The sequence below is a fragment of the Sphingomonas sp. Leaf34 genome (assembly GCF_001421805.1).
In the GTDB taxonomy this organism is placed as follows: domain Bacteria; phylum Pseudomonadota; class Alphaproteobacteria; order Sphingomonadales; family Sphingomonadaceae; genus Sphingomonas.
The window spans coordinates 285969-342538 of record NZ_LMLC01000002.1; the positions used below are offsets into that span (position 1 = coordinate 285969).

52 protein-coding genes, 1 riboswitch and 1 other annotated feature (2 of these 54 cut by a window edge) are annotated in these 56570 nt (G+C 66.9%); of the genes, 20 read left to right on the forward strand and 32 right to left on the reverse strand.

Annotated elements, in window-relative coordinates; genetic code table 11:
• From cysN to ASF00_RS06675, 4 genes are all read right to left on the reverse strand, one after another.
• A protein-coding gene (gene cysN, locus ASF00_RS06660) for a sulfate adenylyltransferase subunit CysN (RefSeq protein ID WP_055876075.1) crosses the window boundary here: on the reverse strand, positions 1-1004 show its 5' portion. Its footprint begins 910 nt before the window's first position; only the first 1004 of its 1914 coding nucleotides appear in the window; the start codon lies at positions 1002-1004; its stop codon lies beyond the left edge, outside the window.
• Positions 1004-1930: a sulfate adenylyltransferase subunit CysD gene (cysD, locus tag ASF00_RS06665; RefSeq protein WP_055876079.1), complete on the reverse strand. Its 927-nt coding sequence runs from the start codon at positions 1928-1930 to the stop codon at positions 1004-1006. The genes cysN and cysD overlap by 1 nt, the downstream gene beginning before the upstream one ends.
• A 70-nt stretch (positions 1931-2000) precedes the next feature.
• Positions 2001-3479 (reverse strand): SulP family inorganic anion transporter, encoded by a 1479-nt coding sequence (locus ASF00_RS06670; RefSeq protein WP_055876082.1) that lies wholly within the window; start codon positions 3477-3479, stop codon positions 2001-2003.
• 69 nt (positions 3480-3548) lie between these two features.
• Positions 3549-3604, reverse strand: a sequence feature (sul1 is cis-regulatory element that is thought to sense ions involved in sulfur or methionine metabolism; They are found in Alphaproteobacteria).
• Positions 3605-3955: 351 nt separating this feature from the next.
• Positions 3956-4387, reverse strand: a complete 432-nt coding sequence (locus ASF00_RS06675) for a DUF488 domain-containing protein (protein WP_055876085.1) — start codon at positions 4385-4387, stop codon at positions 3956-3958.
• 88 nt (positions 4388-4475) lie between these two features.
• On the opposite strand from ASF00_RS06675, the gene trmFO reads away from it, so the two are divergent.
• Positions 4476-5843: a methylenetetrahydrofolate--tRNA-(uracil(54)-C(5))-methyltransferase (FADH(2)-oxidizing) TrmFO gene (gene trmFO, locus ASF00_RS06680; protein WP_055876086.1), complete on the forward strand. Its 1368-nt coding sequence runs from the start codon at positions 4476-4478 to the stop codon at positions 5841-5843.
• Here trmFO and ASF00_RS06685 read toward each other — a convergent pair.
• Both ASF00_RS06685 and ASF00_RS06690 read right to left on the reverse strand, forming a co-directional pair.
• A complete protein-coding gene (locus ASF00_RS06685) occupies positions 5779-6249 on the reverse strand; it encodes an EF-hand domain-containing protein (RefSeq protein WP_055877120.1) in 471 nt (156 codons plus the stop codon). The two genes, trmFO and ASF00_RS06685, sit on opposite strands and share 65 nt — an antisense overlap.
• A 66-nt stretch (positions 6250-6315) precedes the next feature.
• The gene (locus tag ASF00_RS06690) at positions 6316-6987 is read right to left on the reverse strand and encodes a squalene/phytoene synthase family protein (RefSeq protein ID WP_055876089.1); all 672 of its coding nucleotides are present in this window, start codon (positions 6985-6987) and stop codon (positions 6316-6318) included.
• A 65-nt stretch (positions 6988-7052) separates the two neighbouring features.
• Between ASF00_RS06690 and ASF00_RS06695 the strand changes: the two genes are divergently transcribed.
• The 3 genes from ASF00_RS06695 (at position 7053) to ASF00_RS06705 (ending at position 10416) form a co-directional block, all read left to right on the forward strand.
• Positions 7053-9128, forward strand: a complete 2076-nt coding sequence (locus ASF00_RS06695; RefSeq protein WP_156348209.1) for a TadE/TadG family type IV pilus assembly protein — start codon at positions 7053-7055, stop codon at positions 9126-9128.
• A complete protein-coding gene (locus tag ASF00_RS06700; protein WP_235525654.1) occupies positions 9125-9739 on the forward strand; it encodes a TadE/TadG family type IV pilus assembly protein in 615 nt (204 codons plus the stop codon). Before ASF00_RS06695 ends, ASF00_RS06700 begins: the two co-directional genes overlap by 4 nt.
• A 62-nt stretch (positions 9740-9801) precedes the next feature.
• Positions 9802-10416 carry a hypothetical protein gene (locus tag ASF00_RS06705; protein WP_055876096.1) on the forward strand — a complete coding sequence of 205 codons (615 nt, stop codon included), beginning with the start codon at positions 9802-9804 and terminating at the stop codon, positions 10414-10416.
• On the opposite strand, the gene ASF00_RS06710 is transcribed toward ASF00_RS06705, so the two are convergent.
• A complete protein-coding gene (locus ASF00_RS06710) occupies positions 10413-11840 on the reverse strand; it encodes a pyruvate dehydrogenase complex E1 component subunit beta (protein ID WP_055876099.1) in 1428 nt (475 codons plus the stop codon). The two genes, ASF00_RS06705 and ASF00_RS06710, sit on opposite strands and share 4 nt — an antisense overlap.
• On the reverse strand, positions 11840-12892 hold the full coding sequence (gene pdhA / locus ASF00_RS06715) for a pyruvate dehydrogenase (acetyl-transferring) E1 component subunit alpha (protein ID WP_055876102.1): 1053 nt from the start codon (positions 12890-12892) through the stop codon (positions 11840-11842). Before pdhA ends, ASF00_RS06710 begins: the two co-directional genes overlap by 1 nt.
• Before the next feature lie 422 nt (positions 12893-13314).
• On the opposite strand from pdhA, the gene ASF00_RS06720 reads away from it, so the two are divergent.
• The 3 genes from ASF00_RS06720 to ASF00_RS06730 are packed head-to-tail and all read left to right on the forward strand — an operon-like array spanning position 13315 to position 16897.
• On the forward strand, positions 13315-14667 hold the full coding sequence (locus tag ASF00_RS06720) for an MFS transporter (protein ID WP_055876105.1): 1353 nt from the start codon (positions 13315-13317) through the stop codon (positions 14665-14667).
• A complete protein-coding gene (gene cysK / locus ASF00_RS06725; protein ID WP_055876107.1) occupies positions 14664-15584 on the forward strand; it encodes a cysteine synthase A in 921 nt (306 codons plus the stop codon). Before ASF00_RS06720 ends, cysK begins: the two co-directional genes overlap by 4 nt.
• Positions 15581-16897, forward strand: coding sequence for a cell wall hydrolase (locus ASF00_RS06730; RefSeq protein WP_055876110.1), 1317 nt, complete (start codon positions 15581-15583; stop codon positions 16895-16897). The genes cysK and ASF00_RS06730 overlap by 4 nt, the downstream gene beginning before the upstream one ends.
• Before the next feature lie 76 nt (positions 16898-16973).
• Here the strand turns inward: ASF00_RS06730 and ASF00_RS06735 are convergent, their stop codons facing one another.
• Genes ASF00_RS06735 through hisI form a run of 4 tightly spaced genes read right to left on the reverse strand, consistent with a single transcriptional unit; the run spans position 16974 to position 20109 of the window.
• Positions 16974-18776 carry an acyl-CoA dehydrogenase C-terminal domain-containing protein gene (locus ASF00_RS06735; RefSeq protein ID WP_055876113.1) on the reverse strand — a complete coding sequence of 601 codons (1803 nt, stop codon included), beginning with the start codon at positions 18774-18776 and terminating at the stop codon, positions 16974-16976.
• A 3-nt stretch (positions 18777-18779) separates the two neighbouring features.
• A complete protein-coding gene (locus ASF00_RS06740) occupies positions 18780-19232 on the reverse strand; it encodes a MerR family transcriptional regulator (protein ID WP_055876115.1) in 453 nt (150 codons plus the stop codon).
• A 32-nt stretch (positions 19233-19264) separates the two neighbouring features.
• Complete coding sequence (locus tag ASF00_RS06745; protein ID WP_235525655.1) at positions 19265-19750, reverse strand: hypothetical protein; 486 nt, start codon at positions 19748-19750, stop codon at positions 19265-19267.
• Positions 19747-20109, reverse strand: a complete 363-nt coding sequence (gene hisI, locus ASF00_RS06750; RefSeq protein ID WP_055876117.1) for a phosphoribosyl-AMP cyclohydrolase — start codon at positions 20107-20109, stop codon at positions 19747-19749. The genes ASF00_RS06745 and hisI overlap by 4 nt, the downstream gene beginning before the upstream one ends.
• A 133-nt stretch (positions 20110-20242) precedes the next feature.
• Here hisI and purF point away from each other — a divergent pair, with 133 nt between their 5' ends.
• Together purF and ASF00_RS06760 are read left to right on the forward strand one after the other, a co-directional pair.
• A complete protein-coding gene (gene purF, locus ASF00_RS06755; protein WP_055876120.1) occupies positions 20243-21700 on the forward strand; it encodes an amidophosphoribosyltransferase in 1458 nt (485 codons plus the stop codon).
• A 16-nt stretch (positions 21701-21716) separates the two neighbouring features.
• Complete coding sequence (locus ASF00_RS06760; protein ID WP_055876123.1) at positions 21717-22427, forward strand: SDR family NAD(P)-dependent oxidoreductase; 711 nt, start codon at positions 21717-21719, stop codon at positions 22425-22427.
• A 124-nt stretch (positions 22428-22551) separates the two neighbouring features.
• Here the strand turns inward: ASF00_RS06760 and ASF00_RS06765 are convergent, their stop codons facing one another.
• From ASF00_RS06765 to ASF00_RS06775, 3 genes are all read right to left on the reverse strand, one after another.
• Positions 22552-23796, reverse strand: a complete 1245-nt coding sequence (locus tag ASF00_RS06765; protein WP_055877132.1) for an SAM-dependent methyltransferase — start codon at positions 23794-23796, stop codon at positions 22552-22554.
• Between the two features lie 204 nt (positions 23797-24000).
• The gene (locus tag ASF00_RS06770) at positions 24001-25362 is read right to left on the reverse strand and encodes a cryptochrome/photolyase family protein (RefSeq protein WP_055876126.1); all 1362 of its coding nucleotides are present in this window, start codon (positions 25360-25362) and stop codon (positions 24001-24003) included.
• A gap of 20 nt (positions 25363-25382) precedes the next feature.
• The gene (locus ASF00_RS06775; RefSeq protein WP_055876129.1) at positions 25383-26300 is read right to left on the reverse strand and encodes a histone deacetylase family protein; all 918 of its coding nucleotides are present in this window, start codon (positions 26298-26300) and stop codon (positions 25383-25385) included.
• Between the two features lie 74 nt (positions 26301-26374).
• Here ASF00_RS06775 and ASF00_RS06780 point away from each other — a divergent pair, with 74 nt between their 5' ends.
• The 6 genes from ASF00_RS06780 to ASF00_RS06805 all read left to right on the forward strand — a co-directional run bounded on the left by ASF00_RS06780 (position 26375) and on the right by ASF00_RS06805 (position 31604).
• Positions 26375-26869 carry an RNA pyrophosphohydrolase gene (locus tag ASF00_RS06780; RefSeq protein WP_055876131.1) on the forward strand — a complete coding sequence of 165 codons (495 nt, stop codon included), beginning with the start codon at positions 26375-26377 and terminating at the stop codon, positions 26867-26869.
• 39 nt (positions 26870-26908) lie between these two features.
• Positions 26909-27811 (forward strand): DUF481 domain-containing protein, encoded by a 903-nt coding sequence (locus ASF00_RS06785; RefSeq protein ID WP_055876132.1) that lies wholly within the window; start codon positions 26909-26911, stop codon positions 27809-27811.
• Between the two features lie 40 nt (positions 27812-27851).
• A complete protein-coding gene (locus ASF00_RS06790) occupies positions 27852-29057 on the forward strand; it encodes a hydrolase (protein ID WP_055876134.1) in 1206 nt (401 codons plus the stop codon).
• Positions 29054-30070 (forward strand): arginine N-succinyltransferase, encoded by a 1017-nt coding sequence (locus tag ASF00_RS06795; RefSeq protein WP_055876135.1) that lies wholly within the window; start codon positions 29054-29056, stop codon positions 30068-30070. Before ASF00_RS06790 ends, ASF00_RS06795 begins: the two co-directional genes overlap by 4 nt.
• A complete protein-coding gene (locus tag ASF00_RS06800; RefSeq protein ID WP_055876138.1) occupies positions 30067-31320 on the forward strand; it encodes an N-succinylarginine dihydrolase in 1254 nt (417 codons plus the stop codon). The genes ASF00_RS06795 and ASF00_RS06800 overlap by 4 nt, the downstream gene beginning before the upstream one ends.
• A gap of 65 nt (positions 31321-31385) precedes the next feature.
• Positions 31386-31604: a hypothetical protein gene (locus ASF00_RS06805; RefSeq protein ID WP_055876141.1), complete on the forward strand. Its 219-nt coding sequence runs from the start codon at positions 31386-31388 to the stop codon at positions 31602-31604.
• Positions 31605-31608: 4 nt separating this feature from the next.
• Here the strand turns inward: ASF00_RS06805 and ASF00_RS06810 are convergent, their stop codons facing one another.
• The 3 genes from ASF00_RS06810 to cobU form a co-directional block, all read right to left on the reverse strand.
• Positions 31609-32370, reverse strand: a complete 762-nt coding sequence (locus tag ASF00_RS06810) for a Crp/Fnr family transcriptional regulator (protein WP_235525656.1) — start codon at positions 32368-32370, stop codon at positions 31609-31611.
• Between the two features lie 398 nt (positions 32371-32768).
• Positions 32769-32906: a hypothetical protein gene (locus ASF00_RS18320; protein ID WP_156348210.1), complete on the reverse strand. Its 138-nt coding sequence runs from the start codon at positions 32904-32906 to the stop codon at positions 32769-32771.
• A gap of 99 nt (positions 32907-33005) precedes the next feature.
• A complete protein-coding gene (cobU, locus tag ASF00_RS06815; RefSeq protein WP_055877136.1) occupies positions 33006-33566 on the reverse strand; it encodes a bifunctional adenosylcobinamide kinase/adenosylcobinamide-phosphate guanylyltransferase in 561 nt (186 codons plus the stop codon).
• A gap of 72 nt (positions 33567-33638) precedes the next feature.
• On the opposite strand from cobU, the gene ASF00_RS06820 reads away from it, so the two are divergent.
• From ASF00_RS06820 to ASF00_RS06830, 3 genes are read left to right on the forward strand one after another with little or no spacing between them, the layout of a single operon-like run.
• Positions 33639-34613 carry an aminotransferase class I/II-fold pyridoxal phosphate-dependent enzyme gene (locus ASF00_RS06820; RefSeq protein WP_055876146.1) on the forward strand — a complete coding sequence of 325 codons (975 nt, stop codon included), beginning with the start codon at positions 33639-33641 and terminating at the stop codon, positions 34611-34613.
• Positions 34567-35544 carry an adenosylcobinamide-phosphate synthase CbiB gene (gene cbiB, locus ASF00_RS06825; RefSeq protein WP_055876149.1) on the forward strand — a complete coding sequence of 326 codons (978 nt, stop codon included), beginning with the start codon at positions 34567-34569 and terminating at the stop codon, positions 35542-35544. Before ASF00_RS06820 ends, cbiB begins: the two co-directional genes overlap by 47 nt.
• Positions 35532-37001: a cobyric acid synthase gene (locus ASF00_RS06830; protein WP_055876152.1), complete on the forward strand. Its 1470-nt coding sequence runs from the start codon at positions 35532-35534 to the stop codon at positions 36999-37001. Before cbiB ends, ASF00_RS06830 begins: the two co-directional genes overlap by 13 nt.
• Here the strand turns inward: ASF00_RS06830 and cobS are convergent.
• From cobS to cobO, 5 genes are all read right to left on the reverse strand, one after another.
• On the reverse strand, positions 36966-37685 hold the full coding sequence (cobS, locus tag ASF00_RS06835) for an adenosylcobinamide-GDP ribazoletransferase (RefSeq protein WP_055876153.1): 720 nt from the start codon (positions 37683-37685) through the stop codon (positions 36966-36968). The two genes, ASF00_RS06830 and cobS, sit on opposite strands and share 36 nt — an antisense overlap.
• Positions 37682-38251, reverse strand: coding sequence for a histidine phosphatase family protein (locus tag ASF00_RS06840; RefSeq protein WP_055876156.1), 570 nt, complete (start codon positions 38249-38251; stop codon positions 37682-37684). Before ASF00_RS06840 ends, cobS begins: the two co-directional genes overlap by 4 nt.
• Complete coding sequence (gene cobT, locus ASF00_RS06845) at positions 38248-39261, reverse strand: nicotinate-nucleotide--dimethylbenzimidazole phosphoribosyltransferase (RefSeq protein WP_055876159.1); 1014 nt, start codon at positions 39259-39261, stop codon at positions 38248-38250. Before cobT ends, ASF00_RS06840 begins: the two co-directional genes overlap by 4 nt.
• Positions 39258-39665 carry a DUF1636 domain-containing protein gene (locus tag ASF00_RS06850; protein ID WP_055876162.1) on the reverse strand — a complete coding sequence of 136 codons (408 nt, stop codon included), beginning with the start codon at positions 39663-39665 and terminating at the stop codon, positions 39258-39260. The genes cobT and ASF00_RS06850 overlap by 4 nt, the downstream gene beginning before the upstream one ends.
• Positions 39666-39842: 177 nt before the next feature.
• Positions 39843-40036, reverse strand: a riboswitch (cobalamin riboswitch).
• A 95-nt stretch (positions 40037-40131) separates the two neighbouring features.
• Complete coding sequence (gene cobO, locus ASF00_RS06855) at positions 40132-40731, reverse strand: cob(I)yrinic acid a,c-diamide adenosyltransferase (RefSeq protein ID WP_055876165.1); 600 nt, start codon at positions 40729-40731, stop codon at positions 40132-40134.
• A gap of 60 nt (positions 40732-40791) precedes the next feature.
• Here cobO and ASF00_RS06860 point away from each other — a divergent pair, with 60 nt between their 5' ends.
• On the forward strand, positions 40792-42408 hold the full coding sequence (locus ASF00_RS06860; RefSeq protein ID WP_055876166.1) for an NAD(P)/FAD-dependent oxidoreductase: 1617 nt from the start codon (positions 40792-40794) through the stop codon (positions 42406-42408).
• Positions 42409-42432: 24 nt separating this feature from the next.
• Here the strand turns inward: ASF00_RS06860 and ASF00_RS06865 are convergent, their stop codons facing one another.
• From ASF00_RS06865 to ASF00_RS06905, 9 genes are all read right to left on the reverse strand, one after another.
• Positions 42433-43104 carry a peptidylprolyl isomerase gene (locus ASF00_RS06865; RefSeq protein ID WP_055876167.1) on the reverse strand — a complete coding sequence of 224 codons (672 nt, stop codon included), beginning with the start codon at positions 43102-43104 and terminating at the stop codon, positions 42433-42435.
• A 212-nt stretch (positions 43105-43316) separates the two neighbouring features.
• A complete protein-coding gene (locus ASF00_RS06870; RefSeq protein ID WP_055876171.1) occupies positions 43317-44978 on the reverse strand; it encodes an FAD-dependent oxidoreductase in 1662 nt (553 codons plus the stop codon).
• Positions 44975-46354 (reverse strand): FAD-containing oxidoreductase, encoded by a 1380-nt coding sequence (locus ASF00_RS06875; protein WP_055876173.1) that lies wholly within the window; start codon positions 46352-46354, stop codon positions 44975-44977. The genes ASF00_RS06870 and ASF00_RS06875 overlap by 4 nt, the downstream gene beginning before the upstream one ends.
• Positions 46354-46809 carry a hypothetical protein gene (locus ASF00_RS06880; RefSeq protein ID WP_055877140.1) on the reverse strand — a complete coding sequence of 152 codons (456 nt, stop codon included), beginning with the start codon at positions 46807-46809 and terminating at the stop codon, positions 46354-46356. Before ASF00_RS06880 ends, ASF00_RS06875 begins: the two co-directional genes overlap by 1 nt.
• A gap of 316 nt (positions 46810-47125) precedes the next feature.
• On the reverse strand, positions 47126-48109 hold the full coding sequence (locus tag ASF00_RS06885) for a DUF2891 domain-containing protein (RefSeq protein WP_055876174.1): 984 nt from the start codon (positions 48107-48109) through the stop codon (positions 47126-47128).
• Positions 48106-51648 (reverse strand): hydantoinase B/oxoprolinase family protein, encoded by a 3543-nt coding sequence (locus tag ASF00_RS06890; protein ID WP_055876176.1) that lies wholly within the window; start codon positions 51646-51648, stop codon positions 48106-48108. The genes ASF00_RS06885 and ASF00_RS06890 overlap by 4 nt, the downstream gene beginning before the upstream one ends.
• A gap of 7 nt (positions 51649-51655) precedes the next feature.
• Complete coding sequence (locus tag ASF00_RS06895; RefSeq protein ID WP_200910489.1) at positions 51656-52717, reverse strand: PLP-dependent cysteine synthase family protein; 1062 nt, start codon at positions 52715-52717, stop codon at positions 51656-51658.
• On the reverse strand, positions 52717-54750 hold the full coding sequence (locus ASF00_RS06900) for a M3 family metallopeptidase (RefSeq protein WP_055876179.1): 2034 nt from the start codon (positions 54748-54750) through the stop codon (positions 52717-52719). Before ASF00_RS06900 ends, ASF00_RS06895 begins: the two co-directional genes overlap by 1 nt.
• Before the next feature lie 10 nt (positions 54751-54760).
• The gene (locus tag ASF00_RS06905) at positions 54761-56167 is read right to left on the reverse strand and encodes an L-serine ammonia-lyase (RefSeq protein WP_055876186.1); all 1407 of its coding nucleotides are present in this window, start codon (positions 56165-56167) and stop codon (positions 54761-54763) included.
• Positions 56168-56411: 244 nt separating this feature from the next.
• Between ASF00_RS06905 and purC the strand changes: the two genes are divergently transcribed.
• On the forward strand, positions 56412-56570 hold the beginning of the coding sequence (gene purC / locus ASF00_RS06910; protein ID WP_055876188.1) for a phosphoribosylaminoimidazolesuccinocarboxamide synthase. 621 nt of this gene lie beyond the right edge of the window; 159 of the gene's 780 nt are visible here — the first part of the coding sequence; its start codon is at positions 56412-56414; the stop codon falls past the right edge of the window.

Genomic DNA, 56570 nt, shown 5'->3' on the forward strand with positions numbered 1-56570 from the left:
GGCGACTCCGCGGCGACGATCACGTCGCCGCGTGAACAGTCGATCTCGTCCGCCAGCGTCACCGTCACCGATTGCCCTGCCACCGCGCGCGGCAGGTCGCCACCGAACGCGACGACGCGCGCGATCGTCGACGTCCGGCCGCCGGGCAGGATGCGCACCGCATCGCCGGGCGCGATGGACCCGCTCGCGACGAGCCCCGAGAATCCGCGGAAGTCGAGATTGGGGCGGTTCACCCACTGGACGGGCATTCGGAACGCGCCCGCCTGATCCTCGCTGACGTCGAGCGTCACCGTGTCGAGATGGTCGATCAACGTCGGCCCGTCATACCAGGGCGTCTGCGCGCTCGACGCCGTGATGTTGTCGCCCTTGAACCCCGAGATCGGCATCGGCGTGAACGCCGCGATCCCGATCGACTCCGCAAACGCCGCATAGTCCGCGACGATCCGGTCGTAGGTCGCCTGGTCGTAGCCGACGAGGTCCATCTTGTTCACCGCGAGCACTAGGTGTCGGATGCCGATCAGGTGCGCGAGATAGCTGTGCCGCTTGGTCTGCGTCAGGATGCCCTTGCGCGCATCGACCAGGATCACCGCGAGATCCGCGGTCGACGCGCCGGTGATCATGTTGCGCGTATACTGCTCATGCCCGGGCGTATCGGCGACGATGAACTTGCGCTTCTCGGTCGAGAAATAGCGGTACGCGACGTCGATCGTGATGCCCTGTTCGCGCTCGGCGGCAAGCCCGTCGACCAGCAGCGCGAAGTCGATCTCGCCGCCTTGCGTGCCGAGCTTCTTCGAATCGCTCTCCAGCGCGGCGAGCTGATCCTCGAAGATCATCTTAGAATCGTAAAGCAACCGCCCGATAAGCGTCGACTTTCCGTCGTCCACCGATCCACAGGTGATGAACCGCAACAGGCTCTTGTGTTGATGCTGGAGCAGATAGCCGTCGATGTCCTCGGCGATGATGTCCTGCACCTGATAGGCGGACTCGTGCGCGCGCGTTGCCATCAGAAATAGCCCTCCTGCTTCTTCTTCTCCATGCTGGCCGAGCCCGCGTCGCGGTCGATCGCGCGGCCCTGGCGTTCGCTGGTGGTGGTCAGCAGCATCTCCTGAATCACCGACGACAGGCTCGCCGCCTCGCTCTCGACCGCGCCCGTCAGCGGGTAGCAGCCGAGCGTGCGGAAGCGGATTGAGCGTTCGACTGGCACCTCGCCCGGCTCAAGTCGGAAGCGATCGTCGTCGACCATCAGCAGCATCCCGTCGCGCTCGACGGTCGGGCGCGGCGCCGCGAAATAGAGCGGGACGATCGGAATGTCCTCGAGCTGGATATATTGCCAGACGTCGAGTTCGGTCCAGTTCGAGATCGGGAAGACGCGGATGCTCTCGCCCTTCGCCTTGCGCGCGTTGTAGAGGTTCCAGAGTTCGGGACGCTGCTGCTTCGGGTCCCAGCGGTGATGTGCCGCGCGGAACGAGAAGACGCGCTCCTTCGCACGGCTCTTCTCCTCGTCGCGTCGCGCGCCGCCGAACGCCGCATCGAACCCGTGCAGATCGAGCGCCTGCTTCAGCCCCTCGGTCTTCCACATATCGGTGTGCAGCGCGCCATGGTCGAACGGGTTGATCCCGCGCGCCTCGGCCTCGGGGTTCTTGTAGACGAGCAGTTCCATGCCGCTCTCCGCCGCCATCCGGTCACGCAGGTCGTACATCGCCTTGAACTTCCACGTCGTGTCGACGTGGAGCAGCGGGAATGGCGGGGGCGACGGGTAGAAGGCCTTCCGCGCGAGATGCAGCATCACCGCGGAATCCTTGCCGACGCTGTACAGCATCACCGGGCGCTCGCACTCGGCGACCACCTCGCGCAGGATATGAATGCTCTCCGCCTCGAGCCGCTGGAGGTGCGTGAGCGACACGGGCGGGGCTTGTTCGGAGTTCGTCATCCCGTCGAAGGTAGGGGGTCGGGGCGGCGCGTACAGCATCGTATTTCTCGCCCGCCCCCAAGATCGGGCATCACCCCCCTGCCGGATCCATCATCAGCGGGGCGTGTCGATCGACCAGCGTCGTGCTGGCGGCATTGAGGCCGATCACCTCGACCTCGCGGCCGTGGCGGCGCAGCTTGGCGACCACGTCCTGCAACGCCGCCACTGCAGTGACGTCCCAGAGATGCGCGGCGGTCAGGTCGATCCGGACGGCGCGCGCCGTTTCGCGCAGGTCGAACCGGTCGGCGAAGATATCGGCGCTGGCGAAGAAGATCTGGCCGCTTACCCGGTAGATACGCGTGTCGCTTGCCACGTCGTGATCGATGTCGACGTCCATCAGCCGCGTGACCTTCCATGCGAAGAACACGCCGCTGAGCAGGACGCCGACGCCGACGCCGAGCGACAGGTCGTGCGTCGCGACGGTGACGACGACGGTGGCGACCATTACCACGCTCGACATCTTCGGGTGCCGCGCGAGATCGCGCAGCGAGCCCCAGGAGAAGGTGCTGATCGACACCATGATCATGATCGCGACGAGCGCCGCGACGGGCACCTGCGCGACCCACGGCCGCAGCGGCACCATGACGACGAGCAGGAACATGCCCGCGACCATCGTCGAGATCCGCCCGGTGCCGCCATAGCGGACGTTGCCGACCGTCTGGCCGATCATCCCGCACCCGGCGATGCCGCCGAACGCGCCCGCCGCGATGTTGGCAAGGCCGAGCCCGGTGCACTCGCGCGCCTTCGAGCTGGTCGTCTCGGTCAGTTCGTCGACCACGCTCGCGGTCATCATCGATTCGAGCAGCCCGACCGGTGCCATTGCGAACGCATAGGGCGCGACGATCCGCAGCGTGTCCCACGACAGCGGGACGTCCGGCAGGCCGAACGACGGTAGCGAATCCGGCAAGCGGCCGAGATCGCCGACGGTCTTGAGCGGCATCGGGAACCACATCGCGATCGCGGTCAGCACGACGATGCAGATCAGCGGCGACGGTATCGCGCTGGAGATGCGCGGCACGAGGTAGATGATCGCGAGGCCCCCGGCGATCATCGCATAGGCCTGCCAGCTGACGCCGACCATCTGCGGCACCTGCGCCGAGAAGATCAGGATCGCGAGCGCGTTGACGAAGCCGGCATGGACCGACTTCGAGACGAACCGCATCAGCACGTCGAGCTTGGCGAGCCCGAACGCGATCTGGAGCGCGCCCGCGAGCATCGTCGCGACGAGCAGATATTGCAGCCCGTGCGCGTGGACGAGCGCGGCGGCGACGAGCGCGACGGAGCCTGCCGCGCCGGAGATCATGGCGGGGCGTCCGCCGGCAAAGGCGATGACGATGCCGATCACGAACGAGGCGAACAGGCCGACCTCGGGATCGATTCCGGCGACGAAGGAGAAGGCGATGACTTCGGGGATCAGCGCAAACGTGCCCACCATGCCGGCGAGAACGTCACGGCGCGCAGCCGTCGGGCCGCTGAACCATTCGGCCCGGTAACGAGAAAGTGATGTCATATGTGTATCCGCAAAGGACGCAAGAACCGCGGCGAGTGCGCGGGCGGTTCTGTAACAAAGGCGTCGGTGCGTTGTCCGGCGGATCGGCGGCCGGAATAGCCACCCGGAATTGCACCGGGTCCAAGCGAGTGCGTGCCGATTAGCTTCATTGGTGCTGCATTGCAACATCACCAGCTGCTTATTCCTGTCGGCCGTCATCCTGACGACAGTCAGGACCCAGGGTTACAGGACGCGCCACTCTTGGCTCTGGGTCCTGACGTTCGTCAGGATGACGGGAGGGAAGCGCGGCCTGTTGGACCGATCCACGACCTCGGCGCCTTCATCGTTGCCTGCATCAGCGACGTCTCATAATCGACGGGAAAGCCTCCTCCTACGCCTCCGTCATCCTGATGAAAGTCAGGATCCAGAGTTACAGGACGCGTCGCTCCCGGCTCTGGGTCCTGACGTTCGTCAGGATGACGGGAGGTGAGTACGGCTCAAGTGAACAAATCCACGACCTCGGCCCCCTCGCCTACCGCCTGCAACAGCAATGTCCGGTGGCAATGACAGGGATCGCGTTCGTAGCAGAGCAACGCGCTCGGCTTCTCCGCCGCGAGCCCCAGCATGATCGCCGCCTGCGCCTGTGCCTCGGGGAGTTCGAGTTGCTCGTCGTACACCGCGGTCAGCGTCGCGACGTCGCCCTTCTTCGCCGCATCGCGCCCGCGCTTCGGCGTGCCCAACGCCTTCAGATGCGTGTAATCGATCCCCGCCTCACGCAGCGACGCCGCGAGCGAGGTCTTCGAGAACCCCGGCCGGCGCGACAGGGGGAGCGCGCGGACGTCGATCACGCGCTCCACCCCGGCCCGCGTCAGCGCCGAGAGAAAGTCCGTCATCGTGGTGGCTTCATAGCCGATCGTGAAGATCTTCATCGGGACGAAGTGGGATTGCCCCGCCGACGCGACAACCGCCAACACGACAGGCACTGACACGACAGGCGTCCCGCGCTATCTGACCGGAATGACCCACGATATCCATGTTATCGGCGGCGGCCTCGCCGGTTCCGAAGCCGCCTGGCAGCTCGCCGAGGCCGGCCTCAAGGTGCGCCTCTCCGAAATGCGCGGCAGCGGCGAAGCCACGCCCGCGCACCAGACTGACGGCCTCGCCGAACTCGTCTGCTCGAACAGCTTCCGCTCGGACGATGCCGAGAGCAACGCGGTCGGCCTGCTCCACCAGGAACTGCGCACGCTCGGCTCGCTGATCATGCGCCAGGCGGACATCCACCGCGTCCCCGCGGGCTCCGCGCTCGCGGTCGACCGCGACAATTTCTCGAACAGCGTCACCGAGGCGATCGACCAGCACCCGAACATTACGCTCGTCCGCGAGCGCATCGACGCGCTGCCCGACGGCCCGACGATCATCGCCACCGGCCCGCTCACCGGCGCATCGCTCGCCGCCGGGATCGGCGCGGAAACCGGGCGCGAGGCGCTCGCCTTCTTCGACGCGCTCGCGCCGATCGTCCACCGCGATTCGATCGACATGGACACCGCGTGGTTCGCGTCGCGCTGGGACAAGGGTGAGGGCAAGGATTACATCAACTGCCCGATGGACAAGGACCAGTATCTCGCCTTCCACCAGGGTCTGGTCGATGGCGAGAAGACGCCGTTCAAGGACTGGGAGAAGGACACACCCTATTTCGACGGCTGCATGCCGATCGAGGTCATGGCCGAACGCGGCGTCGACACGCTGCGCTATGGTCCGATGAAGCCCGTGGGCCTCGACAACCCCAAGACCGGGCGCTGGCCGCATGCCGTCGTCCAGCTGAGGCAGGACAATGCGCAAGGGACTCTTTGGAACATCGTCGGCTTCCAGACCAAGCTAAAGCATGCCGATCAGGTGCGGCTGTTCCGTACCATCCCCGGCCTCGAGAATGCCGAGTTCGCACGGCTGGGCGGGCTGCACCGCAACACGTTCATCCGCTCGCCCGAACTCCTCGACGAGACGCTGCGGCTGAAATCGCGCCCGAACATCCGCTTCGCCGGGCAGATCACCGGCTGCGAGGGCTATATCGAGAGCTGCGGGATCGGCATGCTGGCCGGGTTGTTCGCCGCGGCCGAACTGACCGGCAAGACGCTGACCCCGCCACCCTATGCGACCGCGCTCGGCGCGTTGCTGGGGCACATCACCGGCGGTGCGGAGGCCGAGACCTATCAGCCGATGAACGTCAATTTCGGCCTGTTCCCGCCGATCCCCGGCCGGACCAAGAAGACCGACCGCAAGAAGATGTACACCGATCGCGGTCGCGCAGCGCTCGCACAGTGGCTCAACTCTCCTCCGCAACAGCCTGAGCCGGCGGACATTTCGCCCGAATGGGCCCCTTCCGCTTGACCGCGGTCGTGGCGAATTCCGGGGCTGTCATCGCCCCGGATCTGTCGCGGTCCGCCTCGGCGAACTTGGTGGTCGCCTTTACCGCCCATTCGTCGAACGACAGCGTCCCGTCATTATTGACGTCGAGGCGGGCATAGGCCTTGCGCCGCTGGACGAGATATTCGTCGCGCGTGATCTTGGCATCGCGATCCTTGTCGTAGCGATCGAAACGCTTCTGCTCGCGCGTCTTCTCGGTCGCTTCGGGTGCTGCATCGGGCAGTGGGTCCCTGGCGACCGCTGCCTCGCCGACCTGCGAAACCGGCTGTGCGGGCAGCAGCGTTCCCGGCCGCGCGGTCCCGCTGAACATCATGAACCCCGCGACGATCACCGCGATCACCGCGATCCCGCCCGCCAGATATCGCCACATCATTGCCGCCCCCGCCTGCCAAGCGCATACGCTAAGCCTGCGACGCGACGATCCCCATCCGATTGGTCAGTATCCGGTCAATCTATGCCAGGCGAGGCGTCCGACCCGCTTGGGGCTGCCCGGTGGCGGCGATGACGTCGAGACATCGAACCGCGCGGTCAGTGCCATCGCCCCGAGCACCCGTGCCTGTTTCGGCCAGCGTCCCCCCGACATACGGTCGAACAGTCTGGCGGCTGCATCGCGCGCTACTGTGCGAGCGATCGGATCACTAAGGCGCGACGACAGATCCGCGAGTGCCCATATTCGTCCTGCCGCTTCTATTCGTGGATCGTCCACCGACAATAATCGGCCGGCTGCGACGAAAAGCCGCCCCCCCCTAGCAACCGCGAACCGATCGATCGCGGCTTCGTCGAGCACGTGTTCGAGCAATATCTCCCAACCGTCGGTCATCGCCGCGAGATCGGCACCCGAAACACCGGCCGAGATGACATCGGCATAGAGCGCCCGCAAGATCGGTTCCGGCGGCGGCGGTGCCTCGTCAAGTTTGCGGAGTGCCTCATACCACCAGGTCAACCGCATCTGCCCGACGATCGGCTCACGCGTCGATCGCACGATCGCGCCAAGCGTATCGTCGAGCGCGAACAGCGCCGTGAGCGCTGGCCTCTGCGTCGCCGCGGCGTAGGTGAGAGCCAAAGCCCATTCGGGATTGGCGGGTGAAGGAGACGGGATTTTAATCATGTGGGTCCAATCGGATTTATCGCGTCGTGCCGCAGAAGGCCACGGGATTGAACAGGATCGATTTCATGCGGGTGACAGCAGTGATCGGACGAGGCGCGCGGTCGGTGATCGGTCGGCTTGCACGCGACGAACGCGGCAACGTGCTGATCATTTCCGCCGTCGCGATCATCCCGATGCTTGCCATGATCGGCGGCGCGATCGATGCCAGCCGGCTGTACATGGCCCGCACCCGGCTCCAGCAGGCCTGCGATGCAGGCGCGCTGGCGGGCCGCAAGGCGATGGCGGACCAGAACGTGTTGACGACCGCGGAGAAGAACGTTGCCAAGAGTTTCTTCCGGTTCAACTTCCCGACATCGACCTATGGCGCGAGCGACATCGTCTCGAATTTCGTGCGCGGGCCGAGTATAGGAACGGTTGCCGGCACGGCTTCGATCGTCATGCCGACCACGATAATGCAATTCTTTGGTTACGGCACGGTCCCGATGGCCGTGACATGCGAATCCACGCTGTCGATCCCCAATACCGACGTGATGTTCGTCCTCGACGTGACCGGTTCGATGCTCGACATCCCCACTGGCGATACGCAGAGCAAGATCGACGGACTGAAACAGGCCGTGAAGGATTTCTACGCTGCCTTGGGGCCGGGTACCAGCGACGGGGCCGGCCGCGTTCGCTACGGCTTCATGCCGTATTCCAGCAACGTCAATGTCGGCAAGATCGTCTACGCGCTGAACCCCGCCTATATCGCTGGCGGAACGGGCGTCGAAAATGTCGAATATCGGACGCGCAAGGCCAATACCGTCGACATTCACATCCCCACCTACGGAACGGAATCGGGGCCGACAGGCGTGTCGCCAACGTCGAACACGTCGCCGTGGAGCTATTGGGCCGACACCGGCGGCACCGTCGCGGGAACAAGCCAGACGAACTGCGATACCAAGCCGTTGCCAAGCGGTGGCAGCGTCGCGAGCCCGACGGTCACGACACCGGGAGCGCGGGGGACCGCCAGCTATCCAAACACGTCTGTCTCCACGCCATACTCGTCCCAGCAGCAGACCGTGCAGACCCAATATCGATATGATTACCGCGAGACGGGCATCCTGTGGAACCGGAACCGGTTCTGCCAGCTGCAGTCGCAAACGCGGACGACGACCACGACGTCGACCTGGACCACCAATACGCCCGTCACCTGGAGGACGGAGAAGCAGTTCGCCTCCTGGAACTACGGCCAATGGCCGATCGACGTCTCAACGGTCGTACAGAAAGGCGCGGCAACCAATCCCACCTATTGGACGGGATTGGTCGGCAGCACCGCGCCGAACTTCAACGACCCGGGTTCCGTACCGACACCGCTGACGATCACTTGGGACGGATGCATCGAAGAGGCGAATACGCTCAACACGATCACGGCGACCGCGTCGCTGACCGCGCCCTCGGGCGCCTATGACCTCGATCCCGACCTTATACCCGACAGCGCCGAAAAACGCTGGAAGCCGTTCCTGCCCGCAATCCAGTTCCGGTCCGATAACCGCGACTGGCTGGGTCGGCAGTCGGGCTGGATCTCGAATGGCTTCGCCGTGTGCCCGCGCGAGGCCAGTGCGCTCGACAGATATGCGTCCGATTATATTGCGCTGACCAAAAGCTCGGTCCGATTCAATGCCTATGTCGATTCGCTGAGTGCGGTTGGCGGCACCTATCATGACATTGGCATGATCTGGGGTGCGCGCTTCCTGTCTCCCGACGGTATCTTCCGCGCGACGAACAGCGACGCCGTGGCGCCAGGCGGCTTCCAGGTGTCCAGGCATATCGTCTTCATGACCGACGGCACGCTCGATATCCGGCCGTACGCCAACGATCCGTGGGGCATCAACGACCTTCAGGCCAAGATCGCGCCGGTGAGCACGAACGAAACGGACCTGGAGGCGATCCACCGGCGAAGGACGAGCATCATCTGCAATGCCATGAAGGGGAAGGGCTTTACCATCTGGGTGGTCGGGTTCGGGTTATCGACGATGCCGACCGAACTGCAGGACTGCGCGACCGATAGCGCCCATTGGGCGCTGGCAAGCGACTCCGCGACGCTGCGGACCGAGTTTCAGAAGATCGCGCAGACGATCGGCGGGCTGCGGCTCTCGCAGTGATAGGCGTCGCCCCTCCCCGCCCGATCCGCACGCTCCTCCGCGCCCGCGAAGGCGCGACGGTCGTCGAATTCGCGCTGATCCTTCTCCCGGTCATGACGCTGATCATGGGGTCGCTCGATCTGGGCTATCAGGTATATCTGCGCGCCTTGACCACCGGGGCGGTAGAACGCGCTGCCAGGCGGGCCACCGTGGGCGGCCTGACCAGTGCGCAGATCACGGATGCCATTACGGAGGAAGTGCGTACGATCCTGCCGTCACCGGAACGAACCGACCCCGACGCCGTCAAGGTGTTCAAGACGAACTATTATAATTTTTCCAGCGTCGGCGGCGGCGAACGGATCACGGGCGATACCGCTCCGGTCGGGACCTATAACTCGACCGACTGTTACGAGGATCGAAACAACAACGGGCGTTACGATGCGACCGCTGGCGGCGCGGACGGATTGGGGGCGGCGGACGATATCGTCTATTATAACGTAACCGTAACGATCACCCGGCTGTTTCCGGTCGTCGCGCTGTTCGGCGCGTCTCCGACGATGACGATCGGGACCAAGACCCTGATCCGCAACCAGCCTTATGGGCAACAAACGGTACTAATCCGATGCTCCTGACGTCGCGCCCGGGCCGTAAGGTAGCAGATAGGCTCAAACGTTTCCGTCGAGACCGTTCGGGCGTGGCGCTGATCGAGTTCTGCCTGGCATTGCCCGTCCTGCTGACGCTCACGCTGACGGGAATCGAGACGGCTAATCTTGCGATCGCCGTGCTCCGGGTCAATCAATTGGCGATGATGGCATCTGACAATGCCGGCCGCGTGCGCAGCTCGATCGACGAGCAGGACGTCAACGAAATCATGGCCGGTATCCGGTTTGCCGGCAGTGGGATCGGGTTCGGCGCGAATGGGCGGGTGATCATCTCGAGCCTGGAAGGCAACGGCCAGCCGTCACCCAGAACCGGTAACAAGATCACATGGCAGCGTTGCTTCGGCGCCAAGAACGTCACGTCGAGCTACGGTGTGCAAGGTGCCGGGACCAATGATGCGTCGCTGGCTGCGGGCATGGGACCGGCCGCGCAAAAAATAGTCCCCGTGCCGAACAGTGCCCTGATCTTCGCAGAGATCAGGTACACCTATCGTCCCGTGGTCGTGTCGGCCTTCATGGCCAATCAGGAATTATCGGCCATCCAGGCCTTTACCGTCCGCGACCGCGCGCAACAGACGCTGACGAACACCACAAGCCTTCCGGCCAGTGCCCAGCGCCTGTGCGACACGGCTCATCTTTCGGCGACCTAGCGGTAGGTCACCTTCTTCACCCCGGCGATCACCTTGTCGACATTCACCAGCATCAGCTTTTCGAGGTTCGCGGCGTACGGCATTGGCACGTCTTCGTTGGCGACGCGCAGCACCGGTGCGTCGAGGTCGTCGAAGCCGTGTTCCATCACCACCGACACGATCTCCGACGCGATCGAGCAGGTCGCCCAATTCTCTTCGACGATGATCATGCGGTTGGTCTTGGCGAGGCTCTTCAGCACCGTCTCGGTGTCGAGCGGACGCAGCGTGCGCAGGTCGATGACCTCCGCGTCGATGCCCTCTTCGGCGAGCTTCTCGGCGGCTTCGAGCGAAATGCCGACGCCGATCGAGTAGCTGACGATCGTGACGTCCTTGCCCTCGCGGACGATCCGCGCCTTGCCGATCGGCAGGACGTGGTTGTCGAGCTTGGGCACGTCGAAGCTGCGACCGTACATCAGCTCGTTCTCGAGGAACACGACTGGGTCCTCCGTACGGATCGCCGCCTTGAGCAGGCCCTTGGCATCCGCCGCGTCATAGGGCGCGATTACGATAAGGCCGGGGACACTTGCATACCACGCCGCGAAGTTGTGCGAATGCTGCGCACCGACGCGCGACGCGGCGCCGTTGGGACCGCGGAACACGATCGGGCAGCGCATCTGGCCACCCGACATGTAGTTGGTCTTGGCCGCCGAGTTGATGATGTGGTCGATCGCCTGCAACGCGAAGTTGAAGGTCATGAACTCGACGATCGGACGAAGCCCGCCCATCGCCGCGCCCGCACCGATGCCGGCAAAGCCATATTCGGTGATCGGCGTGTCGATGACGCGACGCTCGCCGAACTCGTCGAGCAGCCCCTGCGTGACCTTGTACGCGCCCTGATACTGCGCGACTTCCTCGCCCATCACGAAGACGCGGTCGTCCTCGCGCATTTCCTCGGCCATCGCATCGCGCAGGGCTTCGCGGACGGTCGTCTTGACCATCTCTGTGCCCTCGGGGATCGCCGGGTCGGAGATGCCGACCTTCTCGGCGGACGCGACGAGCAGCTGAGTGCCGCTCTCGGCCTTGGCAGGCGAAGCGCCTTCGGGAACCGGGGGTGCCTTGTCGTCCGACGGCGTTTCCTTCGGCGCGGCATTGGCCGCATCGCCCGAGCGTGCCTCGGTTGGCTTGCTGTCGCTTGCGCTCTCGCCGTCCTCGAGGATCGTCGCGATGACGGTGCCGACCTTCACGTTGTCGGTACCCTCAGGCACGGCGATCGAACCGATCGTACCTTCGTCGATCGCCTCGAACTCCATCGTCGCCTTGTCGGTCTCGATCTCGGCGAGGATGTCGCCCGACTTGACGCTATCGCCTTCCTTGACCAGCCACTTGGCCAGCGTGCCCTCTTCCATCGTCGGGGAGAGCGCGGGCATCTTGATTTCGATCGCCATCAGTACTTCTCCACCAGAACGTCGGTGTAGAGCTCGGCAGCATCCGGCTCCGGGGTCTGCTCGGCGAAATCGGCGGCTTCGTTCACGATTTTCCTGATTTCCTGTTCAAGGGACTTGAGGTCCGCCTCGGTCACGCCCTGCGCGTCGAGCAGCTTCTTCATGTGATCGATCGGATCCGACTTGTCGCGGACCGCCTGGACCTCGTCACGCGTACGATACTTTGCCGGATCGGACATCGAGTGGCCACGATAGCGATAGGTCTTCATCTCGAGGATGACCGGACCCTTGCCCGCGCGGACCCAGGCGATCGCCTCTTCGGCAGCACCGCGGCAAGCCAGCACGTCCATGCCGTCGACCTGGATGCCGGGAATGCGGAAGCTCTCGCCGCGGCGATACAGCTGGTCTTCGGCCGAGGCGCGATTGACGCTCGTGCCCATCGCGTACTGGTTGTTCTCGATCACGAAGATGATCGGGAGCTTCCACAGCTCGGCCATGTTGAAGCTCTCATACACCTGGCCCTGGTTCGCGGCGCCGTCGCCGAAATAGGCCATGCAGATGCCGCCGTCGTTCGAATATTTGTGCTTGAACGCGAGGCCGGTACCGAGCGACACCTGCGCACCGACGATGCCGTGGCCGCCATAGAATTTATGCTCGGTCGAGAACATGTGCATCGACCCGCCCTTGCCCTTCGAGATCCCCGAATTGCGCCCGGTCAGCTCGGCCATGATCACCTTCGGGTCGATCCCATAGGCGAGCATGTGGCCGTGATCGCGGTAGCCGGTGATGACCGAATCGGTCTCGCCGTTGAGCGCGGACTGCAGGCCCACGGCGACGGCTTCCTGGCCGATGTAGAGGTGGCAGAAGCCGCCGATCAGGCCCAAGCCATAGAGCTGGCCGGCTTTTTCCTCGAAACGGCGGATCAGCAGCATCTGCCGGTACATCTCGAGCAGTTCGTCCTTCGACGCCTCGTACGGTTTCGGTTCGGCCGGCCGTTCACGGTTGGTGATCGGCGGTTCGGCGATGGCGCGTACTGGTGGGGGGGTCTTGGCCACGATGTGGGAAACCTCGTTTTCCGTAGGGGAGTTGAGGCAGCCTATAGGCGCGGACAGGGCCGAACATCAATTCCCGTCTGGGGTATGTCGGTTTGACGGGTGCGGGATGGGGTCGAGGCGTGCTGTGCGAGCCCTTTCCCATAAGCAAACCACCCCGGCGAAGGCCGGGGCCCAAGTTGCGAGGTCGCAGTAACGATCCGCATCGCTCAATTGGCGACGTCCCCCAATCGGGCCCCGGCCTTCGCCGGGGTGGTGGGCCGGGGATGGTGTTCCCCGCTTCCTTGTTTTCCCGCGAAGGTGAGAGCCCGGTTTGTGTCCCCGCCTTTGCGAGGACACAGGCCTGGTTCGACGCAGCCACTATCCCCACCCCAAGCAAAGCTCCGGTTGCCCTCCCCGTTCGCCGCAGCCTAAAGCCTCAACGGATGGCTCCCACGACAGACCCGCACCAGCATCCCTTACGGATCGCCAATTTCCGTGCCTATTGGCTCTCCCGCTTCACGGGCACGATCGCGGTCAGCGCGATGTCGATCGTGATCGGATGGCAGGTCTACAACATCGCGCGCGAGACGATGGACATCCGCCAGGCGGCGTTCATGCTCGGCATGATCGGGTTCGCGCAGTTCGTGCCGCTGTTCCTGCTGACCCCGATCACCGGGCTGGTCGCGGACAGTTTCGACCGGCGCTGGATCGTGCGGGGCACGACCACGCTCCTGGTGCTTACCGCGGCGACGCTGTGGTTGCTGACCTGGACCGGCCACCTCACGCTCGGCGTGCTCTTCATCGCTGCGGTTGCTTTCGGGGTCGCCCGCGCCTTTTCCGGGCCCGCCTATTCAGCCCTCGCCCCCAACCTCGTCCCCCGCGCCGTCCTGCCAACCGCGATCGCAATCAGTTCGATCGCGTGGCAGGTCGGCACGATCGCGGGGCCCAGCGTTGGCGGTCTCCTGTACGCGATCCACCCCGAGGTCGCCTACGGGGTCGCCACGATCCTCTTCCTCGTCGCGCTCGTCTTCATGTTCCTGATCGGCCCGGTACCGCAGCCCGCCGCGCAGACCGATCATCGCCCGCTCGCCCGGATCATCGAGGGCTTCACCTATGTCCGCCGCAACCGGCTCGTCCTCGCGACGATCACGCTGGATCTCTTCGCGGTGCTGCTCGCGGGTGCGACCTCGCTGCTCCCGGTCTACTCGCGCGACATCCTCCATGTCGGCTCGCAGGGCCTCGGCGTCCTTGCCGCGGGTATGGGAATCGGCGCGGCGGTGACGGCAATCTGGTTCTCGGTTCGGCCGATGAGCACCAATGTCGGCGTGAAGATGCTGATCGCGGTCGTCGTCTTCGGCCTCGCGATCCTCACCTTCGGCGTCGCGACCCCGATCGTCAATCTGCTCGGCCTGACACCCGGCAACATCGCCGGGCTTCCTATTCACCCCGCGTTCGTCCTCAGCCTGGTCGCGTTGATCGTCGCCGGTGGGGCGGACATGATCTCGGTCTATGTCCGCCAGTCGCTGATCCAGCTCCACACCCCCGACGCGATGCGCGGTCGCGTCAGCGCAGTGTCGCAGCTCACCATCTCCGCCTCGAACGAGCTCGGCGAATTCGAGAGTGGCGTCATGGCGTCGCTGCTCGGTCCGGTCGGTGCGGTGGTATTCGGCGGCGTCGGTGCTATCGCCGTCACGATCGGCTGGGCGCGGCTGTTCCCGGAACTCGGACGGGCGCGAACCTTTGATCCCCCCGAGATGTTAGAGACCGAACCCCAGCACGGAGAAGCCAAGCCATGAAGGCCAACTCGATCCTCGAGACGATCGGCAACACCCCGCACGTCCGCCTGACGAAGCTGTTCCCAGACTCCGAAGTCTGGGTGAAGTCCGAGCGGTCGAACCCCGGCGGTTCGATCAAGGACCGCATCGCGCTCGCGATGATCGAGGCGGCGGAGAAGGACGGCCACCTCAAGCCCGGCGGCACGATTATCGAACCGACCAGCGGCAACACCGGGATCGGCCTCGCGCTCGTCGCCGCGGTGAAGGGCTACAAGATCGTCTTAGTCATGCCAGAGAGCATGTCGATCGAGCGCCGCCGGCTGATGCTGGCGTATGGCGCGACGTTCGACCTGACCCCGCGCGAAAAGGGCATGAAGGGCGCGATCGAGCGTGCGAAGGAACTCGTCGAGCAGACGCCCGGATCCTGGATGCCGCAGCAGTTCGAAAACCCTGCGAACATCGCCGTGCATGTCGCGACAACGGCACAGGAAATTCTCGCAGACTTCCGTGACACGCCGATCGACGTGATCATCACGGGTGTCGGCACCGGTGGCCATATCACCGGCGTCGCCGAGGCACTGAAGGCGGAATGGCCGTCGCTCAAGGTCTATGCGGTCGAGCCCGCCGCCTCCCCGGTCATTGCTGGCGGCCAGCCCGGCCCGCACCCGATCCAGGGCATCGGCGCAGGCTTCATCCCGGTGAACCTGCACACCCAGGCGCTCGACGGCGTCATCGAGGTCGACGCCGCGGTGGCCAAGGACATGGCGCGTCGTTCGGCCACCGAAGAGGGCATGCTGGTCGGCATCAGTTCGGGCGCGACGCTCGCCGCGATCCTCCAGAAGCTGCCCGACCTGCCCGACGACGTCCGCGTCCTGGGCTTCAACTACGACACCGGCGAGCGTTATCTGTCGGTGCCGGACTTCCTGCCAGAACAGTGAAGCACCACTCCTCCGCCGCGTCCCATGGGCGCGGCACCACGATCCTCAACGGCGTTCTCGCCGCCATCGCTGGCTGCGCGATCCTCGGGCCGGCGCTGGTCATCGCCAACGCGCCGATCATAGAGCCGGCTCCGAAGGTCGCTGCCCCCCGGCAACGGGTCGTGCCGAAAGCCGAACTTCCCCCGGTCGAGCCGGTCGCATTCGTCGATCTGGCGCCGCAGGACGCCCGAGCGTTCAACGCGACCGTGCCGTTCTCGACCGAGCCGAACCCGGCGGCCCGCCCGTTCACGTTCGAAGGTCCGGCGGACGATCTTGCACGTGCCACCGACTGCCTGGCCGCCGCGGTCCTGTACGAAGCGGGCGACGATGCGGTCGGCGAAAAGGCAGTCGCGCAAGTCATCCTCAACCGCCTGCACCACCCCGCTTTTCCAAAGACGGTCTGCGGCGTGGTGTTCGAGGGTTCGGAGCGCACCACCGGCTGCCAGTTCACCTTTGCCTGTGATGGCGCGCTCATCCGGCGCCCGTCCGAGCCCGGCTGGATCCGCGCCCGCGAAATCGCCGCCGCCGCATTGTCGGGCTCGGTCTACAAACCGGTCGGCTATGCGACCCATTACCATACCGACTGGGTCGTGCCGTATTGGCAGTCGAGCCTCGACAAGGTCGCCGCGGTCCACACGCACCTGTTCTTTCGCTGGACCGGCTGGTGGGGCACGCCGCCCGCGTTCAACCGTCACGTCCTCAGCGGCGAACCGGTGATCGCAAAGCTTGCCGGCTTATCCGACGCGCATGGTCTGGCCACGGCGGTTGCGGCGGCAGACGAGGCCAATGCCACGCTGGCCGCGATGTCGCTAAACACCCGCGGGCTCGCACCGCTCCCGACCGATCCGAACAGCTTCCTGACGACGATCGATCCGCGCCAGCCACCCGAGAGCTTTCAGGCGCTCGCGTTGAAGGCGTGCGGCGACCGTCCTCGCTGCAAGGTGATGGGCTGGAGCGAGCCCGGCGCGATGGGCTTCGCGCTACCGCTCAACGACGAACAGATTGCCGCGCTGTCGTTCAGCTATCTTCGCGACCGCGACGCAAAACTAGAAAAGACGTTGTGGAACTGTGCCGAGTTTCCCCGCAAAATCCCGGCGCAATGCATGAAGCGACAGGTTATGCGCGCCACGCCAGTGGCCGCGCCGGTAGTCGCGGTGCCGGAACAGCCGGTGGCGGGGCCGATCCCCGAATTGAACGGCGTGCGGCGAAAGCAGGATGCCGCGACGCGAGCCACGCCTGCGACAGCACCGGTAGCAGTCATTCCGAAATCGTAGATCCGACCTTCTCCCCGTCCTGACCGGCAGGGGAGAAGGACGTCTGCGGCGGATCACCTCGGCAATCCGCCCCCGATCACGCGGCCATGAACATCTCGGGCGGCAGCGCCATCAGCGATTCCGCACCACCCTCGATCTTCCGACGCAGCGCGCCCGCATCCGGCAGGATCCGCTCGGCGTAGAAACGTGCGGTCACCAGCTTGGCGTCGAGGAACGCGGCCTCGCCTTCGCCCGCCGCCTTCAGCGTGGTCGCAGCGACCGCCATCCGCAGCCACATCACGCCGACCGCGACGATGCCCATCAGGTGCATGTAGCTGACCGCGCCCGCGCCGACATTCTCGGGGTTCTTCATGCCGTTCGCCATGAACCACATCGTCGCCGCCTGAAGCTGGCCGTTCGCCTTCTCCAGCGCCTCGGCGAACGCCGCCGTTGCCGGATCGGCCTTTGCCGCCGCGACGTCGTCCGCGACCAGCTTGAAGAACGCCTGGATCCCGCGTCCGCCATTCTGCGCCAGCTTGCGGCCGACCAGGTCCATCGCCTGCACGCCGTTGGTGCCTTCGTAGATCATCGCGATCCGCGCATCGCGGACATATTGCTCCATGCCCCATTCGGCGATGTAGCCATGGCCGCCATAGACCTGCTGCGCATTGGTCGCGATCGCATAGCCCATGTCGGTGCCGTAGCCCTTGATGACCGGGGTCAGCAGGCTGATGATGTCGCCCGCCAGCTGGCGCTCTTCCTCGGTCTCGGCGCTATGCTCGAGATCGGCCTGCAGCGCGGTCCACAGGATCAGCGCGCGCAGGCCCTCGGTCAGCGACTTGCCCTCCATCAGCATGCGGCGGATGTCCGGGTGGACGAACAGCGTGTCGGCCTTCTCCTGCGGCTCCTTGGCGCCGGTCAGCGCGCGGCCCTGGCGACGGTCGTGCGCGTACTGGACCGCGTTCTGATAGGCGACCTCGGCCACGCCGAGGCCCTGGAGCCCGACGCCGAGCCGCGCGGCGTTCATCATGATGAACATCGCCGCGAGACCCTTCATCTCCTCGCCAACCAGCCAGCCGGTCGCCGAATCATAGTTCATCACGCAGGTCGAGTTCGCGTGGATGCCCATCTTGTGCTCGATCGAGCCACAGGTGACGCCGTTGCGCGCGCCGAGCGAGCCGTCCTCGTTCACCAGCATCTTGGGCACCACGAACAGCGAAATGCCCTTCGAGCTGTCCGGCGCGCCGGGGGTCTTCGCCAGCACGAGGTGGATGATGTTCTCGGTCAGGTCATGCTCACCGCTCGAGATGAAGATCTTGGTGCCGGTGATCGCGTACGAACCATCCGCCTGCGGCTCGGCCTTGGTGCGGATCAGACCCAGATCGGTGCCGCACTGCGGCTCGGTGAGGTTCATCGTGCCGCCCCATTCGCCCGACACCATCTTCGGCACGTACATCGCCTTCTGCGCGTCCGAGCCCTTGGCGATCAGCGCGGCGATCGCGCCGTGCGTCAGCCCGGGATACATCGCGAACGCCATGTTCGACGAGATCATGTATTCCTGGAACGCAGTCGACACGACGTGCGGCATCCCCTGCCCGCCATATTCGGGCTGGTTGCCGAGCGTCGCCCAGCCGCTCTCGACATATTGCTTGTACGCTTCCTTGAAGCCGTCGGGTGTCGTGACCGACCCGTCCTCGTGCCGCGTGCACCCCTGCTGGTCGCCCGACAGGTTCAGCGGGAACAGCACCTCGGCGACGAACTTGCCGCCCTCTTCCAGCACGGCATCGACGACGTCGGGCGAGGCTCCATCGAAGCCGGGCAGATTGGAATAGCGTGGCAGGCCGACGACATGCTCGAAGACGAAACGCGTGTCACGGACGGGGGGCGTATACTGGGGCATGGTTTATCCTTGGTTGTCCTGGGCGCGGCTGACTTCGAGAAGGGCCACGAAACTGGTGAGTTCGTCGATGGCGAGATCGATGTCGCGCTTCTGCGCGGTCAGCAGCGCGATCCGGGCCTGGCTGCGCTCGATCACGACCTGGCGCTGCGCACGGCGGCCGTCGCCGAGATCGTAGAGATCGATCATCTCGCGGATCTCGCCAAGGCTGAACCCGACCCGCTTGCCGCGCAGGATCCAGGCGAGCCGCGCGCGATCGCGATGCGAATAGATGCGCTGCGTGCCACGACGCTCGGGGCCGATCAGCCCCTCATCCTCGTAGAACCGCAACGCGCGCGCGGTCACGTCGAACTCGGCCGACAGGTCGGAAATCGTGAAGCTCTCACGGTCGTGCCGCGGTTCGATCACCGCGTAGGATTCAGGAGAGACCCGGGAGTGAGGAGATGCTCGTGTCGCCATCCCCGAATACGTAACTCTCGTTTACGTCAACGTCAATTGCCGCAAAGCAACTTTCCGCCCGATGACCGTAGCGTCGCGGCCTCCGATCGCGATTCGCTCAGCCGTTCGACGGTGACCGCCGCCAGCGAGGCGCGCCCGGTGCACAGCGACTCGCAAGCCTCGGGCACGTCGGCGGGAAACACCATCCGATCGCCGTCGAACCGCGCGTCGAAGGTGCAGGCGCCAAAGGCGAGCCTGAGCACGGCGCCCGACCGCTCCACGGTCCCCGACGCCGCGCAGGCCTGATCCTCGCCATACTCGACGCTGACGCCGATCCGGCTCGTCCTGCCGGTACCCACGACACACACGCGGTCGGTATCGCGCGACCAGGATCCCTGCAGAGGCGCGTCCGGATCGGGCACGATCCCCGCCGTCTGCGCCGCCGCCTCGAGCCGCGCACCCGGACTGTCCGCGACCGCGTTCGACGGCTCCGTTCCGCAACCGCCCAGCGCGAGGGCGAGCAGCAGCGCACGCCTCATTCGGCGGGCACCAGCCTGTCGCCCTCGATCCGCCGGAAGAAGCACGTCCGCTCGCCGGTATGGCACGCCGGCCCCGCCGCATCCGCGATCACCCACACCGCGTCCTGATCGCAATCGATCCGCAGTTCGGCGACGCGCAGCACGTTCCCCGACGTCTCGCCCTTCTTCCACAGCGTTTCGCGGCTCCGTGACCAGAAATGCGCCTCGCCGGACGCCTGCGTCTGCGCCAGCGCCTCCGCGTTCATATGTGCGACCATCAGCACGTCGCCCGATACGCGATCGGTGACGACCGCGGTCAAAAGCCCGGCGGAGTCGAATTTGGGATCGAGCGTGAGGCCCGTGTCGCGGCTGTGTGTCATGCCACGGATATACCCGAAACCGGCGCCGATGCGACCGCCCCGCGCGAAACGATCCGCGCAAGCTTATTACAAACAGGCGACAAACGCGGGAAGCGCTCGTATAGGGCAGCCTCCGCACGACGTGAGATCCGGCATGCTGACGACAAACCCTTATGACGACGACAAACTTCGCGAAGAGTGCGGGGTGTTTGGCGTCTCGGCCACCGAGGGCGCGGCTGCGCTCGTCGCGCTCGGCCTGCACGCTTTGCAACATCGTGGGCAGGAAGCTGCCGGGATAACCACTTTCGACGGTGCCAATTTCCACACGCACCGCGCGATGGGGCATGTCGCGGGCAATTTCGACCGCGACGACGTGATCCGCGCGCTCCCTGGCACCGTCGCCTGCGGCCATGTCCGCTATTCGACGACCGGCGAGACCGCGCTGCGCAACGTCCAGCCGCTCTATGCCGAGCTGTCGACCGGCGGCTTCGCGATCGCGCATAACGGCAATATTTCCAACGCGATGCGGCTGCGGCGCGAGCTCGTCCGCCGCGGCTCGATCTTCCAGTCGACCAGCGATACCGAGACGATCATCCATCTCGTCGCGACGTCGAACTATCGCACGCTGCTCGATCGCTTCATCGATGCGCTCAAGCAGATCGAAGGCGCGTACTCGCTGATCGTGATGACGCCAGAGGGCATGATCGCCTGCCGCGATCCGTTAGGCATCCGTCCGCTCGTCATGGGCAAGCTCGGCGACGCGGTGATCTTCGCCTCGGAGACGGTCGCGCTCGACGTCGTCGGCGCCACCTTCGTCCGTGCGATCGAACCCGGCGAGCTGGTCATCGTCCAGGGCGCGGAGATCCGCTCGATCCGCCCGTTCGCGCCGATGGCGGCGCGGCCCTGCATCTTCGAATGGGTGTATTTCTCGCGGCCCGATTCGATCGTCGGCGATCACTCGATCTATTCGGTGCGGAAGGCGATCGGCGCGCAGCTCGCGATCGAATCACCGGTCGAGGCCGATCTGGTCATTCCGGTTCCCGATTCGGGCACGCCTGCCGCGATCGGTTATGCGCAGCAATCGGGCATCCCGTTCGAGCTCGGCATCATCCGCTCGCATTATGTCGGCCGCACCTTCATCTCGCCCGGCGACAAGGTCCGCCATCTCGGCGTGAAGCTCAAGCACAACGCCAACCGCGCGCTCATCAAGGGCAAGCGCGTCATCCTCGTCGACGACTCGATCGTCCGCGGCACGACCTCGCTCAAGATCGTCGAGATGATGCGCGAGGCGGGGGCCGCCGAAGTCCATATGCGGATCGCCAGCCCGCCGACGCGGCACTCGTGCTTCTACGGCGTCGACACGCCCGAGCGCGAGAAGCTGCTCGCGGCCAAGCTCGATCTTGGCGGGATGACCGGCTTCATCCATGCCGACAGCCTCAACTTCATCTCGATCGACGGCCTCTACAAGGCGCTGGGCGAGGCGAAGCGCGCGGATGTCCGCCCGAAATATTGTGATGCGTGCTTCACCGGCGACTATCCGACCACGCTGACCGATCATGACGAGGGCGCCGAAGTCGACCAGTTCGCGATGCTCGCCGAACGTGTCATCTGATACTCCCGGAGTGATAATGACCGACAAGCCCCTCGAAGGCCGGCTGGCGCTGGTCACCGGTGCCAGCCGCGGTATCGGCGCCGCCACCGCGATCGCACTCGCGGCAAATGGCGCGCATGTCGTCCTGACCGCGCGGACCCCCGGCGGTCTCGAAGAGGTCGAGGCCACGATCCACGCGGCCGGCGGCTCGGCGACGATCGCGCCGCTCGATCTGGCGGAAAGCGAAGCGATCGCCCGGCTGGCGACCGCGATCGGCGATAGATGGGATGCGCTCGACATCCTCGTGCTCAATGCGGGCATGCTCGGCTCGCTGTCCTCGGTCCCGGCGATCGATCCCAAGGAAATGGCGCAGGTCCTGACGCTCAACGTCAGCGCGCAGGCCGCGCTGATCGCGGCGTTCGATTTGATGCTGAAAAAGGCCAGGTCCGCCCGGGTGATCGGCGTGACGTCGAGCGTCGGCCGCAAGCCCCGCGCCTATTGGGGCCTGTACGGCGCCTCGAAGGCCGCGTTCGAGACATTGCTCGGCGCCTATGGCGACGAGATGGCCGAGATCAGCGCGATCCGTACCGCGATCGTCGATCCGGGCGCCACGCGCACCAAAATGCGCGCCCGCGCCTATCCGGGCGAGGATCCGAACTCGGTCAAGGAACCGACCGTCGTGGCCGATCGCATAGTCGCGCTGGCAATCGAGGGCTTTGAGCCCGGCCACTTCGAGCGGGTCGCGTAAGCCCCACCTCCGTCATTCCCGCGGAGGCGGGAACCCATACTGGCTAGCGTCGCCGCGCAATCGCCAAAGTTCGCCGATCTGGATCCCCGCCTTCGCGGGGATGACGGCGTGTGCGTGGCAAGCTCTAGCGCTTCACCAGCGTAACTTGTGCGACATCGATCCCTCCGCCGAGGAACCCGCCCTCGCAATACATCAGATAGTAGCGCCACAACGCCACGAACCGCGCGTCGAACCGCGCCGGCAACCGCCCCTCGGCAACCGCGGCGTCGAACGCCACCCGCCACCGCCGCAGCGTCTCGGCATAATGCAGCCCGAACCCGCGCCGGTCCTCCCATGCCAACCCCCGCGCCTCCGCCAGCGCGCGAAACCGCGGCTCGGACAGCAGCATCCCGCCCGGAAACACATAGCGCTGGATGAAATCGACGCTCCGCGAATAGGAGTCGAAGATCGCATCGTCGATCGAGATATATTGCAACGCCGCGCGACCGCCCGGCTTCAACGCACGCGCGATCGCGTCGAGATAGACTGGCCAATATTCCTCGCCGACCGCCTCGACCATCTCGATGCTCGCGACCGCATCGTACGTTCCCGTAACGTGGCGATAGTCTGTCAGGGCCACGCGAACGCCGTCGAGCCCCGCCGCCGCGATCCGGTCGTCGACCTGCCGTTTCTGCTCGGTCGACAGCGTGAGCGCATGGACGCCAACGCCCGCACGCGCCGCCATCTCCGCGAACGATCCCCAGCCGCAGCCGATCTCCAGGATCGTATCGCCTGCCCGTGCGCCGGTCCGATCGAGGATCGCGCGTAGCTTGGTCGTCTGCGCCGCCTCGTGCGCTTCGGCATCGTCGATCGGTTCGGCGAAGATCGCGCTCGAATAGGTCAGGCTGGGATCGAGCCACGTCTCGTAGAAATCATTGCCGAGGTCGTAATGCGCCGCGATGTTCCGCCGCGAGCCGGTCGGATCGTTGCGTCGCATCCGGTGCCAGGCACGCGCCGCCAGCCGCACCACGCCGCCCGACCGCGCCGCGCTCCCGAGCGTATGACGGTTGCGCATGAACAGATCGAACAGCGGCACCGGATCGGGGCTCGACCAGTCGCCGGCCACCCAGCCCTCGTACCAGCCGACCGACCCCGCCGTCGCCAGTCGCACCAGCGCGCGCCACCGGTGGACGATCACCACCGGTAGCGGTCCGGGCGCGCGGCCGCCGATCAGCCGCCGCGTGCCATCGGGCAGCCGCGCCTCGATCCCGCCGCTCGCGAGCCCCGCGTCGATCCGGTCGAGCAACCGGTGAAAGACCGGCGCGACGAGGCGCGCGACCGGGGACACCTGCGCGGCAGGACGATCGTCGAAAGCGGGAACGGCAGTCATCGCGGCGCTCCATGCAACACGGGCGCGAGCGAGGAAAGAGGCACGCGTCAAACGGCCGATCATGACGGTCGATCGACAGCCCACAACCGACGCCCCCCGTATCGTCAGCCTGACGAAAGTCAGGACACAGGGTAAGAGGGGCTGACGTCCCTGGCTCTGGGTCCTGACTTTCGTCAGGATGACGAATGGGCGTTTAACAGTCGATCACCGCGCGTGCCGCCCGGCCTCGAGCGCGCGTTCGCGGCCTTCGCGGTGCCCGACGATCTTCGCTGGATAGTCGCGCGGTCGACAGCCGGACTCGTCCGGATCATGGATCGCCTCGCCCGACACCTTCGCCAGTTCGGGCACCCATTGCCGGATATAGTCCCCCGCGTCGAACTTCTCCGACTGCGACAACGGCGCCATGATCCGTCCGAACATGTTCGAATCCACCCCGGTCCCGGCGACCCATTGCCAGTTCACCGCATTATTCCCGTAATCCGCATCGACCAAGCAGTCCCAGAACCAGCGCTCACCTGCGCGCCAGTCGATCAGCAGATGCTTCACCAGGAAGCTCGCGGTGATCATCCGGACACGGTTGTGCATCCACCCGGTCGCCCACAGCTGGCGCATCCCGGCGTCGACGATCGGATAGCCCGTCCTGCCCGTCTGCCAAGCCTTGAGATCGGCCTGCGCCGCCTTTCCGGTCCGCCACGGCAAGGCATCGAATTTCGGCCGCCCATTGGTCTTGCCGTAATCGGGCATCGTCAGCACCACGCCATCGGTGAAATCGCGCCACGCCAGTTCCTTGCGGAACGTCGTCGCATCGCCGTGCCCGTCGACCGCATGCCACACCGTTCGCGGCGAAATCTCGCCGAAATGCAGATGCGGCGACAGGCGCGAGGTTCCCTCGACCGACGGCATGTTGCGATCAATGTCATAGGCCTCGACGATCGGCGCCATCGCCTTCGCGGCCTTCAGCGCCTGCGCCTCGCCCGGCGTCCAGTCGTCGAACCCGGCGGACCAGTCGGGCTTGGTCGGCAGCAGGTCCCAGTCGGCAACCGTTTCGCTCTTAGGCCAATGCTCCGGCGCCGGGATCGTCCGCGGCGCGGGCTCGGGGTCACCCGGCGGCATCATCTGGTTGAGCGCCTTCCAGAACGACGAATAGACCTTGAACTGCCCGCCCGAGCCCGTCTTCACATCCTCGACCCGCGCGAGGTGATTGCCATCGTGGAGGCACAGCCGATCGCCCAGCGCCGCTTCGGCCTTGCGCCACCACGGCTCGTAATGCCGGATTGCATGGATCTGCTCGGCCTCGGTTTCCTCCATCAGCGCCGTCAGTACCTCGACCGCATCGCCGCGCCGCAGGATCAACTTCGAGTGCTTCTTTTCCAGCGACGTGCCGAACGCGTCGAGCGTGTGGTGCAGCCACCAGCGCTGTGCGCCACCGATCGCCCAGTCCCCCGGCGCATCGTCGTCCAGCACATAGACCGGGATTACCGGCCCCGCGTGCGCAGCCGCGATCAGCGCGGGGTGATCGTGAAGGCGAAGGTCCTGGCGAAGCCAGAGCAGGCAAGGTTTAGTCATCGCGCGTTCAATGCACGAACCTAGCGTCCGGCGTCACCCGCGGCGGCAAAAGTTTCCCCCAGCGTCAGAATCGCGGCGACATGGCGCTCGGCGATCTCCATCGCATCCTCGCCATAGCCGCCGCCGACCGTGCTCGCGAGCGGCACCCCCCGGGCGATCGCCAGGCCGGCAACCAGCCGCTCCCGCCGCGCCAGACCGTCGAGCGTCAGAGACAACCGTCCGAGCCGGTCCCCCTCGAACGGATCGACCCCCGCCTGATACAGGATCAGCTCGGGCCGAAACGCATCGAGCAATGGCACCAGCGTCTGCTCGAGCGTCGCGAGGTACGCCGCATCGCCGATCCCGTCCGCCAAGGGCACGTCGAGCGTCGACCGCGCCTTGCGCACCGGGAAATTCTTCTCCGCATGGATCGAGTAGGTTGCGATATCGGGCTGTCCGGCCAGCAACGCCGCGGTCCCGTCGCCCTGATGCACGTCGCAATCGACGATCAGCACGCGCGTCACCCTGCCCTCCTCGATCAACCGCGCCGCCGCCACCGCCAGATCGTTGAACACGCAAAACCCTGCGCCCGTGTTCGCCAGCGCATGATGGCTCCCGCCCGCCGTATTCGCCGCAAACCCGTGCTCCAGCGCGAGGCACGCCGCCAGCCATGTGCCGTGCGGCACGATCGCCGCGCGCGACGCCACCGCCGCGGTCACCGGAAATCCGATCCGCCGCTCCTTCTCCCTTGGCACCTGCGCGCCAAGCACCTCGGCGACGTAATCCTCGTCATGCACCGCCTCCAGCCATGCGGTCGGCGTCGACTCGGCGCGGTGCCACGTCACCGCATCGCCCTTGTCGAGCAACAGGTCCCGGATCAGCCCGTTCTTGTTCCAGCGATAGGTCGAGCGCGCAGGGGCCGGCGTGACATAGTCGGGGTGGTGGACGACATGGATCATGGTCCTTAGGTAGGTGCGCGCTGCCGGCAGCCCAAGCGGGCCACCGCACAAGCGCCTGCATTCCGGAGACTTTCGTGACCGATTACTCGACCCTGCCCTACCGCCCCTGCGCCGGGGTCATGCTCGTCAACGCCGAGGGCAAGGTCTTCGTCGGCCAGCGCAACGATTCGCCGTCCGAGGCCTGGCAGATGCCGCAGGGCGGGATCGATCCGGGCGAGGATGCCGAAGCCGCCGCGCTGCGTGAACTCGGCGAGGAAACCGGGGTGATGCCCGACAAGGTCTGCCTGGTCGCCGAGGCGCCAGGCGCGTTCGTCTACGACCTCCCCCCCGAACTGCTCGGCAAGGTGTGGAAGGGCAAATGGCGTGGACAGACGCAGCGCTGGTTCCTGTACCGGTTCAACGGCACCGACGCGGATATCGATATCGCCACGGAACATCAGGAGTTTCGCGCCTGGCGCTGGAGCGAGCTTGCGGAACTGCCGCGCCTCGTCGTGCCGTTCAAGACGGCGCTGTACGAACAGGTGCTCGCCGCCTTCGCGCCACATCTCGGCGCAACCGGGACGCGCTGAGCAGTTCCCAATAGGCTGTACTGCCGCTACGGAACGGCTGTGCGACGCTTACCCCTTCTCTTCCTCGCTCCGTTGCTGGTGGCGAACGCGCCCGATCCGCAATCGGTGATGATCCCCGAGACGATCCGGGCGATGCTCGACGCGGCGCTGGAATCGGGTAACGAAGCCGACGTCAATACGGTCGCCAAATACGCACGCGCCGCCGATCCGCTCAGCGGCGACGCCGTGCTGGCGATTGCCGAGAAGTGGAAGGCCGACCGCGTAGCGCAGCGCACGCAGGTAATCCGCCAGGCCAGCTTCCTTGATTTGTGGAGCGGCAGGGCGGAGATCGGCGGCTATCTGACCACCGGGAATTCCGACACAGCAGGCGGCACCGCGGTGCTCGACCTCAACCGCGAAGGTCTGCGATGGCGCCACAAGTTTCATGCCCAGGCCGATTATCAGTCGAATTTGAACATCACGACTCGCGAACATTATCTCGCTTCGTACGAACCCAACTACAAGATCGACGATCGTGCCTATATCTATGGGGTCGGGCAGTATGAGGGTGATCGGTTCCTAGGCTATTACAACCGCTATTCGACCTCGGTCGGTGCCGGCTACAGCGTGATCAAGGCCGCGGGTACCAAGCTCGATCTCGAGATTGGGCCGGCATATCGTCACACGGAATTCACCGATGACACCGTGCAGAGCAGCCTCGCCGCGCGCGGCACGGCGAACTTCAGCGTGCGTATTCTCAGCGGGCTGTCGGTCAGCCAGGTCGCGTCGGCCTATGTCCAGCGCTACAACAGTACGCTCAGCGGCACGACCTCGCTCAACGCCAAGCTGATCGGGCCACTCTCCGCGGCGCTGTCATACAGCGTTCAATATGAGAGCGAACCGCCGGTGGGCTCTGTCTCGACCGACACCACCAGCCGCGCCTCGCTCGTCTACAGCTTCTGACGCTGTTCCCACATGCGCCCGGCCTCGCTAGGGTCGCACCATGAGGGGACTTTCACCGATAGAGCGCGATGCCGTCGACAAGGCGCACGCGCAGCCGATGCTGGCGCAGGTCGAGGCCTGGGCCGCGATCAACAGCGGCACGCGCAACCTTGCGGGGCTAGCAACGATGGCCGGCCTGCTGGGGGATGCATTCGCGGTCCTGCCCGGCGAGATCGCCTTGATCGCGCCGACCCCGGTCGAGACCGTCGGATCCGACGGCGTCGTATCGACGATCGAGCACGGGCGGCATCTCCATCTTGTCGTTCGGCCGGAAGCGCCGGTGCGGATGCTGTTTACCGGGCATATGGACACGGTCTATCCGGTCGATCACGCGTTCCAATCGCTGCGATGGCTCGACGACGGCCGGCTGAACGGCCCTGGCGTCGCCGACATGAAGGGCGGACTTGTCGTGATGCTCGCTGCACTTCGGTCGGTCGAAGCGAGCCCCCTCGCTGCCCGGATCGGCTATGACGTCGTCATCAACTCCGACGAGGAAACCGGCTCCTTTTCTTCTGCCGCGCTGCTGGCTAGCGCCGCCAAGGGCAAGGTCGCCGCGCTGACGTACGAACCGGCGCTCGCCGACGGAACGCTGGCCGGCGCCCGCGGCGGCACCGGCAATTTCTCGATCATCGTTCGCGGCCGTAGCGCACACGCCGGGCGCAACCCCGAAGAGGGCCGCAACGCGATCGTCGCCGCCGCGGATATCGCCGTCCGGCTGTCGAAGGTCCGCGGTCCACGGCTCGCAGTGAACCCGGCGCGGATCGAGGGTGGCGGGCCGAACAACGTCGTCCCCGACCTGGCGATCCTGCGGATCAATTTCCGCCCGGCCACGCTCGACGACATCGCACGCGCGCAATCGCACATCGACTCCGCGGTCGCGATCGTCGCCGCCGAGCATGACGTCCGCATCGAGGTCCATGGCAGCTTCAACCGCCCGCCCAAACCGATCGACGACGGCGCCGCGCGCCTGTTCGACCTCGTCAAGGCGTCGGGCAGCGATCTGGGCCTCGATATCGCCTGGAAGGCGACCGGCGGCGTGTGCGACGGCAACAATATCGCGGCTGCTGGCGTCCCGGTGGTCGACACGATGGGCGTGCGTGGCGGTGCGATCCATTCCACCGACGAGTTCATGATCCCCGACAGCCTTGCCGAGCGCGCAGCGCTGTCGGCCGTCACCATATTGCGTATCGCGGAGGGCCGGTTGTGAGTTTCAGGATCCGCGCAGCGGTCGACGACGATCTTCAGCATCTCTACGAAATGGCCAAGCTGACCGGCGGCGGCTTCACCAACCTGCCACCCGATCGTCGTGCCCTCACCGCCAAGCTCGAACGCAGCCACGCGGCGTTCGCGCGCGGCGACGGCCCGGTCCAGGACGAACTGTTCGTCTTGATCCTCGAGAACACCGAGACGCGCGAAGTCCGCGGCACCTGCCAGATCTTCACGCAGGTCGGTCAAAGCTATCCGTTCTACAGCTACCGGATCGGCCAGCTCACCCAGCACAGCAAGGAGCTCAACCGCACCTTCCGCGCCGACATGCTGTCCCTCGCGACCGATCTTGAAGGCGCGAGCGAAGTCGGCGGGCTGTTCCTCCATCCCGGCGAACGCGCGGGCGGTCTGGGCCTGTTGCTTGCCCGCAGCCGCTATCTCTTCATCAAAATGCACCGTGCGCGTTTTGCCGACCGCATCCTTGCCGAACTGCGCGGCGTGATCGACGAAGCGGGCGGCTCGCCGTTCTGGGACGGCCTCGCCGGCCGCTTCTTCGGGATGAATTTCCAGGACGCGGATCAGTTCAATGCGATCAACGGCCACCAGTTCATCGCCGACCTGATGCCCAAGCACCCGATCTACACGGCGATGCTGACCGAGAGCGCACGCGCGGCGATCGGCCTGCCGCACCCCTCGGGTCGCGCGGCGATGCGGATGCTGGAAAACGAAGGCTTCGCGTTCGAGAATTACGTCGACATCTTCGACGGCGGCCCGACCATGACCGCGCGCACCGACCGAGTCCGCTCGATCGCCGACGCGCGGGAAAGCAGGGTCGTCGCGATCGATCAGGATGGTGGCACCGAGGCGCTGGTCGCAACCGGCAATCTCGCCGATTTCCGCTGTGCCTTCGGCCATGTACGCGCGGCCGGCAACGGGGTCGTCCTCTCCCCGCGCAGCGCCGCGGCGCTCGCGGTCTCCGAAGGCGCACTCGTGACCCATGTCGCACGGCTATGACCATGGTCGAGATCAACTTCGACGGGCTGATCGGCCCCAGCCATAATTTCGCAGGGCTGAGCCCCGGCAATCTGGCCGCGACGCATCATGCCGGGCAGATCGCGCATCCGCGTGCGGCCGCGTTGCAGGGCATCGCCAAGATGCGCGTGAACCTCGATCTCGGGCTCGTGCAGGGCGTGCTGATGCCGCTCGCCCGTCCCGACCATCGCTGGCTCGAAACGCTTGCCACAACCTATGTGGAGGCGCCCGACCATCTTCGCGCGCAGGCCTTGTCGGCGTCGGCGATGTGGGCAGCGAACGCGGCGACGGTCTCGCCCGCGTCCGATACGCGCGATCGCCGCTGTCACCTGACCGTCGCGAACCTGGTGACGATGCCGCACCGCAGCCACGAATGGCCGGGTACGCTCGCACAATTGCAGACGGCGTTCGCAGACCCTGCGTTCGTCGTTCATCCTCCCGTTCCCGCCCCATTTGGCGACGAGGGCGCGGCGAACCACATGCGGCTCTGCGCCGACCACGCTTCGCCCGGCGTCGAGGTCTTCGTCTACGGCAAACCCGGCGGACGCTTTCCCGCGCGCCAGCACCGTGACGCAAGCGAAGCCATCGCGCGCGCGCATGGCCTCGATCCTGCGCGGACGCTGTTCGTCCAGCAATCCGGCATCGCGATCGCCGCGGGAGCCTTTCATAACGACGTCGTCGCGGTCGCCAACGAACGCGTTCTATTCACCCACGAGCACGCGTTCGAGGACAAGGAAGACTTTTACGCCGATCTGCGTCGCGTCCTGCCCGAGGTCGAGATCGTCGAGGTTCCGGCCGACTGCGTTAGCCTCGCCGATGCGATCGCGTCCTATCTGTTCAACGCGCAACTCGTCTCGCTGGCGGATGGCATGGCATTGATCCTGCCCGAGGAGGCACGCGCGAATGCCGCGGTCTGGTCCTGGCTTCAGGCGCACGTCGCCGGAAACGGGCCGATCCGCCATTTGCATGTCGTCGACGTCCGTGAGTCGATGAGCAACGGCGGCGGTCCTGCCTGCCTGCGTCTGCGCGTCGTCGCCGATCCGTCACAGGTCGATCCACGCTTCCTCGTCGATCACGCCAAACTCGACCGGATCGCCGCGATCGTCGGCGCTCACTGGCCCGAGGCGATCGATCCGGTGTCGATCGCCGCCCCTGGTCTGATCGCGGACATCGAGGCCGCGCGAACCGCGCTTCTGCGCGCACTTGATCTTGTCGGGTTAATTTACACTTAACCATATATCCGGTGCGATAATCCGCAGATTTCTGCCATTGGCACCGGTCTTGCTAAGTTGCAGTCATGTGGACTCGCTTCGCCCGCCTCTTCGTCATCAAGACCAAATTCGAAGCGTTCCTCGTCATCTACGGGCTCGGTCTCGGCGCGGTCGAACGCGGCGTCCATTATCTGCAGCAATATCCCGGCTATGGCGGCTGGATGCTGTTCGCCGCCTGCCCGATCGCGGTATTCATGGCGGGCGGGGGGATCATCGATTCACTCGAACACGGCCGAGACCGTTGAACCTTCAGGGCTTCCGTGGCGACAGATGCAGGTAGCGGCTGGAGAAGTCGGCCACCTCGCGTAGTGCATCCCAGCGCGGAAAGCTGATCCGCCTACGGTTGCGCGAGATCAGACCGTCTGCTTCGAGCGACTTGATCGTCCGGTTGACATGGACCGCGGTTAGCCCGAGCGCGTCGCCGAGCTGTTCCTGACTCATCGGCAGTTCATAGCCGGTTTCGTCGACCAGCCCCTGCATGTCGAGCCGGATCGCGAATTCACACAGGAAATGCGCCAGCCGGGACCGCGCATCGCGTCGGCCGACGTTGAGGATCCATTCGCGGAAAATCGACGCCTCGACCAGCGTATTGACGAAGATCGCGTTGCCGATCGATGCGCGCGTCTGCGCAAGATCGCGCAGCGCCATCCGCGAGATCGTCGCCACGTTGGCACGGGTCAGCGTCTGCACGTTGTGATCGGCAACATCGAGAAAGAGATGCTGAAAGTCCAGCGCCTCCCCAGGCACGTGAAGCGACACGATCTGGCGCATCCCCGATCCGGTCAGCTTCTGGCGATATGCGAACCCCGACAGCAAAACCGCACATTGCTCGGGCGCATCCCCTTCGCGGACGAGGTACGACGAAGGCTCGTACGTACGCAGCGTATGGGGCAGCGCCAACAGCGCGCGCCGATCGTCCTCGTCGAGAATTGCATGGGTCTCTAGCTTGCGCACCATCAACGCGAGAGGTGAGAGCGGTGCGAGAGGCGACGTCACTACCCCATCATCCATCACGATATCGTTCAACTGCGTTCTCCCGCACAGATCAGGACGGGAGCATACGTCTCTCTCGGCCGCCAGCGTCCAAGTATTGGCTCTCAAGGCGCAACGATAACATAGCCAGAACGATTTTATTCCAACATATGATCGAGAGAACTAATAAATCTATATTAAGTTTTATCTCGGGAATCCTAGGAAATGCCGCGATAAGTCCGTATGTTCTGGATAAGATGCTCGTGGAAACTGGCTAAATAGTAGCAGTCCTGCGCAACGCCCGCGCAATCGGTGTTTCTTACCGGTAGACAGGCTCACCAAAGGGTCGCGGCGCCGCGCTTGATTTCCGCAAGTGCATCTTTCAGGCAATCGACGCAATCGCTGAGCTTCGTGGCGACTAGAGGGCCGACCAGTCGCTAGTCGCCTTCGTCGGCGATCCGTGACGCTTCCTGGATCAGGAAGAGGTTCGAATTCAAGCGCGCGATCGCCTGCGCTTCGCTCTGCGTATCGACACCCCCCTCCCCTGTGATTGTCGTGATGACGGCGGTCGGCATAGAGATCCGTGCGTACCAAATCCCCAGCCCGCCATGCAAGCCGGGTTGTCTTGGACGGGCCTCGCTATCCCACGTCCGACGCCAAGCCTTCTGATCGGATCACGGAGTCGTTGGACGCTTCCAGCATTGGACGAGGCCCGCCATAACCATGTCGACCGAATCCACCTGAGCGGCGATCCGCTGATGCAACAGGCCCGCCGCATCGCGAAAGCGACGCGCGAGCGCGTTGTCGGGGACGATGCCGAGTCCGACCTCGTTCGAGACCAGGATGATGCGCGCCTCCAGCGTCCTTATCGTCGCCAGCAGGGCTTCGACCTCCGTGTCGATATCCGCGTCGGCGAGCAACAGGTTGGACAGCCACAAGGTCAGGCAATCGACCAGCACGACATGGCCCGCCTCCCCTACCGTCCGCAACGCGGCGGGGAGGCCGAGCGGCGCCTCGACGGTACGCCACCGCGCATCGCGATCGGCACGGTGGCGCGCGATCCGGTCGTGCATCTCACCGTCGAACGCCTGCGCCGTTGCGACATAGACCAGGCGTACCGGCGGCACCGCTGCTGCCTCCGCCATCGCCTGGGCATGACGGCTCTTGCCCGAACGCGCGCCGCCGAGCACGAACAGGCTCTTTCCGAACGCCGGGTCTGCTTCGAATGATGCCACGCTGTCTCCTTCATGCTTGCGGCTGATCGCCGGAATGACGATGAGCGGCGCAAGATCACGCGAAGGGATAGCATGACGGGGTTGCGCGCGCATGGCGGGAGGATCGATCTCGCCGCCAGCCTCTATCCGGAGGCGCCGGTGCCGTGGCTGGACCTTTCGACCGGGATCAATCCGCGTGCCTGGGCGTCGGACCCGATGCCGGCGGTCGACCTGACGGTCTTGCCCTCGCCTGCGTCGATCGCCGCACTGGAAAGCGCCGCCGCTGCCGTGTTCGGGATCGATGCGGACCGCGTCGTGGCGCTGCCCGGCAGCGAGATCGGCCTGCGGATGCTCTCGTGTCTGGACCTGCCACACCCGCTGCGGGTCGTCGTGCCAAGCTATGCGACGCATGGCGACGTGTTTGCGGCGGCGATCCCGATCGTGCGCGCAGTGATCGACGCGGTGGATGCGGGGACGCTTTTGCTCGCGAACCCGAACAACCCCGACGGCCTGCTCGATCCACCGGCGCGGCTGCTGGCGATCGCGCGGCGCGGGGCATGGGTCATCGTCGACGAGGCATTCGTCGATCTGCTGCCGTCCTACAGCGTGGTGCCGCATCTCGAGACGTCCGACCGCGTGATCGTATTCCGCTCGTTCGGCAAGACGTTTGGGCTTCCCGGCGTCCGCCTCGGATTCATGATCGGGCCGCCCCTGCAGATCGCGATGCTGCGCGCCCGGCTGGGAGCGTGGCCGATATCGGCGCACGCGACGGCGTATGGCACCGCGGCCTACCGCGACACCACGTGGCTGAATGCGACACGCGCGGCGATTGTCGATCGCGCCGCACGACTGGACGCCGTGCTGGCCCGGCATGGCCTGGACGCGATCGGCGATTGCCCGTCGTTCCGTCTCATCGAAACCGACGACGCACCCGCGCTCTTCGAGCGGATGGCGCGCGCCGGCATCCTGACTCGCGCGTTCGATCACGATCCGCGCTGGCTACGATTCGGTGTGCCGGGCGATGATATGGCGTTCGAACGACTGGACCGGGCGCTCGGGCGTGATTGAACCGGTCGCGGCGGTCGCGATACTCGTCGATAGCGTGATCGGCTGGCCCGCCTGGGTGTATGCGCGCATAGGCCACCCGGTCGGCGGCTTCGCGCGGATGATCGGCTGGGCGGAGGCGCGCTGGAACGCGCCGACCTCGTCGTTCGCCCGCCGACGTGGGGCAGGCATCGTGACCATAGTCCTGATGGGCGGTGTCGCGATCCTCGTTGCCGCCATGCTGTCGGCGGTCCTTTATCGCTGGCTGGGGTCCGCGGCATGGATCGCGATTGGATTGGCCGCAGCGCCCGGACTGGCGATCCGCAGCCTCTACGATCACGTCGTCCCGATCGCGCGCGCGCTCGAGTGCGGGGATCTCCCGGCTGCGCGGACCCGGGTGGCGATGATCGTCGGACGAGATGTGGCGGCGTTAGACGAAGCCGGTGTGGCGCGCGCGGCGATCGAGAGCCTTGCCGAGAGCGTCTGCGACGGCGTCGTTGCGCCGCTGTTCTGGCTGTTGATCGGGGGGCTGCCCGGTCTCTGGGCGTACAAGGCGATCAACACCGCCGACAGCCTGATCGGCCACCGCGAGGAGCGTTGGCGCGCGTTCGGCTGGGCTGCGGCGCGCACCGACGACGTCGCCAACCTGCTCCCGGCACGGCTGAGCGGTGTGCTGCTGTGCATGGCCGGGTTTGGGGGATGGCAGACGATGTGGCGTGACGCCGGCAACCATGCTTCACCCAACGCCGGCTGGCCCGAGGCCGCGATGGCCGGCGCGCTTGGCCTGACGCTCGCGGGACCGATCGCCTATGACGGCGTCAGCGTCGCAAAACCCTATATAGGCGACGGCCGCGCGGACGCGACCGCAGCCGACCTTCGCACCGCACTCGGCCTCTACCGCCGCGCGTGCGTGCTGCTGCTCGTCATCGCCGGAGGACTCGCATGCGCGCTCTGATGCTGCAGGGGACCGGCTCCGACGTCGGCAAATCGGTGCTCGTTGCGGGTCTGTGCCGCGCGTTCGCCAATCGCGGGCTGTCGGTGCGCCCGTTCAAGCCGCAGAACATGTCGAACAACGCCGCCGTCACCGCCGACGGTGGCGAGATCGGCCGCGCGCAGGCGACTCAGGCGATCGCCTGTCGCGTCGCGCCCAGCGTCGACATGAACCCGGTCCTGCTCAAGCCGCAGGGCGACCGCACGTCGCAACTCATCGTCCGCGGCCAGGTGCGCGGCACGCTCGCCGCCGCGCGTTGGCGCGAGGGGCGCGACGGGTTGCTGGTCGACGTGCTCGACAGCTTCGAACGGCTGTCGGTCGGCTGCGACCTTGTCGTTGTCGAAGGCGCTGGCAGTCCGGCCGAAATCAACCTGCGCGCGGGCGACATCGCCAACATGGGCTTCGCGCGCGCCGCCGACGTCCCCGTGATCCTGGTCGGCGATATCGACCGCGGCGGCGTGATCGCGGCGGTCGTCGGCACCCGCGCGGTGATCGACCCCGCCGACGCGGCGATGATCCACGGCTTCCTGATCAACAAGTTCCGCGGCGATCCCGCGCTGTTCGACGACGGCTACCGCGCGATCGAGACGCGGAGCGGATGGCGCGGCTACGGCGTCGTGCCGTGGCTCGCCGACGCGGTGCGGCTGCCCAGCGAGGATGCGGTGATCCTCGAACGCCCCGCCGCCAGTGCGCACAGCCGTATCACGATCGCCTGCCCGATCACGCCGCGGATCGCCAATTTCGACGACCTCGACCCGCTTCGGCTGGAGCCCGGCGTCGCGCTGGTGATGGTGCCGCCCGGCACGCCGATCCCCGACGCCGACATGATCGTGCTCGCCGGGTCGAAGGCAACGATTCCCGATCTCGCCTTCGTCCGCGCGCAAGGCTGGGACATCGACATCCGCGCGCATCATCGCCGCGGCAAGCCGGTGCTGGGGCTCTGCGGCGGCTATCAGATGCTCGGCCGCAGCATCGCCGACCCCGATGGGATCGAGGGCCCGGCGTGCCGGGTCGAGGGGCTCGGCCTGCTCGACGTCGACACGGTCCTCACCGGGCGCAAGACGCTCGACCGGGTCTCCGGCCAGGCGCAGGGCGCGGCCTTTGACGGGTATGAGATGCACATGGGCGTGACGACCGGCCCGGCGACCGCCCGCCCCGTCGGTCACCGCGCCGACGGCAGCGCGGAGGGCGCGACGAGTGCGGACGGGCTCGTGTCGGGCAGCTATGTCCACGGCCTGCTCGCGCTCGCCGAGCAACGCGCCGCGTGGCTGGCCCGGCTCGGCGTCGCGGCAAGCGGCCCCGATCACGGCGCGTCGATCGACGCCGCGCTCGACGCGATCGCCGCCACGCTCGAACGTCACGTCGATCTCGACGCGCTGCTTGCGTTAGGCGATAGCGCCGGCCACCACGATCGCGACTAACAGCCCCGTCTCGACGATCTCGATCCCAGCCCCATGCGCATCGCCGGTCACGCCGCCCAGCGTCCGCCGTAACCATGCCGCAACGCCGAGCACGAGCACCGGCAGCACGACGAGCGCGGGCACTGCCACCGCCGCGAGCGCGAGCATCAGCGCCCATCCGAGCAGGTCGCGGTTGCGCACCGCGCCAGCCACCGCCGCGCCAAGGCCGCCGGCCCGCAGCGGCGGCAAGAGCCTCGCCCAGACGAGCGGGCCCATCCGTGCCGCGAACGGTACGAGCACCAACGCCCACCAGCCCGCCAGCCCCGCAACGTGCAACAGCACGAGCTTGGCGATCATCTGGCCCGCGATCGCGACGACGCCGAAGCTGCCGATATGCGGATCGGCCATGACCGCGAGCAGCCGCGTCCGATCGCCATGCGCCGCGCCGAGCCCGTCCGCCAGGTCGGCGAGCCCGTCGAGATGCAGCGCCCCCGTCACCGCGATCCACGCCAGCAGCGCGGCACACGCGCCGGTCCACGGGTCAACTTGCGCGCCGAGCCAGCCTGCCAGCGCGACGAGCACGCCGATCGCGAGCCCGACCAGCGGGTAGACCCGGATCGCCGCGGCGAAATCATCCGCCTCCATTGCCAAGCGCGGCATCGGCAGCCGGGTCAGGAAACCGAACGCGACGATCAGCCGCGTCATGTCGCCAGCCCGACGATCTGCACGGTCCGCGTCAGTCCCGGCCACACCCGGAGCGACACCAGCGCGGCATAGGGCAGGTCGAACGCCCAGATCTGCCGAGAATCGAACCCGCAAAGGTCTGCAAGAGCGGCCCGGATCGCACCGCCATGCGTCACGACCAGCGTCGGGACCGGCGGCATCGCCGCCAGCGCGGACGCGACACGATCGTGCAGCGAAGACCAGCGTTCGCCCCCCGGCGGCGGCGCAGCGTCCGGATCGTCATAAAAGGCGCCCAGCGCAGCGGGATCGATCACCGCCGGCGCCAACCCGTCCCACGCGCCAAAATCAAGCTCGCGCCAGCGTGGATTCACCGCGACCGGGAGACCGCGCGGGCCAGCGACCGCCTCCGCGCAGGCCCGCGCGCGGATCAGGTCGGACGCCTCGATCCGCGCGACGTCGAGCCCGTCGGCGCGCGCGACGCAGGCGGCGATCCCCGCTTCGGTCGCCGGATCGTCGGTCCGCCCGAGCAATCGCCCCGTCACCGCGGGCGCACCATGCCGCATCAGATACAGCATGTACGCGCTCACGCTGCCGAGACGCCCGCCTCGGCGAACGTCGCCATCTCGGCATGCGTGGCCAGCGCCGCCCGGACGAGCAGCGTCGCGGTCGCCGCACCGCTCGCCTCACCCAGCCGCATCCCCATTGACAGCAACGGCTCGAGTTCGATCCGCTCGAGCAACGCGCGGTGACCCGGCTCGGCCGAAACATGTCCGGCCAGGCAGTGCGCGACGATGTCGGGGCATGCAGCCGCCAATGGCGCGATCGCCGCGCAACAGATGAACCCGTCGAGCATCACCGGGACGCCCGCCAGCCGCGCCGCGACCACCGCGCCAGCGATCGCCGCCAATTCGCGTCCGCCAAGCCGCCGCAGAATCTCGAACGGCGTGGTCAGCGCGTCGCGGTGCAGCGCGAACCCGGCCTCGACGACCGCGATCTTGCGCGCGATCCCGTCGCCATCGACCCCGGTGCCAGGTCCCACCCAGTCACTTGCCGATCCGCCGAAGCTCGCCAGACACAATGCCGCCGCGCTCGTCGTATTGCCGATCCCCATCTCGCCCAGCACGATCAGGTTCGGCGCATCCGCGACCGCCGCGGCGCCCGCGTTGATCGCGGCCAGGCATTCCTCCTCGCTCATCGCCGGCGCCTGCGTGAAATCCGCGGTCGGCCGATCAAGGTCGAGCGGCACGATCTTGAGGTCGAGCCCCGCGGCGTGCGACAGCGCGTTGATCGCCGCGCCGCCGGCCTCGAAATTGGCCACCATCTGCGCTGTGACCGAGGCTGGAAACGCGCTCACGCCGCGCGCGACGACGCCGTGATTGCCCGCGAACACGACCGCGCTGCCGCGATCGAGCCGGGGCAGCGGGTTGCCCTGCCAGCCCGCCATGAACACCGCGATATCCTCCAGCCGCCCGAGCGACCCCGGTGGCTTGGTCAGCTCGCCTTGTCGCGCCACCGCCGCGGATCGCGCCGCAGCGTCGGCCTGCGGCAACCCGCGCAAGGCCGCCAGAAACGCGGCAGGCGTCGCAAACGCCGTCATTCCACGAGGAACCCGGCGGGCGGGGTGCGCGTGATGAAATGCCCCTTCACGCCCTGCGGCCATTGCTTGAACGGCACCTGACCGAACGCGCTCTCGCCGTAGAGCTTGGCGTAATCGAGGATCGCGCGCGCTGCGTCCTCGCAGGGCTCGAACCGGCCAAGGACATAGCCGACCTTGGCGGGCGCGCGCAGGTGGATCGTGCAGAAATCCTGGCACGCGAACAGGCACGGCATCTCCTGCACCGCGACGTCGGCATAGGCCGGGTCGCTCGCCTGCACCGCTTTCAGCGCGCTGGCGAGCCGTGCCCCACCGCGCTGCCCCTCGGCATCGTCGCGCGCGTCGGCGGAATGGCGGCAGGTGGTGCACGCGACGACCGCGACGCCGTCATCGACCGGCTTCAACATGCGGAGGCCCGGGCGTGCGGATACGAAAAACGATAAAATACAGGCATGGTGACCCCTTCGGACAGTCGATCCCGCCCCGCGCGAGGGCTAAAGGCGCACGCCTCCAGCCTCCGCGCAACGCGAAGCGATGTCGTCGCTCGGGGTAGTACCCGTCCGTTCGGCGCACCCTGGCCGGACGAAAGACGACCGCGACGGGCAGGTCTCCTGGCTCGCGGGTCAACGCCGTCCGCGCCGCCTTCTCGGGACGATCCCAATGGCATGAGGCACGGTGGCTCGCCGCGTACAGTTGCAGGGGCAGCCGGGTGTTTCCCGTTCCCATTTTCATCCCCCTCGGCGCTAGCGTCGGGGGAACCTGTCGCAGGACGAGCGATACGCGGGCGGACGAGGGGACGCAAGACACGGGCAAGTGCGTTCCGCGCGCTCCCCCGCAACCCGTCGCCTTCCGTTATCCGTGTCGGCCGCGCCGCTAAAACTCCACGCCCAACTGCGCCTTCACGCCCGACCGGAACGGATGCTTCACCTGCGTCATGTCCGTCACCAGATCCGCGACCTCGATCACCGCCTCGGGCGCGTTCCGCCCGGTGATGACGACATGCGTCATCTCAGGCTTCGCCGCCAACGCCGCGAGAACCTCGTCGACCGGCAGATAGTCATAGCGCAACACGATGTTGAGCTCGTCGGCGACCACCATCGCATAGGACGGATCAGCGATCATCCGCTTGACCTCGTCCCACGCCTCCCGCGCCACCGCGATGTCGCGGGCGCGGTCCTGCGTGTCCCAGGTGAACCCCTCGCCCATCGGCTTGAATTCGCACAGCGCGGGGAACGCGTCGAAGACCGCCTTCTCGCCGGTCGCCATCGCGCCCTTGACGAACTGGACGACGCCGACTTTCCGCCCATGCCCGATCATCCGCACCGCCATGCCGAACGCGGCGGTCGACTTGCCCTTGCCCTTGCCGGTGTGGACGATGATCAGCCCCTTCTCGATCGTCTTGGTCGCGACGATCCGGTCATGGACCTCCTTGCGCTTGGCGCTCTTGGCATTCTGCTCGTCATCGGTCGGCATGATCCTGTCCTCTCGCGCTCCCGATGGCGGATCGCGCCGCGCGGCGCTAGAGCCTGCTTCATGCTCCGCATCACCGATCTCAAGCTCCCGCTCAACCACGCCGACGAGGCGCTCCCCGCCGCGATCCGCGATCGCCTGCGCGTCACCCCGCGCGACCTGATCCGTTACACGATCGCCAGGCGGGCGCACGACGCGCGCGACAAGATGGACATCCAGCTCGTCTATTCGGTCGACGTCACGCTGAAGAACGAGGATACCGTCCTCACCCGCTTCCGTAAGGACCGCCACGTCCAGCGTACCCCCGACACCGGCTATCGCTTCGTCACCAAAAGCGGCCCGAGCTACACCGGCCCGCGCCCGGTCGTCGTCGGCGCAGGCCCCTGCGGTCTCTTCGCAGGCCTGATCCTCGCGCAGATGGGGTTCCGCCCGATCATCCTCGACCGCGGCAAGGTCGTCCGCGAGCGGACCAAGGACACCTGGGGCCTCTGGCGCAAGAGCGTCCTCAACCCCGAATCCAACGTCCAGTTCGGCGAAGGCGGCGCCGGCACCTTCTCCGACGGCAAGCTCTGGAGCCAGATCAAGGACCCGCGCCATCTCGGCCGCAAGGTCCTGACCGAGTTCGTCAAGGCCGGCGCGCCACCCGAAATCCTCACCGAAGCGCATCCGCATATCGGCACGTTCCGCCTCGTCACGATGGTCGAGAGCATGCGCGAGACGATCGAGGCGCTTGGCGGCGAATATCGCTTCTCGACCCGCGTCGACGGCCTCGACGTTGCGGAGGAGGCCGGCACGCGCCAGCTCCGCGGACTCCATCTCAGCACCGGCGACTATCTCGAAGCCAACCATGTCGTCTTCGCGGTCGGTCACAGCGCGCGCGACACGTTCGAGATGCTCCACGCCACGGGCGTCCATGTCGAGGCGAAACCCTTCTCGATCGGCGTCCGCATCGAGCATCCGCAATCGTGGATCGACGAAGCACGGTTCGGCCCGTGCGCCGGCCACCCCGATCTCGGCGCGGCGGCGTACAGCCTGTCGCATCACTGCAAGAACGACCGCACCGTCTACAGCTTCTGCATGTGCCCCGGCGGCACCGTCGTCGCCGCGACCTCCGAGGAGGGCCGCGTCGCCACCAACGGCATGAGCCAATATTCGCGCAACGAACGCAACGCGAATTCGGGGATCGTGATCGGCATCGATCCCGCGCGCGACTATCCGGGCCACCCGCTCGCCGGGATCGCGCTGCAGCGCCACTGGGAATCGCGCGCCTATGTCGCGGGCGGCTCGAACTACAAGGCGCCCGCGCAGCGCATCGGCGACCTGCTCGCCGGCCGCCCCTCGACCGCGCTCGGCTCGGTGATCCCGTCGTACAAGCCGGGCGTGCACATGACCGACCTGGCCGAATGCCTGCCCGACTTCGCGATCACCGCGTTGCGCGAGGCATTGCCCGCCTTCGGCCGTGAGATCCCCGGCTACGATCATCCCGACGCGGTGCTGACGGGGGTCGAGACGCGCACCTCGTCGCCCGTCCGGATCACGCGCGGCGACGATTTCGTGAGCCTCAACACCGCCGGTCTGTTCCCGGCGGGCGAAGGCGCGGGCTATGCGGGCGGCATCCTCTCCGCGGCGGTCGATGGCATAAAGGTCGCGGAGGCGGTCGCGCTCAACCTGACGGCCTGATCACCACGAGTAGAAGCCGGAAGCTCACTTCTTCCTGTCAGGGCCCGTCTTGATCAGCCAGGCTCGTGGCAGTCCGGTCGGCTTCGCCACGCCGTCGAGTCGCCGCGCGCTGACCAGCGCCACGCGCTTCAGGATCATCTGGTCCTTGAACGCGTCCATCCCGCCGCCGGTCGGCTTGGCGAGGATGCGCTTGACGACGTCCATCCCCGCGACGACGTGGCCGAAGGCGGCATAGCCGGGGTAGCCCGGCCGCGCGTCCATCGCCGGCGCTGGCCCTACGGCAATGAAGAAATTGCCGCCCGCCGACGCCGGCGTCATGCCGCGCGCCATCGATATCGTCCCGTCGAGATGCTTGATCCCGGTCATCGCCGTGGTCTCGAGCGGAAACGGCGGCAGGATACGCCGTGCGTCGGTACGAATACCCGCCTGGATGAAGCCCGATTTTGGCGACGATTTCTGCCGGCTCGCGCGGTAGAAATCGGTCCCGTCGAACCGCCCGTCATCGACATAGGCGAGGAAGTTTTTGGTCGTCTTGGGCGCATGTCGCGTATCGAGTGCAAGCAGGATCGGGCCCTCCGAGGTCACGATCCGAACGCGGACGATCCCCGGCTTGGGACCTGCTGGCGCCGCCGATTGCGCGCCGCCTGCGCTGGCGACCGTTGCAACCGCCAGCAGCCCCATCATCACTCGCCGCATCCTGGATCTCTCACGCCTTTACCGATCGGTTTCGGCTAGCGATCGATTTGCAACGAAGCAAGCAAGCGCGATCGAGCGGACCACCCGCGTCTCAACCTCCGACGGCGGCCACGCCCCGGTTGCAGGGCGGCAATACCGAAGTCAGGCGGGGTGTTACCAACGTCTTGCCACGCCGGCCCCGGTCTTGGCCGGGGGAATGCGCCAGCGATCGCTCATGACGTCTCCCGTCTGACCATGTCGGCCAGCGCGATATGGACCTGCGCGACCACCGCGGCCCCCTCGCCGACCGCGGCCGCGACGCGCTTGGTCGATCCCGCGCGTACGTCGCCGATCGCGAAAACGCGCGGGCGGCTCGTCTGCAACGAAAGCGTCGCCCGGCCGGTGACGATGAACCCCTTGTCGTCGGTATCGACGCAGCCGCGCAGCCAACCTGCATTGGGCTCGGCACCGATGAACAGGAACAAATGCCGCATCGCAAAGGACGTCGTCGAGCCGTCCGGCTGGCGGAAGGTAGCCGCCGTGAGCCCGGTCGCGCGATCGCCCTCGAGGCCGACGATCTCCGTGCCGACGTGCAACGTCACGTTGGGCAACGCCGAGATCCGGTCGATCAGGTATCTCGACATCGTCGCTGCCAGCGGCCGTCGGACGATCAAATGCAGATGTTTCACCCGAGGCGCCAGGAAGACCACTGCCTGCCCCGCCGAATTGCCACCGCCGACCAGCGCGACCACCTCGCCCTCGCACAGTCGCGCCTCGATCGGTGACGCCCAATACGACACGCCCGCGCCCTCGAACAGCGCCAGATCGGGAATGTCGGGGCGACGATAGCGCGCGCCCGACGCGACGATTACGGCCCGCGACCTGACCCGCTTGTTATCCGGCAGCGCGAGTATCAGCGGTTCGTCCGCGCGCCCCGCGTCGTCGTCGAGCCGCGCGATCGCCAGCGGCACGGCGATCTCCGCTCCGAACTTGAGTGCCTGGTTGAACGCGCGGCCCGCCAGCGCCTGGCCTGAAATTCCCGTCGGGAACCCCAGATAATTCTCGATCCGCGCCGACGCGCCCGCCTGCCCGCCGATCGCGCGTTCGTCGAGGACGACCACCGACAGCCCCTCGGACGCCGCATACACCGCCGCCGCGAGCCCCGCCGGTCCCGCACCGACGATCGCCACGTCGTACACCGCATCCGGATCGAGGTCGGGGGTGATCCCGATGCATGCTGCCACCTCGACGTCCGACGGTCGCTTCAGGACCGTCCCGTTCGGACAGACCACCAGTGGCAGGTCGGCGCGCAACACGCCGATCCGCTCGACCAGCGCCCGCCCTTCGTCGTCGGAGGCGGCGTCGAGCACGATATTGGGATAGCCCGACCGCGTGAGGAAGCCTTGCAGCCGGACGATATCGGCGCTGCCCGGGACCCCGACGATGACCGTACCGCCGCTGCCCTGCTCGATCAGCCCGACGCGGCGAAGGATCAGCGCACGCATCACGATCTCGCCGACGTCCGCCGAGCCGACCATCAAAGCCCGAAGATGTGCAGGATCGAACGGCAGCGCGGTGCAGCCATCGGCGCCGGCGCGGCCACCCGCGGTCGACGGGCGGCCGGCAAGCTGGTTTACCTCGCCCGTGATCTGTCCCACTCCGTGCGAAGTAATCGGGGCCTCGTGCGTCAGCCCGTCGCGGCGGATAACCTTGATCGCGCCCGCCAGCACCAGCCATGCAGGCGCGCCGAGCTCACCGATCGCATAGACCTGTTCGCCCGCGGTGAATTTGCGCGCCGGCCCGCTCGCGAACCGCTTGGCCGTCTCGATCTGATCGGCGTCGAGCACCGGGAACATCTGATGCTCGCGCGAGGTGACGCTGTCGGTCGGGGTCATCGCGGCGTCACCGGTGCGAGATCGGACACCAACGTCGGGATCAGCTCGGACACGGTCGGATGGATCGGCACCGCCCAGCGGAGCGCCGACACCGGCTGATCCGCGGTCATCATGTCGAGGATACCGTGGATCGCCTCGTCGCCCCCGACACCGAGGATCGCCGCGCCGAGGATCCGTTGCGTCTCCGCATCCGCAACGATCTTCATGAAACCGCGTGTCTCACCCTTCTCGATCGCCCGCCCGACCCGCGTCATCAGCCGCTTCGACACGAGGATCGGCCGCCCGGTCTTTTCGGCTTCGGTCTGCGTCATCCCGACCCGGCCGAGCGGCGGGTCGGTGTACAGCGCATAGCCGACCAACCGCTGGCTCACGCTCCGCTCATCGCCGTCGAGAAGGTTCGCCGCGACGATCTCGAAGTCGTTATAGGCGGTATGCGTGAACGCGCCGCGGCCGTTGCAGTCGCCGAGCGCCCAGACGCCCGGCACGTCGGTCTGGAGCAGGTCGTCGACCAAGACGTACCCCTTTGCGTCGGTGGTGATGCCCGCGAGGTCGAGTCCGAGATCGTCGGTGTTCGGCCGCCGTCCGACCGCGAGCAGCACATGGCTTCCGACCACGACCGGATCGCCTGCCGCGCAATCGACCGATACCGCGACGCCGGCTTCGTGCGCGGCGAAAGCGATGCAGTTCGCCCCGGTCCGCACCACGACTCCTTCGTCCTCCAGGATCTCGCGCACCGCGTCGGACACGTCGGCGTCCTCGTGTGCGATCAGCCGCTCACCGCGCTCGACCACGGTGACGGCGGCGCCGAACCGGCGATACATCTGCGCGAATTCGAGCCCGACATAGCTCCCCCCGACGACGACGAGATGCTCGGGCACCGCATCCAGCGCGACCATGTCGGTATTGTCGAGATGCGGTACGTCGCCGACGCCGGTCATGTCGGGGATGCTCGCGCGCCCACCGACGTTGAGGAAGATGCGCGGCGCGGTCAGAATCTCATCATCGACCGCGATCGTCCCGGGACCGGTAAACCGCGCATGGCCACGCAGAAGAGTGAGCCCCGCCATCCCCTCCAGCCAGGTTTCGTTGCCAGTCCGCGCGTCCGTGACCACCTTGCGCGCACGCGCGGCGACGGCGGGCATGTCGACGACGACATCGCCGGTCCGTATGCCGAACTCAGTCGCACGCCGCGCGAGATGCGCCGCATAGGCGCTGGCGACGAGCGTCTTGGTCGGCATGCACCCGGTATTGACGCAGGTCCCCCCGATCAGCTTGCGCTCGATCAGCGCCACGCTCATGCCGGCGGCCGTCAGCCGCCCGGCCAGCGGTGGTCCCGCCTGCCCTGCCCCGACGATGATCGCATCGAACCGCCGCATCACAGCAGGGCCACGACCAGCGTGGCGAGCGCGATCGCCGACAGGTCCTCAATCACCGCGGCGGGTTGATCGCGACCGAACGTCGCCGCGAGCCTCGTCCGCAATCTTGCTCCCCCCAAAGTTCCAAGCACCGCTCCGATCCCACCGAGTGCCGACCCGACCAGCGGCGAACCCAGCGGATAGCCGACCGCGGCGCCGGAAATGCCACCGGTCACGATCCGGACCCCGAACTGCGGTGGCACCAGGCGGCTCGGTGTCGATGGCAATTGGTCGGTGACGAGTTCGCCCGCCGCGAGCGCCGACAAGATCCAAGGTGTGAACCGCCACCCAAGAACAGCCAGCCACGTCCCCTGCAACGGCACGATGCCAATCGCGGCGGCCCAGGCGATCGCGGCAGGCGCCATCATCGCCCGCATCCCTGCGACGATGCCGATGACGAGCGCGAGAACAAGCATGGCCGTCTCCTGCATCCAGTGTCTGAAGGACGCTTTCACGCGCGCGCTACCCGGTCAATCCGCGATCGCGCCCACCTGACCGGGCCGGTCGACCATCAGGGGAGCCCGCCGCCGGGTTGCCGCCAGCGCCGCTACGGACAAGCCGTTGCGCGCGTGGCACATCTCGCACGCCCGCAAGCTCGTGAATCAGGGTTCGAAATCGTCGCAGTCCACTTCCGGCGCGTCACACGATCACCCGGGAGATCGATCCATTCCCGATCCGTAACGGTATCCCAAGAAGTTTGATGGTCGCTCCACGTCGGCGATTCGGTCCAGTTTACGCATCGAGCGCCAGCAACGCGAACGTCGCCAGCCAATGTTCGCCCATATAATCGTCGGCGAGATGCGGCAGCGCTTCCGCCAGATGCGCATCGGCGATTGCGTGCGCCCGCGCCGGATCCGGCAGCGCTTCGGCGATCGACCGCCAACCCCACGCGCGCGACAGGTTTACCCCATCGAGATGCGCGAGCCGCCCGTCCGAACGATCGCTGACGATCGCCGGTGCCTGCAGACACGCGGTCGCCGGCCCGAAAGGCTCGGGCAGGAACGCGCTCAGCCACCCCTCGAACGACGCCCCCACCACGTCGCGCATCAATACCGCCTCGCACAGGGTCGCCGACAGGAAATCCTCGCCGCTCGGCTCCCATGGCCGGCAATCGCGATCCGCCCCGAACCAGGCGCGCGCGCGCGCCTCGATCAGCATCGCCAGCGCGGTGTCGTGCGTGCGCGCCCAGCGCAGCGCATGAACCAGCGCGAACGCGGTACAGTCATGCTTGCCGCTCCGGACCGGATAGACGAGCTTCGGCAGATAGCCGGCGAACCGCGCCGCGAACGCGCGCGCGAGCGGCTCGATCGCCGCCGCCCAGCCGCGATCGGGTCGCAACGCCAGCTCGTCGTGCAGCGCCAGCAGCCAGCCCCACCCATAAGGGCGCTCGAAGCTCCCCGTCGTCGGCCGTGCCAGATAGGCGAGCTCGCCTGCCGCGCGGTCCGCCACCAGCATCCGGTCCGCCAACGCCTCGACCGCGGCCACCTCGGGCATCGCGGGGTACAGCCGGGCCAGCCGCATCACCTGCCACCAGCCATGCACGCAGCTATGCCAGTCATAGCTGCCATGAAAGATCGGATGCAGCGTCCTGGGCAGCGCAAGATCATCCGGCCCGCCCAACGTCTGGTCGAGCTTGTACGGCCACTCGCGCGTGAGATGCCCCAGCGTCAGCGCGGCGAACCGCCCCGCGGTCGCCTGATCCAGTGCGTGCGTCATTCGACTCCCCCAAACCCGCCGCCGCCGGGCGTCTCGATCACGAACACGTCGCCCGCGTGCATGTCGACGCGCGCGGTCGAGCCGAGCCGTTCGACGCTGCCATCGGCCCGCTCGACGCTCGCCGAGCCCAGCCCGCCGCGCTCGCCGCCGGCCATGCCGAACGGCGCGATGCGGCGGCGGTTGGCGAGGATACAGGCCGTCATGTCAGCAAGGAAGCGGACGCGTCGCGTACCGCCGTCGCCGCCATGGTGCGCGCCTGCTCCGCCCGAGCCGCGCCGGATCGAGAATTCCTCGATCAGCACTGGGAAGCGCGTCTCGAAGATCTCGGGGTCGGTCAGCCGGCTGTTGGTCATGTGCGTCTGGATCACCGACGCGCCGTCGAAGCCGGGGCCTGCGCCCGCGCCGCCGGCGATCGTCTCGTAATATTGGTGCACGGCGTTGCCGAAGGTGAAGTTGTTCATCGTCCCCTGGCTCGCGGCCATCGCGCTGAGCGCACCGAACAGCGCGTCGGTGACCACCTGGCTCGTCTCGACATTGCCCGCGACGACCGCGGCCGGATAGCGCGGGTTGAGCATCGAGCCTTCGGGCACGCGGATCGTGACACCGCGCAGGCAGCCGTCGTTGAGCGGCACGGCCTCGTCGATCAGCGCGCGGACGACGTAGAGCACGGCAGCGCGGACGATCGAGACGGGGGCGTTGAAGTTGGTCGGACGCTGCGCGCTGGTGCCGGCGAAGTCGACCTCTATCGTCGCGGCCGCGGGATCGACGCGGACGGCCACGCGGACGACGGCGCCGTCATCCATCTCGTACGCGAAATCGCCGTCATCGAGCGTCGCGATCAGACGGCGGACGGCGGCGTCGGCATTGGCCTGGACGTGTTCCATATACGCCGCGACGACGTCGGTGCCGTATTCGTCGGCCAGCCGCACGAGCCCTGTCGCGCCGCGGGTGCAGGCGGCGAGCTGGGCGGACAGGTCGGCGATGTTCTGGTCGATGTTGCGGGCGGGATAGCGGCCGGACACGAACACGGCGCGCAGCTCTGCTTCGAGGAACCGCCCCTCATCAACAACCAGCACGTCGTCGAGCAGCACGCCCTCCTCCTCGACCGAGCGGCTTTCGGGCGGCATCGATCCGGGGGTGATCCCGCCGACGTCTGCGTGATGGCCGCGCGCGGCGACGAAGAACGCAGGCGTATTGCCGTCCTCCGCGAAGACCGGCATAATGACCGTGATGTCGGGTAGGTGCGTGCCGCCACGATAGGGCGCGTTGAGCGCATAGGCGTCGCCGCGGCGTATACCGCGCCCGTCAGCGCTGCTCCCGCGCGCGTCGATGATCGTGCGGATGCTCTCGCCCATGGAGCCCAGATGGACCGGGATGTGTGGCGCGTTGGCGACGAGGTTGCCGTGCGCGTCGAACAGCGCGCAGCTGAAGTCGAGGCGTTCGCGGATGTTGACCGAGGCGGCGGAGCGCTGGAGGGCCGCACCCATTTCCTCGGCGATGCTCATGAACAAGCCGGCGAAGATCGCGAGCCGGACGGGATCGGACTCGGTGCCGATGCTCGCACCAACGCGCGGTGCGATACGGTCGAGGATGAGGTTGCCGATCGGATCGACGCGCGCGCGCCAGCCGGGTTCGACGATCGTGGTCGAAACGCTGTCGAGGATCAGCGCGGGGCCGTCGACGCCGTGCCCGACGGGGAGGCCTTCGCGCGCGAGGACCGGCGTGTTGTGCCACGCGCCTGCCATGTAGACGGGCGGGGTCGCGAGGGGGGCCGCGGGTGCGTCCGGGAAGGTGACCAGCGCGGCGTCGATAGGCGGGCTATCGGCGATCGCTTCCGCGACGATCCGGTCGGCGATCAACGGCGCGTCGCTGGCGAACCCGAACTGCGCGATGTGCGCGGCATCGAAGGCGGCGATCATCGCGGCCGGGTCGTCGAGATCGCGCTCGATCGTGTGATCGGTCTGGCCGCGACGCAGATGCACGCGGCGCTCGATCCGCACCGTGTCCGCCGCAACGCCCTGCGCCACGAGGGCATCGCGTGCCGCCTCCGCCAAGCCATCGAGCGCCTGTGTGATCGCGGCATAGTCCGCAAACGCCGCGCCCGAGGTCGCCTCGCGCAGGACGCGGCGATCGGCGAGCCCCATGCCATAGGCCGACAGCACGCCGGCGAGCGGGTGGATCATCACCCGGTCCATCGCCAGCGCATCGGCGACCAGGCATGCATGCTGCCCCCCCGCCCCGCCGAAGCACGCCAGCGTGTAGCGCGTCACGTCATGCCCACGCGCGACAGAGATCGTGCGGATCGCATTCGCCATGTTAGCGACCGCGACCGCGACGAACCCTTCCGCCGCCGCCTGCGGATCAAGCGGCAATTCCGCAAACCGCGCGGCGACCGCCTCGGCATCGAGCGGCGCATCGCCAGTCGGTCCGAACAGCGCGGGGAAGAATTCGGGGCGCACTTTCCCCAGCATCACGTTGCAGTCGGTCACCGTCAGCGGCCCGCCGCGGCGATAGCAGGCGGGCCCCGGCACCGCGCCCGCGCTCTCCGGGCCGACGATCAGCCTTTCCCCGTCATACCGGCAGATCGATCCGCCGCCTGCCGCCACCGTGTGGATCCGCAGCATCGGCGCGCGGATGCGGGCGCCCGCGATCAGCGTTTCGGTGTCGCGTTCATAGGTGCCGGCATAATGCGACACGTCGGTCGAGGTGCCGCCCATATCGAAGCCGATTACGTGCGCGAACCCGGTCTCGAGTGCGGTCGCAGCCATGCCGACGATGCCGCCCGCTGGCCCCGACAGTATCGCGTCCTTGCCGCGAAAGCCTGCGCCGTCGACCAGCCCGCCCGACGACTGCATGAACAGCGCCCCCTGTCCCAGCGCGTCGCTCAACCCCGCGACATAGCGATCGACGACCGGCGACAGATATGCGTCGACGACGGTAGTATCGCCGCGCCCGATCAGCTTGATCAGCGGCGCGACCCGGTGGCTGACCGAAATCTGCGTGAAGCCGATGTCGGCGGCGATCTCCGCCAGAGCCTCCTCGTGCGCAGTGAAGCGATAGCCGTGCATTAGGACAATCGCGACGGCGCGAAGCCCTCTATCGAATGCCCCCTGTAACCCTGCCCGGGCCGAGTCGACGTCGAGCGGACGGAGCAAATCGCCCGCCGCCCCGACCCGCTCGTCGATCTCGACGACCTGCGCGAACAGCGGCGGCGGGCGATTCACGTCGCGCGCGAAGATATCGGACCGTTCCTGGTGGCCGATCAGCAGCGCATCGCCGAACCCGCGCGTGATCGCGAGGGCGGTCGGCTCGCCCTTGCGCTCGAGCAGCGCGTTGGTCGCGACCGTCGTCCCGATCCGCAGTTCGAGGGGCACGTCCGCCCCGTCGGTCAGCCGCCGAATCGCCTCGACGGCCGCGTCACTATAGCGTTCGGGATCCTCCGACAGCAGCTTGGCCGTGACGATCCGCCCGTCCGGTTGCCGCGCCACGACGTCGGTGAACGTACCGCCGCGATCGATCCAGAACTGCCATGCGGTCATCGGTCAATCAGCCCAGAAAAGCGGTCATCCGTGCGGCGGCATCGGTCCACGCCACCTGGCGCTCGTCGAGCCACGCATCGTCGTAATAGGTACAGCCATAGCGGTCGCCGCCGTCGCACAGCAACGTGACGACGCTGCCGCTCTCGCCCGCCGCCGCCATCTCCGCGATCAGTTGCGCACACGCCCAGAGATTGGTGCCGGTAGACCCGCCGACCCGCCGCCCGAGCCGGTCCGACAGCGCGCGCATCGCGCCGATGCTGTCGCCGTCCTCGACCGCGATCATCCGGTCGATCACCGAGGGGACGAAGCTCGGCTCGACGCGCGGCCGCCCGATCCCCTCGATCCGCGACGCGCAGCCTTCGGGCAGCGCGGTGACCGAACGATCCTCGAAATGCCGGTGGAACACCGAATGCGCCGGGTCCGCGACGCACAATCTGGTGTCGTGCCGGCAATAGCGGATGAAGCGCCCGATCGTCGCCGACGTCCCCCCGGTGCCGGCGCCGCAGACGATCCAGGACGGGCACGGATGCTCCTCCTCGGCCATCTGCGCGAAGATGCTCTCGGCGATGTTGTTGTTGCCGCGCCAGTCGGTCGCGCGCTCGGCATAGGTGAACTGGTCGAGATAATGCCCGCCGGTCTCCGCGGCGAGGCGGTGCGAGACCGCGTAGACGGTCCGCGGATCGTCGACCATGTGGATCTCGCCGCCGTGGAAGCGGATCGCGTCGAGCTTCGGCGCCGCGGTCGTCGCGGGCACCACGGCGATGAAGCGCAAGCCCAGCATCCTGGCGAAATACGCCTCCGACACCGCGGTCGACCCCGACGAGGATTCGATGACCGTCGTCTCGGGGCCGATCCATTCGTTGCACAGCGCGTACAGGAACAGCGAGCGCGCGAGCCGGTGCTTGAGGCTGCCGGTCGGGTGCGAGCTCTCGTCCTTGAGGTACAGCACGATGCCGGGATAGCGCGGCAGGTCGACGCGGATCAGATGCGTGTCGGCGGATCGGTTATAGTCGGCCTCGATCCGCCGCACCGCCTCCGACAACCAGCGCCGGTCGACCCGCTTCGGCATTATTGAAGCCCGTGCCGGATCAGCATCGCGGTCGGCTCGGGATCGCGCCCGCGGAACGCGCGGAAGCTGTCCGCTGCGGGCCGCGTCGCGCCGCGCGCGAGCACTTCCTCGCGGAACCGGTCGCCGGTCGCACGATCGACGAGCCCCGCCTCGGCAAACGCCTCGAAGCCATCGGCCGCCAGCAACTCGGCATAGAGATAGCTGTAATAGCCCGAGGCGTACCCGCCTGCGAAAATGTGGCTGAACGCGTGCGGGAAGCGGTGCCATGCGGGCGGGAGGATCACCGCGACCTCGTCGCGCACCGCCTCGATCACCTCGATCGGGTCGCTGCCCATCGTGCCGAGATGCAGCAGCAGGTCGAACAGCGCGAACTCGACCTGGCGCAGGATGAACATCCCCGCCTGGAAATGCCGCGCCTTCACCATCCGCTCGAACAGGTCGGCCGGGAGCGTCTCGCCCGTCTTGTAATGCCCCGACATGCCGGTCAGCACGTCCTTGTCCCAGGCGAAATCCTCCATCAGCTGGCTCGGCAGCTCGATCGCGTCCCACTCGAAGCCATTGGTGCCGGCGATGCTCGGCCGGTTCACCTTGGTGAACAGCAGGTGGATGCAGTGGCCGGTCTCGTGCAGCAGCGTCGTGACGTCATTGTGCGACAGCAAAGACGGCGTCTCGCCGCCATCCGGTGCGAAGTTGCAGACGAGATACGCGACCGGTACCGCGATCGTGTTGCCGTCCTGCAACCGCGGCCGCGCCTGCGCCATCCACGCGCCGCCGCGCTTGCCGGTGCGCGCGTGGAGATCGAGATACAGCCCGGCGAACACCGCCCCGCTCTCGTCCACCACGTCGAAGAACCGCGCATCGTCGTGGTAGAGCGACACGTCGTCGCGCTCGACGAGCTTAATGCCGAACAAGCGCTGCATCAGCGTCTGCCAGCCTTCCATCACGCGTTCGACGGGGAAATACGCCTTCACCACCTGCGCATCGACCGCATAGCGATCCTGCCGCAGCCGGTTCGAGACGAAGCCTGCGTCCCACGGCTCGAAATCGGCGATGCCGAGCTGCTCGGCGGCGAACGTCTTCAGCTCGGCGAGATCGCGCTCCGCCGCGGGCTTCGCGCGCCGCGCGAGGTCGCGCAGGAATGCGATCACCTCGGCGCCATTGGGGGCCATCTTGGTTTCGAGCGACCACGCGACCGGGTCCGCGAACCCGAGCAGCTTGGCGCCCTCATGCCGCAGTTCGAGGATGCGCGCGATCCGGGCGCTGTTGTCGAATTCGCCCGCGTTCGGCCCCTGGTCCGACGCGCGCGTCGCGAACGCGCGATACATGCGCGCACGCAGGTCGCGGTTCTCGGCAAAGGTGAGTACCGCGTTGACGCTCGGCTGTTGCAGCGTGACGAGCCAGCCCGCGTGCCCCTTCGCCTTGGCGGCATCCGCGAACATCGCCTTGTCCGCGTCCGAAATCCCGGCGAGGTCCGCCTCGTCGGTCACCAGTTCGGACCACGCGTCGGTCGCGTCGAGCACCGCACTGCCGAACTCGTTCGACAGGCCCGACAGCTCGACCGAAATCGCGCTGAACCGATCGCGCGCCTCGGGCTCAAGCGCGACGCCCGACAGCGTGAAATCACGGATCGCATGCTCGACCGCGACGCGGTCCGCATCCGGCAGGCTCGCGAACGCAGGCGAGACGCTGAGCGCGACGAACACCTCGTACAGATCGCGATTCTGCCCGACCTTCATGTCGTTCTCGACGAGCCGCTTCTGCCCCTCCGAATAGGCCGCGCGCAGTTCGGGCGTGTCCGCCACGCCGTGCAGATGCGACACCGCCGACCAGATCGCGCCGATCTCGGTATTGGCGCGCTCATAGGGCAGCCACGCGCCTGCGAAATCGGTAGGCCGCGCGGTCGTCAGCGCCTCGACCATCGCCTCATGCCGCGCGATCGCCTCGTCGAGCGCAGGCGCGATCTGGTCGGGTGACAGTTCGGCGAAACGAGGCAGCGACAGCGTATCGAGAAGCGGGTTCGTCGGGGCAGTCATCGGAAATCCTTCAGCATTCGACGACGTTGACGGCCAGGCCACCAAGCGACGTCTCCTTATATTGCGAGCGCATGTCCTCACCGGTCTGGCGCATCGTCTCGATCACCGCATCGAGGCTGACGATATGGCGACCGTCCCCCCGCAGCGCCAGATAGGCGGCGTTGATCGCCTTGATCGCACCCATCGTATTGCGCTCGATGCAGGGAATCTGGACCAGCCCACCGATCGGATCGCAGGTAAGCCCGAGATTATGTTCCATGCCGATCTCGGCGGCATTCTCGATCTGTTCGTTCGTCCCACCGAGTGCCGCGACCAGCGCCCCCGCCGCCATCGAGCACGCGACGCCGACCTCGCCTTGGCACCCCATCTCCGCCGCCGAGATCGACGCGCGCTTCTTGTAGAGAAACCCGATCGCCGCTGCGGTGAGCAGGAAATCATGCGCACCCTTCGCCGTGGGGTCCTTGGTGAAGGTCTCGTAGAATCGCAGCACCGCGGGCAGCACACCCGCCGCGCCATTGGTCGGCGCGGTCACGACGCGCCCCCCCGCGGCATTCTCCTCGTTCACCGCCAGCGCGTACAGGCTCACCCATTCGAACACCGCGGACGGATCCGCCGCGGTGTCGCGCGCCTGCAGCCCCTCGAACAACGCCTTCGCCCGCCGCGGCACCTTTAGGCCGCCCGGGAGGATTCCCCCCTGCCGACACCCGCGATCGATCGACGCGAACATCGCGACGCGCACCGCGTCGAGGAATGCGTCGGTCTCGCTGTCAGGCCGCCACGCGATCTCGTTCTCGCGGACGATCTCGGCGATCGTCATCCCCGTGGCGTCGCCCGTCGCGAGCAGCTCGGCGCCAGACGAGAACGGCCGCGGCAACAGGATGTTCGCCTTCACCGGCCCCGACCCCGCCTCGACGATCGCACCGCCACCGATCGAGAAATAGGTTCGCTCGACGCTGCGTCCGTCGACGAACGTCGCGGTGAAGGTCACCGCGTTCGGATGCCCTGGCAAGAAGGTCTGCGCGTGGAACAGCAGATGCTGGCTTTCCTCAAAGCCGATCTCGACCCGCTCGGCGAGCATCAGCCGCCCGCTCGACCGGATCGCGGCCAAGCGCACCGGGATCAGGTCGGGATCGATCGTCTCGGGCTGCGCACCGCTGAGCCCCAGCATCACCGCGCTGTCGGTCGCATGCCCCCGCCCGGTCAGCGCCAGCGACCCGTACAGATCGACTCGCACCGCGACGGGCGTCTCGTCCGCGACCAAATCCGCGAACAGCCACGCCGCGCGCATCGGCCCGACCGTGTGCGAACTCGACGGCCCGATCCCGATCGTGAACAGATCGAGGATAGAGATAGCCTGGTGGCAATCCGGGCGTGCGCGGGTCTGCTCGTCTTGGCGATCGCGAATGAGTGGCTCCATCCACCGGCCCCTATCGCCTCGACCGAACGGAGGAAAGCGCGGACGTCGACCGCACCGGCCTGCAGCCCTGTCCGGCACCGTATCGCGCGGGTTTGCGCACGCGTTTCGCCGACAGCACCGATCCGATTGCACCCCCCGCACCCTTCGCCTATAGGCGCGGCCTATTCCGGCCTCGGCTTCGCGACGCATGTCACGTAGGCTGGGGCCGCTCGATTTTCACCGCTCGATTTCCAGGGGACCGCGCATGGCTCGCCGCCGCCAGATCTACGAAGGCAAGGCCAAGATCCTCTATGAGGGTCCGGAGCCCGGCACGCTGATCCAGTATTTCAAGGATGACGCGACCGCGTTCAATGCCCAGAAGAAGGGCACGATCAACGGCAAGGGCGTGCTCAACAACCGGATT

Excerpts from the sequence above, each read along its gene's own strand:
- cysD (WP_055876079.1), bottom strand. The coding sequence starts at position 1,930 with ATGACGAACTCCGAACAAGCCCCGCCCGTGTCGCTCACGCACCTCCAG.
- ASF00_RS06670 (WP_055876082.1), bottom strand. The coding sequence starts at position 3,479 with ATGACATCACTTTCTCGTTACCGGGCCGAATGGTTCAGCGGCCCGACG.
- ASF00_RS06675 (WP_055876085.1), bottom strand. The coding sequence starts at position 4,387 with ATGAAGATCTTCACGATCGGCTATGAAGCCACCACGATGACGGACTTT.
- trmFO (WP_055876086.1), top strand. The coding sequence starts at position 4,476 with ATGACCCACGATATCCATGTTATCGGCGGCGGCCTCGCCGGTTCCGAA.
- ASF00_RS06685 (WP_055877120.1), bottom strand. The coding sequence starts at position 6,249 with ATGTGGCGATATCTGGCGGGCGGGATCGCGGTGATCGCGGTGATCGTC.
- ASF00_RS06690 (WP_055876089.1), bottom strand. The coding sequence starts at position 6,987 with ATGATTAAAATCCCGTCTCCTTCACCCGCCAATCCCGAATGGGCTTTG.
- ASF00_RS06695 (WP_156348209.1), top strand. The coding sequence starts at position 7,053 with ATGCGGGTGACAGCAGTGATCGGACGAGGCGCGCGGTCGGTGATCGGT.
- ASF00_RS06710 (WP_055876099.1), bottom strand. The coding sequence starts at position 11,840 with ATGGCGATCGAAATCAAGATGCCCGCGCTCTCCCCGACGATGGAAGAG.
- ASF00_RS06720 (WP_055876105.1), top strand. The coding sequence starts at position 13,315 with ATGGCTCCCACGACAGACCCGCACCAGCATCCCTTACGGATCGCCAAT.
- cysK (WP_055876107.1), top strand. The coding sequence starts at position 14,664 with ATGAAGGCCAACTCGATCCTCGAGACGATCGGCAACACCCCGCACGTC.
- ASF00_RS06735 (WP_055876113.1), bottom strand. The coding sequence starts at position 18,776 with ATGCCCCAGTATACGCCCCCCGTCCGTGACACGCGTTTCGTCTTCGAG.
- ASF00_RS06740 (WP_055876115.1), bottom strand. The coding sequence starts at position 19,232 with ATGGCGACACGAGCATCTCCTCACTCCCGGGTCTCTCCTGAATCCTAC.
- ASF00_RS06745 (WP_235525655.1), bottom strand. The coding sequence starts at position 19,750 with ATGAGGCGTGCGCTGCTGCTCGCCCTCGCGCTGGGCGGTTGCGGAACG.
- hisI (WP_055876117.1), bottom strand. The coding sequence starts at position 20,109 with ATGACACACAGCCGCGACACGGGCCTCACGCTCGATCCCAAATTCGAC.
- purF (WP_055876120.1), top strand. The coding sequence starts at position 20,243 with ATGCTGACGACAAACCCTTATGACGACGACAAACTTCGCGAAGAGTGC.
- ASF00_RS06760 (WP_055876123.1), top strand. The coding sequence starts at position 21,717 with ATGACCGACAAGCCCCTCGAAGGCCGGCTGGCGCTGGTCACCGGTGCC.
- ASF00_RS06765 (WP_055877132.1), bottom strand. The coding sequence starts at position 23,796 with ATGACTGCCGTTCCCGCTTTCGACGATCGTCCTGCCGCGCAGGTGTCC.
- ASF00_RS06770 (WP_055876126.1), bottom strand. The coding sequence starts at position 25,362 with ATGACTAAACCTTGCCTGCTCTGGCTTCGCCAGGACCTTCGCCTTCAC.
- ASF00_RS06775 (WP_055876129.1), bottom strand. The coding sequence starts at position 26,300 with ATGATCCATGTCGTCCACCACCCCGACTATGTCACGCCGGCCCCTGCG.
- ASF00_RS06790 (WP_055876134.1), top strand. The coding sequence starts at position 27,852 with ATGAGGGGACTTTCACCGATAGAGCGCGATGCCGTCGACAAGGCGCAC.
- ASF00_RS06800 (WP_055876138.1), top strand. The coding sequence starts at position 30,067 with ATGACCATGGTCGAGATCAACTTCGACGGGCTGATCGGCCCCAGCCAT.
- ASF00_RS06805 (WP_055876141.1), top strand. The coding sequence starts at position 31,386 with ATGTGGACTCGCTTCGCCCGCCTCTTCGTCATCAAGACCAAATTCGAA.
- ASF00_RS06810 (WP_235525656.1), bottom strand. The coding sequence starts at position 32,370 with ATGGATGATGGGGTAGTGACGTCGCCTCTCGCACCGCTCTCACCTCTC.
- ASF00_RS18320 (WP_156348210.1), bottom strand. The coding sequence starts at position 32,906 with ATGCCGACCGCCGTCATCACGACAATCACAGGGGAGGGGGGTGTCGAT.
- ASF00_RS06820 (WP_055876146.1), top strand. The coding sequence starts at position 33,639 with ATGACGGGGTTGCGCGCGCATGGCGGGAGGATCGATCTCGCCGCCAGC.
- cbiB (WP_055876149.1), top strand. The coding sequence starts at position 34,567 with ATGATATGGCGTTCGAACGACTGGACCGGGCGCTCGGGCGTGATTGAA.
- ASF00_RS06830 (WP_055876152.1), top strand. The coding sequence starts at position 35,532 with ATGCGCGCTCTGATGCTGCAGGGGACCGGCTCCGACGTCGGCAAATCG.
- cobS (WP_055876153.1), bottom strand. The coding sequence starts at position 37,685 with ATGACGCGGCTGATCGTCGCGTTCGGTTTCCTGACCCGGCTGCCGATG.
- cobT (WP_055876159.1), bottom strand. The coding sequence starts at position 39,261 with ATGACGGCGTTTGCGACGCCTGCCGCGTTTCTGGCGGCCTTGCGCGGG.
- ASF00_RS06850 (WP_055876162.1), bottom strand. The coding sequence starts at position 39,665 with ATGTTGAAGCCGGTCGATGACGGCGTCGCGGTCGTCGCGTGCACCACC.
- cobO (WP_055876165.1), bottom strand. The coding sequence starts at position 40,731 with ATGCCGACCGATGACGAGCAGAATGCCAAGAGCGCCAAGCGCAAGGAG.
- ASF00_RS06860 (WP_055876166.1), top strand. The coding sequence starts at position 40,792 with ATGCTCCGCATCACCGATCTCAAGCTCCCGCTCAACCACGCCGACGAG.
- ASF00_RS06865 (WP_055876167.1), bottom strand. The coding sequence starts at position 43,104 with ATGCGGCGAGTGATGATGGGGCTGCTGGCGGTTGCAACGGTCGCCAGC.
- ASF00_RS06870 (WP_055876171.1), bottom strand. The coding sequence starts at position 44,978 with ATGACCCCGACCGACAGCGTCACCTCGCGCGAGCATCAGATGTTCCCG.
- ASF00_RS06875 (WP_055876173.1), bottom strand. The coding sequence starts at position 46,354 with ATGCGGCGGTTCGATGCGATCATCGTCGGGGCAGGGCAGGCGGGACCA.
- ASF00_RS06880 (WP_055877140.1), bottom strand. The coding sequence starts at position 46,809 with ATGCTTGTTCTCGCGCTCGTCATCGGCATCGTCGCAGGGATGCGGGCG.
- ASF00_RS06885 (WP_055876174.1), bottom strand. The coding sequence starts at position 48,109 with ATGACGCACGCACTGGATCAGGCGACCGCGGGGCGGTTCGCCGCGCTG.
- ASF00_RS06890 (WP_055876176.1), bottom strand. The coding sequence starts at position 51,648 with ATGACCGCATGGCAGTTCTGGATCGATCGCGGCGGTACGTTCACCGAC.
- ASF00_RS06895 (WP_200910489.1), bottom strand. The coding sequence starts at position 52,717 with ATGCCGAAGCGGGTCGACCGGCGCTGGTTGTCGGAGGCGGTGCGGCGG.
- ASF00_RS06900 (WP_055876179.1), bottom strand. The coding sequence starts at position 54,750 with ATGACTGCCCCGACGAACCCGCTTCTCGATACGCTGTCGCTGCCTCGT.
- ASF00_RS06905 (WP_055876186.1), bottom strand. The coding sequence starts at position 56,167 with ATGGAGCCACTCATTCGCGATCGCCAAGACGAGCAGACCCGCGCACGC.